The 57,362-nt window shown below is 71.3% G+C and carries 53 protein-coding genes and 1 pseudogene (1 of these 54 running past the window's edge); 30 read left to right on the top strand and 24 right to left on the bottom strand.

Annotated elements, in window-relative coordinates; translation table 11 throughout:
• From ACWC0C_RS41615 to ACWC0C_RS41585, 7 genes are all read right to left on the bottom strand, one after another.
• On the bottom strand, positions 1-225 hold the 5' portion of the coding sequence (locus ACWC0C_RS41615; protein WP_450869883.1) for a hypothetical protein. Its footprint begins 201 nt before the window's first position; only the first 225 of its 426 coding nucleotides appear in the window; it begins with the start codon at positions 223-225; its stop codon lies off the left edge, out of view.
• Entirely contained in the window at positions 222-1,112 is an 891-nt protein-coding gene (locus ACWC0C_RS41610; protein ID WP_450869881.1) for a hypothetical protein, read from the bottom strand. Before ACWC0C_RS41610 ends, ACWC0C_RS41615 begins: the two co-directional genes overlap by 4 nt.
• Before the next feature lie 863 nt (positions 1,113-1,975).
• Positions 1,976-3,172 (bottom strand): hypothetical protein, encoded by a 1,197-nt coding sequence (locus tag ACWC0C_RS41605; RefSeq protein WP_450869879.1) that lies wholly within the window; start codon positions 3,170-3,172, stop codon positions 1,976-1,978.
• The gene (locus ACWC0C_RS41600) at positions 3,169-4,164 is read right to left on the bottom strand and encodes a methyltransferase (RefSeq protein ID WP_450869877.1); all 996 of its coding nucleotides are present in this window, start codon (positions 4,162-4,164) and stop codon (positions 3,169-3,171) included. Before ACWC0C_RS41600 ends, ACWC0C_RS41605 begins: the two co-directional genes overlap by 4 nt.
• Before the next feature lie 187 nt (positions 4,165-4,351).
• Positions 4,352-4,645, bottom strand: coding sequence for a hypothetical protein (locus ACWC0C_RS41595; RefSeq protein ID WP_450869875.1), 294 nt, complete (start codon positions 4,643-4,645; stop codon positions 4,352-4,354).
• 127 nt (positions 4,646-4,772) lie between these two features.
• Entirely contained in the window at positions 4,773-5,816 is a 1,044-nt protein-coding gene (locus tag ACWC0C_RS41590) for a ketoacyl-ACP synthase III family protein (protein ID WP_450869873.1), read from the bottom strand.
• Positions 5,817-6,715: 899 nt separating this feature from the next.
• A complete protein-coding gene (locus tag ACWC0C_RS41585) occupies positions 6,716-6,985 on the bottom strand; it encodes a tryptophan 7-halogenase (protein WP_450869871.1) in 270 nt (89 codons plus the stop codon).
• Positions 6,986-7,261: 276 nt separating this feature from the next.
• Between ACWC0C_RS41585 and ACWC0C_RS41580 the strand changes: the two genes are divergently transcribed.
• Both ACWC0C_RS41580 and rfbB read left to right on the top strand, forming a co-directional pair.
• Positions 7,262-8,329, top strand: coding sequence for a glucose-1-phosphate thymidylyltransferase (locus ACWC0C_RS41580; RefSeq protein ID WP_450869869.1), 1,068 nt, complete (start codon positions 7,262-7,264; stop codon positions 8,327-8,329).
• The gene (gene rfbB, locus ACWC0C_RS41575; RefSeq protein WP_450869867.1) at positions 8,326-9,303 is read left to right on the top strand and encodes a dTDP-glucose 4,6-dehydratase; all 978 of its coding nucleotides are present in this window, start codon (positions 8,326-8,328) and stop codon (positions 9,301-9,303) included. Before ACWC0C_RS41580 ends, rfbB begins: the two co-directional genes overlap by 4 nt.
• Positions 9,304-9,308: 5 nt before the next feature.
• On the opposite strand, the gene ACWC0C_RS41570 is transcribed toward rfbB, so the two are convergent.
• From ACWC0C_RS41570 to ACWC0C_RS41550, 5 genes are all read right to left on the bottom strand, one after another.
• A complete protein-coding gene (locus ACWC0C_RS41570; protein ID WP_450869865.1) occupies positions 9,309-10,676 on the bottom strand; it encodes an NDP-hexose 2,3-dehydratase family protein in 1,368 nt (455 codons plus the stop codon).
• Positions 10,677-10,763: 87 nt separating this feature from the next.
• On the bottom strand, positions 10,764-11,408 hold the full coding sequence (locus ACWC0C_RS41565; RefSeq protein ID WP_450869863.1) for a response regulator: 645 nt from the start codon (positions 11,406-11,408) through the stop codon (positions 10,764-10,766).
• 50 nt (positions 11,409-11,458) lie between these two features.
• Entirely contained in the window at positions 11,459-12,700 is a 1,242-nt protein-coding gene (locus tag ACWC0C_RS41560) for a sensor histidine kinase (protein ID WP_450869861.1), read from the bottom strand.
• Positions 12,658-13,494, bottom strand: coding sequence for an ABC transporter permease (locus tag ACWC0C_RS41555; RefSeq protein WP_450869859.1), 837 nt, complete (start codon positions 13,492-13,494; stop codon positions 12,658-12,660). Before ACWC0C_RS41555 ends, ACWC0C_RS41560 begins: the two co-directional genes overlap by 43 nt.
• Positions 13,491-14,306: an ABC transporter ATP-binding protein gene (locus ACWC0C_RS41550; protein WP_450869857.1), complete on the bottom strand. Its 816-nt coding sequence runs from the start codon at positions 14,304-14,306 to the stop codon at positions 13,491-13,493. The genes ACWC0C_RS41555 and ACWC0C_RS41550 overlap by 4 nt, the downstream gene beginning before the upstream one ends.
• A gap of 222 nt (positions 14,307-14,528) precedes the next feature.
• Here ACWC0C_RS41550 and ACWC0C_RS41545 point away from each other — a divergent pair, with 222 nt between their 5' ends.
• Positions 14,529-15,299 (top strand): NAD-dependent epimerase/dehydratase family protein, encoded by a 771-nt coding sequence (locus ACWC0C_RS41545; protein ID WP_450869855.1) that lies wholly within the window; start codon positions 14,529-14,531, stop codon positions 15,297-15,299.
• 10 nt (positions 15,300-15,309) lie between these two features.
• Here the strand turns inward: ACWC0C_RS41545 and ACWC0C_RS41540 are convergent, their stop codons facing one another.
• The gene (locus tag ACWC0C_RS41540; RefSeq protein WP_450869853.1) at positions 15,310-16,518 is read right to left on the bottom strand and encodes a hypothetical protein; all 1,209 of its coding nucleotides are present in this window, start codon (positions 16,516-16,518) and stop codon (positions 15,310-15,312) included.
• Between the two features lie 28 nt (positions 16,519-16,546).
• Positions 16,547-19,714 (bottom strand): AMP-binding protein, encoded by a 3,168-nt coding sequence (locus tag ACWC0C_RS41535; RefSeq protein ID WP_450869851.1) that lies wholly within the window; start codon positions 19,712-19,714, stop codon positions 16,547-16,549.
• Positions 19,715-19,992: 278 nt separating this feature from the next.
• On the opposite strand from ACWC0C_RS41535, the gene ACWC0C_RS41530 reads away from it, so the two are divergent.
• On the top strand, positions 19,993-20,430 hold the full coding sequence (locus tag ACWC0C_RS41530) for an enediyne antibiotic chromoprotein (RefSeq protein ID WP_450869849.1): 438 nt from the start codon (positions 19,993-19,995) through the stop codon (positions 20,428-20,430).
• Between the two features lie 253 nt (positions 20,431-20,683).
• Complete coding sequence (locus tag ACWC0C_RS41525) at positions 20,684-21,421, top strand: class I SAM-dependent methyltransferase (RefSeq protein WP_450869847.1); 738 nt, start codon at positions 20,684-20,686, stop codon at positions 21,419-21,421.
• Between the two features lie 56 nt (positions 21,422-21,477).
• Here ACWC0C_RS41525 and ACWC0C_RS41520 read toward each other — a convergent pair whose 3' ends face one another.
• The 4 genes from ACWC0C_RS41520 to ACWC0C_RS41505 form a co-directional block, all read right to left on the bottom strand.
• A complete protein-coding gene (locus ACWC0C_RS41520; protein WP_450869845.1) occupies positions 21,478-22,461 on the bottom strand; it encodes a Gfo/Idh/MocA family protein in 984 nt (327 codons plus the stop codon).
• Complete coding sequence (locus ACWC0C_RS41515; RefSeq protein ID WP_450869843.1) at positions 22,458-23,675, bottom strand: cytochrome P450; 1,218 nt, start codon at positions 23,673-23,675, stop codon at positions 22,458-22,460. Before ACWC0C_RS41515 ends, ACWC0C_RS41520 begins: the two co-directional genes overlap by 4 nt.
• Positions 23,676-23,766: 91 nt before the next feature.
• Positions 23,767-24,447 (bottom strand): SDR family NAD(P)-dependent oxidoreductase, encoded by a 681-nt coding sequence (locus ACWC0C_RS41510; protein WP_450869841.1) that lies wholly within the window; start codon positions 24,445-24,447, stop codon positions 23,767-23,769.
• On the bottom strand, positions 24,444-25,322 hold the full coding sequence (locus tag ACWC0C_RS41505) for an LLM class flavin-dependent oxidoreductase (protein ID WP_450869839.1): 879 nt from the start codon (positions 25,320-25,322) through the stop codon (positions 24,444-24,446). The genes ACWC0C_RS41510 and ACWC0C_RS41505 overlap by 4 nt, the downstream gene beginning before the upstream one ends.
• 213 nt (positions 25,323-25,535) lie before the next feature.
• On the opposite strand from ACWC0C_RS41505, the gene ACWC0C_RS41500 reads away from it, so the two are divergent.
• Both ACWC0C_RS41500 and ACWC0C_RS41495 read left to right on the top strand, forming a co-directional pair.
• Positions 25,536-26,573, top strand: coding sequence for a tyrosine-protein phosphatase (locus tag ACWC0C_RS41500; RefSeq protein ID WP_450869837.1), 1,038 nt, complete (start codon positions 25,536-25,538; stop codon positions 26,571-26,573).
• Between the two features lie 11 nt (positions 26,574-26,584).
• Positions 26,585-28,237, top strand: coding sequence for an FAD-dependent oxidoreductase (locus ACWC0C_RS41495; protein WP_450869835.1), 1,653 nt, complete (start codon positions 26,585-26,587; stop codon positions 28,235-28,237).
• A 74-nt stretch (positions 28,238-28,311) separates the two neighbouring features.
• Here the strand turns inward: ACWC0C_RS41495 and ACWC0C_RS41490 are convergent, their stop codons facing one another.
• Positions 28,312-29,964 (bottom strand): FAD-dependent monooxygenase, encoded by a 1,653-nt coding sequence (locus tag ACWC0C_RS41490; protein ID WP_450869833.1) that lies wholly within the window; start codon positions 29,962-29,964, stop codon positions 28,312-28,314.
• Positions 29,965-29,977: 13 nt separating this feature from the next.
• Positions 29,978-31,030 (bottom strand): methyltransferase, encoded by a 1,053-nt coding sequence (locus ACWC0C_RS41485; protein WP_450869831.1) that lies wholly within the window; start codon positions 31,028-31,030, stop codon positions 29,978-29,980.
• A 195-nt stretch (positions 31,031-31,225) separates the two neighbouring features.
• Here ACWC0C_RS41485 and ACWC0C_RS41480 point away from each other — a divergent pair, with 195 nt between their 5' ends.
• The 16 genes from ACWC0C_RS41480 (at position 31,226) to ACWC0C_RS41405 (ending at position 45,336) form a co-directional block, all read left to right on the top strand.
• Positions 31,226-32,743 (top strand): peptide MFS transporter, encoded by a 1,518-nt coding sequence (locus ACWC0C_RS41480; protein WP_450869829.1) that lies wholly within the window; start codon positions 31,226-31,228, stop codon positions 32,741-32,743.
• Between the two features lie 206 nt (positions 32,744-32,949).
• A complete protein-coding gene (locus ACWC0C_RS41475; protein ID WP_450869827.1) occupies positions 32,950-33,273 on the top strand; it encodes a TcmI family type II polyketide cyclase in 324 nt (107 codons plus the stop codon).
• Positions 33,270-33,737 carry a cupin domain-containing protein gene (locus tag ACWC0C_RS41470; protein ID WP_450869825.1) on the top strand — a complete coding sequence of 156 codons (468 nt, stop codon included), beginning with the start codon at positions 33,270-33,272 and terminating at the stop codon, positions 33,735-33,737. Before ACWC0C_RS41475 ends, ACWC0C_RS41470 begins: the two co-directional genes overlap by 4 nt.
• Positions 33,734-35,002: a beta-ketoacyl-[acyl-carrier-protein] synthase family protein gene (locus tag ACWC0C_RS41465; protein ID WP_450869823.1), complete on the top strand. Its 1,269-nt coding sequence runs from the start codon at positions 33,734-33,736 to the stop codon at positions 35,000-35,002. Before ACWC0C_RS41470 ends, ACWC0C_RS41465 begins: the two co-directional genes overlap by 4 nt.
• Positions 34,999-36,294 carry a beta-ketoacyl synthase N-terminal-like domain-containing protein gene (locus tag ACWC0C_RS41460; protein ID WP_450869821.1) on the top strand — a complete coding sequence of 432 codons (1,296 nt, stop codon included), beginning with the start codon at positions 34,999-35,001 and terminating at the stop codon, positions 36,292-36,294. Before ACWC0C_RS41465 ends, ACWC0C_RS41460 begins: the two co-directional genes overlap by 4 nt.
• Positions 36,295-36,311: 17 nt before the next feature.
• A complete protein-coding gene (locus ACWC0C_RS41455; protein ID WP_450869819.1) occupies positions 36,312-36,554 on the top strand; it encodes an acyl carrier protein in 243 nt (80 codons plus the stop codon).
• Between the two features lie 2 nt (positions 36,555-36,556).
• Entirely contained in the window at positions 36,557-37,036 is a 480-nt protein-coding gene (locus tag ACWC0C_RS41450; RefSeq protein WP_450869817.1) for an SRPBCC family protein, read from the top strand.
• Positions 37,037-37,058: 22 nt separating this feature from the next.
• A complete protein-coding gene (locus ACWC0C_RS41445; RefSeq protein ID WP_450869815.1) occupies positions 37,059-37,520 on the top strand; it encodes an anthrone oxygenase family protein in 462 nt (153 codons plus the stop codon).
• 37 nt (positions 37,521-37,557) lie between these two features.
• A complete protein-coding gene (locus ACWC0C_RS41440) occupies positions 37,558-38,286 on the top strand; it encodes an SDR family NAD(P)-dependent oxidoreductase (RefSeq protein ID WP_450869813.1) in 729 nt (242 codons plus the stop codon).
• A 46-nt stretch (positions 38,287-38,332) separates the two neighbouring features.
• Entirely contained in the window at positions 38,333-38,977 is a 645-nt protein-coding gene (locus tag ACWC0C_RS41435; RefSeq protein ID WP_450869811.1) for an antibiotic biosynthesis monooxygenase family protein, read from the top strand.
• A gap of 12 nt (positions 38,978-38,989) precedes the next feature.
• Positions 38,990-39,469, top strand: a complete 480-nt coding sequence (locus ACWC0C_RS41430; RefSeq protein ID WP_450869809.1) for an anthrone oxygenase family protein — start codon at positions 38,990-38,992, stop codon at positions 39,467-39,469.
• A gap of 35 nt (positions 39,470-39,504) precedes the next feature.
• Positions 39,505-40,239, top strand: coding sequence for an SDR family NAD(P)-dependent oxidoreductase (locus ACWC0C_RS41425; protein ID WP_450869807.1), 735 nt, complete (start codon positions 39,505-39,507; stop codon positions 40,237-40,239).
• A 54-nt stretch (positions 40,240-40,293) separates the two neighbouring features.
• Positions 40,294-40,674 (top strand): SchA/CurD-like domain-containing protein, encoded by a 381-nt coding sequence (locus tag ACWC0C_RS41420; RefSeq protein ID WP_450869805.1) that lies wholly within the window; start codon positions 40,294-40,296, stop codon positions 40,672-40,674.
• 41 nt (positions 40,675-40,715) lie between these two features.
• The gene (locus ACWC0C_RS41415; RefSeq protein ID WP_450869803.1) at positions 40,716-41,594 is read left to right on the top strand and encodes an NAD(P)-dependent oxidoreductase; all 879 of its coding nucleotides are present in this window, start codon (positions 40,716-40,718) and stop codon (positions 41,592-41,594) included.
• Positions 41,595-41,695: 101 nt separating this feature from the next.
• Complete coding sequence (locus tag ACWC0C_RS41410; RefSeq protein WP_450869801.1) at positions 41,696-44,194, top strand: PEP/pyruvate-binding domain-containing protein; 2,499 nt, start codon at positions 41,696-41,698, stop codon at positions 44,192-44,194.
• Positions 44,191-45,336: a nucleotide disphospho-sugar-binding domain-containing protein gene (locus tag ACWC0C_RS41405; protein ID WP_450869799.1), complete on the top strand. Its 1,146-nt coding sequence runs from the start codon at positions 44,191-44,193 to the stop codon at positions 45,334-45,336. Before ACWC0C_RS41410 ends, ACWC0C_RS41405 begins: the two co-directional genes overlap by 4 nt.
• 31 nt (positions 45,337-45,367) lie before the next feature.
• Here the strand turns inward: ACWC0C_RS41405 and ACWC0C_RS41400 are convergent, their stop codons facing one another.
• A complete protein-coding gene (locus ACWC0C_RS41400; protein ID WP_450869797.1) occupies positions 45,368-47,284 on the bottom strand; it encodes a BTAD domain-containing putative transcriptional regulator in 1,917 nt (638 codons plus the stop codon).
• Positions 47,285-47,531: 247 nt separating this feature from the next.
• Positions 47,532-48,584, bottom strand: coding sequence for an NAD-dependent epimerase/dehydratase family protein (locus ACWC0C_RS41395; protein ID WP_450869795.1), 1,053 nt, complete (start codon positions 48,582-48,584; stop codon positions 47,532-47,534).
• Positions 48,585-48,806: 222 nt separating this feature from the next.
• Here ACWC0C_RS41395 and ACWC0C_RS41390 point away from each other — a divergent pair, with 222 nt between their 5' ends.
• From ACWC0C_RS41390 to ACWC0C_RS41370, 5 genes are all read left to right on the top strand, one after another.
• Complete coding sequence (locus ACWC0C_RS41390) at positions 48,807-49,982, top strand: nucleotide disphospho-sugar-binding domain-containing protein (RefSeq protein WP_450869793.1); 1,176 nt, start codon at positions 48,807-48,809, stop codon at positions 49,980-49,982.
• A gap of 160 nt (positions 49,983-50,142) precedes the next feature.
• Positions 50,143-51,339, top strand: coding sequence for a nucleotide disphospho-sugar-binding domain-containing protein (locus ACWC0C_RS41385; RefSeq protein WP_450869791.1), 1,197 nt, complete (start codon positions 50,143-50,145; stop codon positions 51,337-51,339).
• A 64-nt stretch (positions 51,340-51,403) separates the two neighbouring features.
• The gene (locus tag ACWC0C_RS41380) at positions 51,404-52,237 is read left to right on the top strand and encodes a class I SAM-dependent methyltransferase (protein WP_450869789.1); all 834 of its coding nucleotides are present in this window, start codon (positions 51,404-51,406) and stop codon (positions 52,235-52,237) included.
• Positions 52,238-52,251: 14 nt separating this feature from the next.
• Positions 52,252-53,193, top strand: a complete 942-nt coding sequence (locus ACWC0C_RS41375) for an ABC transporter ATP-binding protein (protein WP_450869787.1) — start codon at positions 52,252-52,254, stop codon at positions 53,191-53,193.
• Positions 53,190-54,032: an ABC transporter permease gene (locus tag ACWC0C_RS41370; protein ID WP_450869785.1), complete on the top strand. Its 843-nt coding sequence runs from the start codon at positions 53,190-53,192 to the stop codon at positions 54,030-54,032. The genes ACWC0C_RS41375 and ACWC0C_RS41370 overlap by 4 nt, the downstream gene beginning before the upstream one ends.
• Before the next feature lie 65 nt (positions 54,033-54,097).
• Here the strand turns inward: ACWC0C_RS41370 and ACWC0C_RS41365 are convergent, their stop codons facing one another.
• Complete coding sequence (locus ACWC0C_RS41365) at positions 54,098-55,255, bottom strand: nucleotide disphospho-sugar-binding domain-containing protein (RefSeq protein WP_450869783.1); 1,158 nt, start codon at positions 55,253-55,255, stop codon at positions 54,098-54,100.
• Positions 55,256-55,386: 131 nt separating this feature from the next.
• Positions 55,387-55,596, bottom strand: a complete 210-nt coding sequence (locus ACWC0C_RS41360; protein WP_450869781.1) for a hypothetical protein — start codon at positions 55,594-55,596, stop codon at positions 55,387-55,389.
• Positions 55,597-55,807: 211 nt separating this feature from the next.
• On the opposite strand from ACWC0C_RS41360, the gene ACWC0C_RS41355 reads away from it, so the two are divergent.
• Complete coding sequence (locus ACWC0C_RS41355; RefSeq protein WP_450869779.1) at positions 55,808-57,025, top strand: nucleotide disphospho-sugar-binding domain-containing protein; 1,218 nt, start codon at positions 55,808-55,810, stop codon at positions 57,023-57,025.
• A pseudogene (locus ACWC0C_RS41350) lies at positions 57,022-57,362 on the top strand (nucleotide disphospho-sugar-binding domain-containing protein); the annotation flags it as partial. The gene ACWC0C_RS41355 and the pseudogene ACWC0C_RS41350, both read left to right, overlap by 4 nt.

Raw genomic sequence — 57,362 nt, 5'->3', positions numbered from 1 at the left:
GTCGTGGAGACTTGCCGGGCTCTGGCCGATGTGGTCGTCCCAGTCAGCGAGCACGTCGGTGGCGCGGTTCATGGTGGCTCGGCTGACGCCGGCCTCCCGCCAGAGGTTGTTCTTTGTCAGCTTGCCGTCGGTATGGGCCGGTCGGCCGGTGAAAAGTCGCTCCATAGCTTCCCGCAGTGCCTTCTCGGCCCGCGGGGAGACCTTGAGCTGAGGGGCCTCGCTCATGCGCCGTCTGCCTTCCTGAGCGCGAGTTCGACGTCACGGATCTGTTCGTCGATGGCAGCTCGGCGGTTCGGGGGCAGCCGTGGCTGGTCACGGAGCCGGCTCAGCGAATCGTGCTCGGCCTTCCAGATCGGTAGGTGTTCGGGGGCGATGATGCTGTTGCTGCAGCGTGCGGGCTGGCAGCGGTCGATGAGTGGCCCTCGGTGTCCCGGGGGCACGATGGCATCTTCCAGGCATTTCGCGCCGACGGGGTTGTTCTCGTCCATGGTGCAGTGGTTGAGCTTTCCGAACCGGATCGACAGGTGCGTGCGCTTGAGCAGGCCGTGTTCGACGCGAACGTCCCCTCGCTGGGCCTTTCCGTTCGCTCGGAGGGCTTCGGCCTTTTCCCGGACGGCAGCGAAGGCCGAACGCATCTGGTCAGCGCCGAGCCCGGCGCCGATGGCCTCGCCGCGGCTGTCGGCGTCGAAGAGGTCCCTCAGCCGTTGGAACCGACGTTCGGCGATGGCGGTGGTGAGGAGACGGGCCCAGGAGGGGTCGTGATCCATGTAGCCCTGGGTCCAGCGGTTGGCCAGGGCTCGGGTGGCTGCGTGCTTGAGCTGCATGCCGACAGCGATTTCCGATCCGGGATAGTCGCGCGTCAGCATGGCCATGGTCCGGCGGAACATGTGCGGAGTGACCTTGCTGGAAGGGATCTCCGCGAGACCGGTGACGCTCCGGTGACGGTTGACGTGCTGGATGAAGCACCTGATGGCGGTCTGGCTGGTGAAGCCACTGCCGTGGAAGCGCGGGGTGACCGCCGCGAAGGCGAGGGTGTCGCTCATCGACAGGTGCACGGCCGTTTCGATGGCCTGAGCAACCGGTGCGATGATCCACCAGTGGGCGGTGGGCAAGTCGGGATCGAGCTTGCGTTTGACCGACTTCACCGCCGGGGTGCCGAAGTACTCGGTGAGAGCATCCTGGGTGATCTCGCGGATTACTGGCGGGAGGGGTTATTCCGACTGTGCGCTATTCCCTCGCCACGCGACGCCTGAGGCGTGAGCAGGAGGGCCCGTGCGCCTGACCTGCAGTCGACTTGACGGCCGGTCTGCCGACCACTCCCAGTCCCGCCCGGTCTGGACGCGGGACTGGAGCGGCCGATCGCAGCGCCGCCACGAACGAGTGACGCAACCTTCGGCGCCGACGCGGATCCGGCAGCAGCCGAAACCGCTCCGCCAGCGACTACCCCGCCATGTCCTCCAGGGCGGGCGGCTTGACCAGACAGACGGTGGCAGACTGACGACACATCGAAGCTCCGTCGGTACGAGGCGGCTTGGGAGGTCACCCCGTTCAACCGGAGCCTCGGTGCGCTCGTGACGGCCTGGCCCGGCCCCCTTAGCTAGACCGCCGCGACCTGCAGACTCACATGATCATTGGACTTTGGAACGCCCGCCCGCTGAACCCCTTGCCGGCGCCTATCGCCGATCCGACGCAGCTCGCGAACCTCGACATACGACGATCCGATCGCCTCGGCGGCATTCTCCACGAGTACGAACATGCCGCATGACCTGCGCAGACAGGGTTGTCGGCAAGGCAGGGACACCGGGCCGCGGTGGCGTACCTGCGGAGGGCGGGACACCTGGCCGTGGCCATCGAAACCAGCCGCGGCCTGCTCGTGGCCGCCCTGCGCACCGGCAGCCGCAAGGTCTTCGCGATCAACCCGCTCGCCGCCTTCCGCTACCGCGACCGGCACGGCGTCAGCCGCAAGAGGGGACTCTCAGCGGTAGAGGAAGCCGGGCAGCAGGGCCAGACCGATGTGCCGATCGGTTCCCGCGATGCAGGCGTCCTTCTTGACGAACTTCTTGACGTAGCTCGCCCCCTCGGTGCCGCCGGAGGCAGGTTTGCCGTCTTCCAAGTAGTTCCGGGCGAACCGGTAGTGGGCGCCCCGCCACTTGGACAACGACCGGTCCAGGGCGTGCCAGCCTCTCGCCAGCCGTTCGTCGGGTGCGGCAGCAAGGACTGCAGCCAGCGGGCGGTAGCGCTTGATGCTGTCCCGGGTGAACACCCTGAGATGGCCGATCGAGTCAAAAATGTCCGCCTTGCGTGGATCGTAGCCGTAGACCGAGATCTCCATGGCGTGGTAATTCAGCGACTGGACGGCGCTGGCCGCGCCGGTGGCTTCCCTGAAAGACATGAACGCTTCGGGTGTGAGTGTCCTCAGGATGTGCAGCACACGGTTGAGATGCAGTGCGCACTCCCCGCCCAGCGTCAGTCGCGCGGCGGCCCACACGGGAAAACGCTCCGCCGCGACGACGACCTCCAGGGCGAGGTGCCGAACAAGGAAGAACAACAACTCGCAGGACTGGACCACGCGCAGGAAGACATGCTCCTCGTGCTCAACGGAGCGCGGGAAGCGGGTGCACTCGGCAAGCAGAGCCGAGCGGCGGGCCAGGTCCGCTTCGGTCGACGCTCGGTCGATGACATGCCCGACGGACGTGCCGAGGACCGGATCGACCAGCGTTCCCCTCACCGCGGTGATGGCCTGTTCCAGCCTGGCGATGCGCTCGTCGGCGGAGTCGGGCCCCTTGCCCTGCGCCGAGGCGTCACGCTCCACGGCGAGCAGGTCCCCCAGAGTGACGTACAGCGCGCACAGCGCACCAATGGCTGGATCGTTGGGAAAGTGGTCGAGGAACCAGCCGTAGGCGTGCAGGCAGGTGTAGCGGAAGTACTCCGGTATCTCCAGCTCCGTGCTGAGCGGGCGGGTCAGCAGTCGCACAACCTCTGCGTCCTCGTCGGTGCGCAGCGGTGAGAGGGTGTCGTGCGCGGCGGCGAGCATCTCGGCCTCGTCGGGCCGCAGATGAGCTCGGCCGCGCAGCCGCTGGAGCTGTGCCAATTCGTGGTGGTGAGGGAGCAGGACGGCGTCGGTGTGCCCTGGGTGACGCTCGGGCGGGGTGACCTGAGGGGCCTCGGTCATATCTTCCGCCCCATCACAAGGTGCTTGTCCCAGCTGGAGCGGCGTACGACGCACTCGATGAAGCCCGCCTCCCGCAGCAGAGCGGAATACTCCGCCGACGTGCGATGGCGGCCCTCCACCTCCACGTGCATGGCGAGGTTCATGGCGGCGGTGGCCAGCGGTCCTCCGTCGTCCTCGAAGAGCCGCTCCATCACCAGGACGCGTCCGCCCTCAGCGGATGCCTCGTATGCCTTGCGCAGCAGATCGAGGCATGTCTCGTCCTTCCAATCGGAGAAGATATACCCGAAGGAGAAGCAATCCGCCGGCGGCAGCGGGTCCACGAAGAAGTCCCCGGGAGCGAAGGTGAGCCGGTCACCCAACCCGTGCTCTTGGCGGGTGCGTTCGAGATGTGAGCCCACCTGGGGCAGGTCGAACACCGTGGCACGCAGGTCCGGGTATCGGTCGAGCGCGGCCACCGCGAACGCACCACTGGCACCGCCGACGTCGACCAGATGGCGGACGTCCGTCAGTTCCGCCAGCCGGGTCAGCTCCAGCGACGGATGGAAGCTCAACTGCCACATCGCTTCGAGGAAGGTTCGGGTCGACTCCTCGTCGTGGTAGATCGTCTCGAACGGAGACGGCGCCTCTGCGTCGACGGCCTCCTTCCCCTTCTGCAGATAGTCGTCCAGCTTGCGCAACTGGGTGGTCGTGTTGGTGACCAGATGACGCAGGAAACCGCCGATGTAGCGAGGGCTCCTGAGGTCGAACGCGGGCGCCAGTGCATCGGCGACTCCATAGGTTCCGTCGGCGCCGCGCTCGACGACGGACAGGGAGGAGAGGAACAGCAGCAGCCGTTCCACTGTCTCCTCGTCGAGTTTGCGCGCCGTGGCGACGGCTGCCGGTGTCGCTGGCCCGCCCTGGATCAGGTGTGTGAAGACACCGTGCCTGTCGGCCAGATGGAGGGCATGGGTCGAGAACAGTCCGAACATGGCTTGGTCAAGGATGTCTCTCATTGATTTCCTTGGTCGATGTCCCGTTACGCCGGTCAGCCCTGTTGGGTTCAGGAATCCGCAGCGGTTGCCTCTGCCAGTACGCTGCCGATCTCCGCGACAGCCGGCGCACGCAGGAGGGTGTAGTGATCGGCGGGGAGCCGATTGGTTTCGATGAGCCCGGCAACGTAGGCGTCCCAGGCCTGCGCCGTCAGTCCCCGGGGTTTCCTTCAGCCTCGAAGAACACGACACGACCGGTGTGCTTCGGCGGTGTGCAGGGATCGGTGAGACGGAAGTTGCGGATGGCCGTGTCGGCGACGGCGCAGGCATCGTCCGCCTTCAGGTCCCACGCTGCGCGCAGTTCCTCGACCACGGTCGCCCGGTCGACGCCGGCCTCCTGGTGCCGCCCGGCGGCCCGGCCGACGCTGGTCATCAGGGCGGAGAGCACGCCCTGCTCCTGGAACGCATCATCCTGCCCGTCGACGTGCAGCCGTTGCTCGACCACGGATACGCGTCGAGCGGGGCATGGCCGTGAGCGTGGTGAGCTCCCTGCCACCGGTGTTCAACACGCTCACGCATCCGCCGCACTGATGTGGTGTCAGGCTTCGGCTGCGGGCCTCCGTCTGTCGGCCTCACGCGTACGACCACTGCGGCTCGGACACCATCTCCAGAACCGCGGCGCCGAAGTTGAGCCCGTGGCCGACGCTGGACAGCACAACCTTGTCCCCGGGTTTGACGGCGTTACTCTCCAGCAGGTCGGCTAGCCCGGCGAACTGATCACCCGCGCCCAGGTGGCCGAGGCGGCGGCCCAGTTCCCAGTTAGTCTGTTCCACGTCGACTCCGGCGCCCTCCTTGAGCGCGTCCCAGTCGAAAAACGTGGCCCCGGAGTGGGGGTACACGAACCGGGCGACGTCCTTGATGTCGACGCCCGCCTCACTCATCGCCTTCAGCATCGAGGCCTGCTTGCCGGCGCCGAGGGCCCTGGCCACGTCCGCCACGTCGCCGCCGCCGATCAGGTACTCCTTGAGACGCTGTCGCAGGCTGACCGGCCATCCCTGTTCACCCGCGATGCCCTCCCACGGCCTCGTACCCCGGCACGTGCCCTCGAAAGCGGTGTCGGCGATCACCACGGTGGACAGTAGTCGGGCGATGCCCGAACGGCGGGTCAGGACCAGCGCGGTCGCGCCGTCGCCGCGTGGCGCTCCCTTGTCCGAGCGGTAACGGTCGAACATCGGCAGGTGGTACTTGTCACTGGTGGTGATGAGCGCGGCGGCGGGTGCGGGGCGTGCGGCCAGGTGTGCCGCGACGAGGTCGAGCGCGCCGAGGCCACCGTTGGACGCCTGCTGGAGCTGGATCGCCGGGGCTCGGCCACCGACGGTGCGGGCCTGGATGTACGAAGCGGGAGTCCAGTGGTCCAGCCCCTGGAAACCGCCGCTGGTGACGTGCGCAACGAGGGTGAAATCCTCGTCGGCGGCCCGGCTGCGGCTCACCGCGAGCCTGGCGGCGTCCACGGCCATGTCGGCGTGGCTCGCGTCGTCCACGACACTGACGCTCACGAGTTCGTCGGCCTCGCACTCGGCGGGGTCGTAGCGGCCCTCGGCCGCCGCCTGGCGGACGTCCTCACGTCGGCCCAGTCGGCACGCCGCCGCATCTACGTAAATGTCGTTCCAGAGCATGTTCACGTCTCCCTGGCCGGCTCGGCCGAAAGTGGTGTGGGTCGGGTGATGGAACGGTCCCGGGGCATGCCAGAAGTGGCGACGTCCGGGCGGCCTCAGCAGAGCGGTACACCCGCCGGAAAGCTGTTCGGTGCCTCGTGGCGAGCGTCTGAGGTGCTGTCGAGAGCGAAGAAGGCCGGCATCGGAGGACTGCACCGGTGCGGCGGATGACGATCAGTCATCCTGCACATGCGAGCGACACGCCCGTGATCGCTTGGGTAAGTCGACATGCCGCAAATGGAGTTCGATGCACGACCGATCGCGACCACCGCCTGGCCGTGGGGCCGGGCAGGGTGGTCCTGTCCGGCCCCGCTGTCGTCGGGGGCGGGGCACTGCTGCGGTGTGGCGGACACCGGTTCGCGAGGCTGCTCCGCACGCTGCTGGGCGCGTTCCGCGGTGACCAGGAGGACCACCGGGGGTGCCGTCGCACACAACGCGATGGCCGGCCACCCACCAGAACGCCGTGCCGAATGACGCAGCCTGTTCCGCACGGGTGGTCGCGGTGTTCAGCCGACGCTGCAGCACGACGGCGAGGACCGCGGTGTTGAGCGAACCTCCGATGCGCTGCAGCACGTCGGTCTGGTCCGTCCCGTCGCTGATGGCCGTGGGCGGGATGCCTCGGAAGGCCGCGGTCATGATCGGCACCATCGTGGTGCCGATACCGAAGCCCAGCACGACCATGAAGGAGCCGAACGCCCAGCACGGGGTGTGCGCCGACGTGAACCGAGCGGAACGAAGGCCAGCACGCTCACCAGGCCGCTCAGCAGCGCGGCCCGCCCACTGCCCAGGACCCAGACGAACCGTGACCCCGACACCGATCGCGACCGCGACATCGATGCTCTGCGAGAACACCAGAATCACTACCCCTCCCACGGCCCAGGGAAGCACCAGCGGGCAGCCGAAATCGCCGGTCGTGCCGAACTCCTGTAGTCCTTAGGTGATCCCGACCCAGTCGAGCGCGAGCACCACGAAGCCGGGCAGCTCGAGGCAGCCGGCTTCGGCGGGCTCGTCGGGAAGATCCAGCGCCAGCCCGCGTGGTCGGTCAGGTTCTCTCCGAAAGCCGCCCGCAGATACGCGGCGGTCATCCATCCCGATGTGCCACCGCCGACGACGACTACGCTGCCGAGCATGTGCAGGCCTCCCGCCGGATTCCGGTCCGTTCAGCATCGTCGCGGCCGCCTCTGGGGAACGGATCTAGGAACGCTCCATCACTGGGCGGGCCCACCGACCGCGACGACGTGCCCGGGCGCCCAGTGGGGCCGGGACGCGCCGGGGAGACCATGTTTTCTCAAGAAGGCCTCGAAGCACGGCGGAGAGCATCGTGCCCGGCAGAGCCGGCGCCCCACCCGGTCACCGATCGGCACCGGCTGGGGCCACGGCACCGATTCCTTCGTCGAGGAGCATCCGTGAAGGCACTCGTCCTGTCAGGGGGGACCGGTACCCGGTTACGCCCCCTGACGCACACGTCGGCCAAGCAACTGGTACCGGTGGCCAACAAACCCGTGCTGTTCTACGGGCTGGAATCCATCGCGGCGGCCGGCATCACCGATGTCGGCGTGATGACTGGCGACACCGAGGACGAGGTGCGGGCGACCGTCAAGGACGGCTCGGAGTTCGGGATCTCCGTGACCTATCTGCGGCAGGAACAGCCACTCGGGCTCGCGCACGCTGTGCTGACCGCCCGGGAGTGGCTGGAGGACGAGGACTTCGTCATGTTCCTCGGCGACAACTTCCTGATCGACGGCATCACCTCGGTGGTCGAGGAGTTCTCCGCGTCCCGGCCGGATGCACGCATCCTGCTGGCCAAGGTCGCCAATCCGTCGGCGTTCGGCGTGGCCGAGGTCGCCGCTGACGGCACGGTCGTACGACTGGAGGAGAAGCCCAAGTCCCCCCGCAGCGACCTCGCCGTGGTCGGGATCTACTTCTTCACCTCCGCGATCCACGAGGCCATAGCCCACATCACCCCGTCCGCGCGGGGCGAGTTGGAGATCACCGATGCGATCCAGTGGCTGATCGACCGAGAGTTCACGGTGCGCTCCACCCTCATGGAGGGTTACTGGAAGGACACCGGGACGGTGGAGGACCTGCTGGAAGTCAACCGGATCGTGCTGGAACGGCTGCGCTCGCGCACGGACGGACGGGTGGACGACGCCAGCGAGCTGGTCGGACGGGTCAGCGTGGGCCAGAACGCGGATATCCGCAACTCGCGGATCATCGGCCCGGTAGTCATCGGCGACGGCGCGCGCATCCACGGCTCGACGATCGGACCGTTCACCTCGGTCGGCGACGACTGCGCCGTCATCGACAGCGGCATCGAGCACTCGATCGTGCTGGAGGGCTCCTGGATCGAGGGCGTGCCCTGCGTGGAGGCATCGCTCATCGGCCGGAGCGTACGGGTCACCGGCGCGCCCCGGATCCCGCAATCCCACCGGCTGGTCCTGGGTGACCACAGCACGGCCCGGATCAGCGCGTGAAGGCCCTGGTCACGGGTGCGGCCGGGTTCATCGGTTCGTATTTCGTCCGGATGCTTCTCGATCCGGCGCAGGGCGGCGAGCGGCACACCGTCACGGCGGTCGACAGCCTGACCTACGCGGGCAATCCGGAGAACCTCGCCCCGGTCCGTGACCACCCGGGGTTGCGCTTCGAGCAGGCCGACGTCAGGGATGCCGCGCTGCTGGACCGGCTCGTCGCGGGCCATGACACGGTGGTGCACTTTGCTGCGGAGTCCCATGTGGACCGCTCCATCGACGGAGCCCGGGACTTCGTGCTGACCAACGTGCTGGGCACGCAGTCGGTCCTGGACGCCGCGCTGCGGCACGGTGCACGGGTGGTGTACGTCTCGACCGACGAGGTCTACGGCTCGATTGCCACCGGGTCGTGGCCGGAGGAGCACCCCCTGCGGCCCAACTCGCCGTACGCCGCGTCCAAGGCATCCGGTGATCTGCTGGCCCAGGCCTACCACCGCACGCACGGCCTGGACGTCCGGATCACCCGCTGTTCAAACAACTACGGTCCGTACCAGTACCCCGAGAAGATTATCCCGTTGTTCGTCACCAATCTGCTGCGTGGACTGACGGTCCCGCTCTACGGCGACGGGATGAACGCGCGCGACTGGCTGCACGTCGACGACCACTGCTGGGGCATCCTGCTGGCCCTGCGGCACGGCCGGGCCGGTGAGGTCTACAACATCGGCGGCGGCACAGAGCTGACGAACCGGGAGCTGACCGATCTGCTGATGAAGGCCTGCGGGGCGGGCCCGGAGCGCATCGAGTACGTCGCCGACCGCAAGGGGCACGACCGGCGTTACTCGGTCGACTGGAGCAAGGCCCGGCGCGAACTGGGCTATGAGCCGCGCCGTGACTTCGCCGCCGGGCTCGCCGAGACAGTGCGGTGGTACCGGGAAAACAGCACCTGGTGGGAGCCCCTGCTGCAGCGTCCGACCAGGTGACCTGCTCACCCCAGGTGCCGTAGGCAGGCGAGCAGGCTGCGGGCCTCCACGTTGAGATAACCGCTGTGCTGTACCAGGGCGTACAGCCGGTCCAGCGCCACCCAGCGGAAGCCCGGCGCGGTACCGGCCGCGCGGACCGCCTCGTCGACCTCGACGGCGAGGTAGCGGTTCTCGGCATGGTAGAAGCGGCCGCCCTCCTCGGACAGCAGCGTGTCGTAGAGGATCTGCGACGGCTGCGCTTCCTGGACCAGGTCGAGGTAGCGCGGCCGGGGCGGCCCGTAGTTGCCGGGGATGCACTGGACCGTGGGCCCGAGCTCGACCACGTCGGGGGTGCCGGCCTCCACCCGCGCCTGCACCAGCACCTCTGTCGTACCGCGGGCCCGGCATATGAGGAAGGCGACCACGCCGGGCTCCCGCGGAGCGATGAGCGGCTGACTCCAGGCGCCCACTTCCCTGTTGCTCGCGCGCACGGACACCCCGATGATCCGGAAGTGTCGGTTCGCCTCGTGCTCGATGGTGTCCTCGGAGCGTTTCCACCGGCGCACCGCGTCCAGCGGAATCAGCCGGGAGGTCAGCGAGCAACGGCTCTTGGCGTCGTTGAGCCAGTTCTGGATGTCGACGGTCTCCTGCTGGGATGCGGCGTCCGGCAGGGCCGCGGGCAGGCAGGACAGCACGGAGCGGGCGTCCATGTTGACCATGTTGTCCTCGCGCAACAAGGCGTGGACCTGCCCGATCGTCAGCCAGCGGTAGTCGGCGTGCACGGCGACGTCCTCGTCTGTCTCCACGACGATGTTGCGGTTGCGCTTGCGGAAGAAGCTTCCGCCCTGCTCGGAGTGGAGGACGTCGGCGAGGACGCGGCCCCGGCCCGGCTCGGTGAAGTACTCCAGGTAGCGGGTGGCGGCGCCGCCGTGCAGGCGCCGGAAGTTGCTGCGGGTCGCCTGCACGGTGGGCGACAGCTGCAGCGTGTTGATGTTGCCTGGTTCCATCTTCGCCTGGACGAGCACACACAGCACACCGTCGATCTCCTTGGCGAGTATGCCCAGAACACCGACCTCCGGCTGGTCGATGACCGGCTGGGACCACTCGGGCACCGATCCGTCCGCCCCCGAGACGGCCAGGCCCTTGATGCGGAAGAATCCGCCGCTGCGGTGCGCCAGGTCTCCCGTGTCCTCGGTGAAGTGCCAGCCGTCCAGCTGCGCGAACGGCACCCGCGTGGTGACGAACTCGTTGGCGAGCGTCCGTTCGCGCAGCCACGCGTGGACGGCGGCCAGGTCTTCGGTGACCGAGGTGGCCAGGACCTGAGACGCTGCCCGGCAGCGTGCCGCTGTTTCCAGAACGGTGGGCGGTTCGGCCGCCGTAGAAGAGTGAACCACTGTGGCTGTACCTCTCATCATCGTGATGGGAGATCCAGCTTGTGTGGTCGACTTCAAGACCAGACCGCGAATGGATCCACGTCCCGGCTAGCCGGGGCTGTCGAAGACGTCCGTGAGCAGCCTGCGCTGTACCGCCACCGTCACCGCGGCCGTGCGGTCGTCGACGTCCAGCTTGGTGAAGATGCGGACCAGGTGGGTCTTGACCGTGGTCTCGCCGATGTTCAGACGCCGGCCGATCGCGGCGTTGGTCAGGCCGCGGGCCACCAGGCGCAGCACCTCCCGCTCACGCCCGGTGAGCATCTCCTGGGGAGGGGTCCGCACGTGGTTGACGAGTTTCGCCGCGATCGGCGGGGGCAGCACCGTCTCGCCGTCCGCGGCTGCCCGGATGGCGGCCACGAGCACATCGGGCGTGGCATCCTTGAGTAGGTAGCCGGCGGCCCCGGCCTCCACGGCGCGCACGATGTTGGAGTCGGTGTCGTACGTGGTCAGGATCAGCACGCGCGCCGCCGGGCACTCGGCGGTGATCCGCGCGGTGGCGACCACGCCGTCGAGTTCGGGCATCCGCAGGTCCATGAGCACGACGTCCGGGGCCAGTTCGTGGCTGAGGCGCACGGCCGACAGGCCGCTGTCGGCTTCTCCGACGACCTCCAGGCCGCTCTCGTCGGCCAGCAGCCCGCTCAGCCCCGCCCGAACTACCGGATGGTCGTCGGCGATCAGCACTCGGATGCTCACAGCTCCATGCCCCCCTTGTCCGTGGCCGCCGCGACCGCGCGGGCGGCCGGTCAGCCCGCCCATTGCACCTCCACGGTGACGCAGGTGCCCTGTTCCGGGCCGCTGTTCACCCGCACCACCCCGTTGACCTGCTCGGCGCGGCTCCGCATGCCCCGCAGACCGAAGCCCTGGGCCTGTTCCGCGCCGAATCCCCTGCCGTCGTCGGTGATCTCCAGCAGGACCGATGTCGGATGGTAGCTCAGTCGCACCTCCACCCGGCTGGCCTGGGCGTGTTTGCGCACGTTGGCGAGGGCCTCCTGGGCGCAGCGCAGCAGCACCACCTGGACGGCTGCGTCCAGCGGCAGCGGTGTCCCGCTGATGCGGGCCTCGGCGGTGATTCCCAGCTCGGCTCCGAGACGGGCCGTGATGTTCTCGATGGCGGTGGCCAGGGGAGCGCTGCGTAACTGGAGCGGGCCACTCGCACTCACCAGGGCGCGGGCCTCGGCGAGGTTCTCGCTCACGGTCCGCTGCGCCAGGTCGAGGCGTTCGAGGACCCGGTCGGGATCGGTGCGCGCGGCGGTGTCGGCGGCCCGCAGCAGCATCAGGGTGCTGGTGAGCCCCTGGCAGATGGTGTCGTGGATCTCCTGCGCCATACGGTGCCGTTCGGCCATGACACCTGCCTCGTGGTAGGCGGAGGTGAGCAGGATCCGGCTCTCCTCCAGCTGCCGTATGAGATCGCCGCGCCGCCTGTTCTCCGTCAGCAGTTGGGTGACGAAGAACCCGACGAGCAGCGCGAACAGCCAGGTGGTCGCGTTCTGCAGGGCGGTTTCGCCGACCGCCCGCGCGGTGAAGCCGTGCCGGTCCAGGTACAGCGCGTCGCTGAGGAGGGTGACGACCACGCAGCAGGCAACGGCCAGGCGCACCGGGGTCAGCAGCGCAAAGGCGGTGGGCAGGACCAGGTACAGTGCGACGGAGGCACGGTCGTCGACCGCGATCAGCACCAGCGTGCCGACGCAGGCGCAGGCCAGGAAGATACGCCCGGTCCTCGGTGGCCGGTCGCCCGACAGCGCGGGCGCGCCGAAGGTGACGTAGCCGGCAGCGAGGCCGTAGAGCACCAGATGCGCGGCCGGGGAGGCGCCGTCGGCCCACAGCAGCACCTCCAGCACGAGTCCCATGAGGGTGAACGAGGCGTGCCACCCGAGGAGGATGCGCATCAGCCAGCCCTGGCTGCTGTCCTCCTCGGTCACGTGCAAGGCGGGCTCGGTCCCGGTCAGCCGTCGTCGCGGCCCTTCCAGCGAAACGTCTTCAGACATACGGCCAATCCCACTAGGGCGAAGGCGGTCAGCGCCAGCGCTGTCGGTGCGTGTCCCCAGGAGTGGCCTGGCTCGTACGGGCGGAAGGCGTCCGGCAGGAACACCGAACGCATGCCCTGGCAGATCCACTTCATGGGGAAGAAGGAGGCGACGATGCGCAGCGGATGCGGCAGCTCGTTGAACGGTACGAACACGCCGGAGATGAACTGCAGCACGATGACCGGCAAGAACACCAGGGCTCCCGCACTCTGCGGGGCCACGAAGCTGCTGTAGGCGAGGCCGAGCAGGGTGCAGCTGACGATGCCCAGGACGAAGACCCAGAGGAAGGTGCCCCAGCGGCCGGGGTCGGTGGGCAGGTGCAGACCGAAGAACGCGGTGCCCAGGCCCAGCAGGACGGCGCTCTGGCCGGCGCTGGAGACCAGCACCACGGCGATCTTCCCGGCGAAGTAGGCACTCTTCGGCATGGGCGTGGTGCGCAGCCGTTTGAGGGTGCCGTTGGCCCGCTCGCCGACGACCTGCAGGATCATGCTCTGGAAACTGGTCGACATGATGCCGACGCCGAGCATGCCCGTGACGTAGATCTGCTGCGCGTCCACCCCCGTGTCGCCTACGCGGTGTTTGAACACCGAGGCGAGCAGCACAAGCATGAGCAGGGGCATCAGGAAGGTGAAGACCACCTGGCTCTTCTCGCGAAAGAACTGCTTGATCTCCAGGGCGCTGCGGGCCGCCGCGATCTTCCAAAGAGGCAGCCCGGGCCGGGGCGGGGCGGTCGTGGTGAGGGGCGGCGCGCTCACGAGGCCTCTCCGATCATGTTCAGGTAGATGTCTTCCAACGTGGGCCGGGTCACGGTGAGTTCGCGGACTGTGCCGCCGTAGCGGCCAGCGAGGTCGAGGACGACCGCGGTGGGGTCCATGGTCTCCAGGCGGTGGGCCCCGTCGTCGTCGCTCCAGCCGACCACCGATTTGGCCAGGTGCCGGCCGCCCAGACGCCGCGGGGTGTCCGTGTCCACGATCCGCCCGGCCGCCAGGACGGCGACGCGGTCGGCGAGGTGCTCGGCCTCGTCGAGGTAGTGGGTGGTGAGCAGGATGGTGGTGCCCTCGCGCTGCAGATCGCCGATGAGGTCCCAGAACTGGCGGCGCACCTCGGGATCGAACCCGGTGGTCGGCTCGTCGAGGAACAGCAGCTCCGGGCGGCCCACGATGCCGATCGCCACATCGAGGCGGCGGCGCTGGCCGCCGGAGAGCCGCCGGGCCTGCCGGCCGCGGTGCTCGCTGAGCCCGACGGCCGCCATCAGTTCGTCCGGGTCGTGCGCGCGGTCGTAGAAGGAGGCGAAGTGCCGCAGGATCTCCTGGACGGTCAGCTGCGCGTAGTCCTGCGCGTCCTGCAGGACCACACCGATGCGCGTACGCCAGGCCGGTGCCGCGGAACCGGGGTCCGCGCCGAGCACGCGGGCCTCGCCGCCGTCGCGGTCACGCAGCCCTTCCAGGATCTCGGTGAGCGTCGTCTTGCCCGCACCGTTCGGGCCCAGTAGGGCGAAGACCTCGCCCTGGCGCACGCTGAGCTCCGCCACGTCGAGGACCAGGCGCTCACCGTAGGCCTTGCGCACGTTACGTGCGTGAATCACTTGGTCGGTTGCCACGTTGAGGACCCTAGGGATCGTCGTCGCCGGCCACAGGATGCTGTCGTATGAGGCCCGGGGTCCATCGATCGATGGACAGCGCACTGGCGGGCGGTCGGCGCCGGGCGTCCCAAACAGTTTGGACAAGGCTTCGAACACGGTCGGCCAGCATGCAGCTCAGCACGTCGGCCTGACATGAGGAGCGGATGGATGGAGATCATCGGCCGGGGCTTCGTCGCCCAGAACTTTCGTCCCATCGCGCACCGCCACCCGGACGCGGTGCTGTGCGCCACCGGGGTCGCGTCCACCACCGCGACCGGGCACGAGGCCTTCGCCCGGGACGCGGCCCAGCTGTACGACGTCATTGCGAGGTGCGGTGCGAAGGGGCTGCGGCTGGTGTACCTGTCCACCGCCTCGCCCGCCATGTACGGCCCATCCGAGGCCGGTTGGGGCACCCAGGAGGACGGTCCGGTGTACCCGACCCTGCCGTACGGTCGGCACAAGCTGGCGATGGAGACGGTCGTGGCCCGCTCCGGGATCGACTTCCTGATCGTACGCATGACCAATCTGGTGGGTCTTCGGCAGCGGCCGCACCAGTTGCTGCCGTCCCTGACGACCCAGATCCGCTCGGGACGGGTGCGGGTGTTCGAAGGCGCCCATCGCGATCTGCTGGACGTCGCCCACGCGCGAGCGGCCGTGGACGGCCTGCTGGAGGCGCGGGTCACCGGGGAGGTGATCAATCTGGCGTCCGGCGTCTCGGTGCCCGTCGAACAGATCGTCACGCGGATCGAACGGCGGCTGGGGGTACGAGCCGATTGGGAGCGGGTGGCGTCGGACAGCTGGGGAGCGGGTACCGCGGTGTCCATCGCCAAGCTCTCCCGGCTGCTGCCCGGCGTCGAGGAACGCTTCGGGCTGGGACCGCGGTACTTCGAGGGCGTCATCGACCGCTATCTCGTACCCGAAGCGACAGTGGTCGCCTGACCCCACCGCCTCACCAGTGGGGCGCGCGCGGCATCCACCTCGGGATGCCGCCTTCGGCGTTGACGCCCTTCTCCATGAACGCGATGTTGTGATAAACATGCAAGCCCGTCAGATATGCCTCGGTCTGCGTCGGGGTGCTGCCCGGCGCGCGGTCGCGTTCCTCGTAGTGCAGATCGTCGATGAGGGACTTCACCAGCCCGATCATGGTGTGATATGCGTCCAGATCCTTGTCGTCGCCGCCATAGCCCGGCAGGTACGAGGTCCACAGATCCTCGATGACGTAGAAGCCGCCCGGACGCACATGCGGGAAGAGCGCGGTGAACGATGTGCGGACGTGCTCGTTGATGTGGCTGCCGTCGTCGATGACGATGTCGAAGGGGCCGTGCTCACGGGCCAGCGCGTCCAGGGCGTCCGGGTCGTTCTGGTCTCCGCGCAGGATCTCAAGGCGCGGGCCCTCGAGGGCGGACTTGTCGAACAGGTCGAGACCAAAGACGGTGCCCCGGTGGAAGTAGCGGCGCCACATCTTCAGCGAACCGCCGCCGGACGCGGAGTCGCCGTAGCCGCCAACACCGATCTCCAGCAGTCGCACCGGGCTGTTGCGCAGCGGAGCGAAGTGCCGTTCGTAGTGCGGGGTGAACCAGTGGGTCTGCCCCCACTTGTCCGAGCCGTGGCGCAGCGCCAGCGCGCCGAGATCGGGGGTACGCGGGGACAGCGCGGCGAGCACCGTGGACGTTGCCGCGGCGATCGAGGGCTGCGCCTCGCGCGGCGGGAAACGCGTCTCGTGCGCGGTGGCCAGCTCGATGCGCCGGGTGCCCGCGGTGCGTGCGAGGTCGACGCCCCACAGCTCGCGCACCAGGTCCTTGAGACGGTAGACGATGCGCACGTCGCACTTCGGATTCAGGCCCTCCGCGAGGTGCACGGGCCGGCCGACGGTGAGCGTCAGCGTGCGGTCGGTGGCCGAGTCGTAGCCGTCGTGCTCGATGCGCAGGCCGACGCTGACCTCGCGCGGGTTGACCGGCGGTTCCAGGCGGGTCAGCAGCTCAGCCACCGCCAACTGCGCGGCGCGCGCCGGTCCCACGATGTCGACGGCGTCCCGCAGCGCCCGGGGCGTGTCCCCGGCCGCGCTGACGAGCTGTTGGATCTCCGCCGTCCCGGTGGCCTGCGAGGCTTCGTCGGCCTCGATGTCCGGGGGCGTGCCAGTGGGGGGTGAAACCGTCACCTTTCCTCCTCAGAGATGGATGGTGCTTTCAGACCCGGCCGATGTCTTCCCGGGTCTGTTCGAGTTCTGCGCAGATGTCCCGCACCGCGGCCGGCAGGCGGTCGGCGAGATCGGCGGCGTGTGCCGCGGGTACGGCGTCCTCGCGGTACCGCAGCACCCCGCCGTGCCGGGGAGGCAGCCACAGCTCGACGGTCAGCTCCGGGAGCGTGCGGCGCGGCGCCAGGTGCACGTACTCGGCCTGTCCGCCGCCCAGGGACAGCACCGCGGGCGGCAACTCCACCTGCAGCAGTTGCGCTTGCAGCAGGGGGTGGCGATGACAGCCCTCGGGCAGCTCGGGCAGGATCGCCTCCATCGGGACCAGGGGCGGGCGCATCGCCTCACGCAGCTGTCCGGCCGCGGCACGGACCAGGTCGCCGGCCTCGACCGCGTGGTGCGGGGCGCGCACCGGCAGCAGACCGGCGAAGCAACCGATCGCGGTGGCGGCCTGCTCCGTGAAGCGGCCGGTGGCCGGCACCGCCACCACCGGCTCCGCCGCGCCGGTGTAGGAACGCAGCAGACGGACACATACGGCGTGGAACACGGCGAGGCCGGTGCCGCCGACCGCGGCGGCGGCCCGGTCGGCGCGCTCGCGCAGCTCCCCCGGGATGTCCAGGGGCAGTTCCGCCGCCGGACCGCTCCACGGCCGCCGGCCGCCGAGCGGGAAGCGCAGCTCCGTCACGTCGCCCAGGCGGCTCGCCCAGCGCCACGCCGCCTGCGGGAACCGCGCGTGATAGCGCTCGCGCTGGTCGTCGGCGGCCCGGTAGTAGGAGGGCGCGGTGTCCGTGAAGGGCGGCCGACCGGCGGCGAGCGCGTCGTGGGCTGTCTCCAGGTCCCGCAGGAAGAGCCCGGCGGACCAGCCGTCGAAGACGATGTGGTGGACCCCGACGGCCAGCAGGGGACGCCGGCCGGCGACGGGGATCAGGGCCGCTCTGAGGGGCGGGCCGGCGGTGAGGTCGAACGGCCGGTGCGCCCAGGCACGGGCCTGCTCGACGGCCTCCTGAGGACTCGCGGCGGTCGGCTGCGTCTCCAGCAGCGGACCCACCCGGTCGCTGTCCAGCACATGCACGTCCGGCACACGCGGGCCGTCGGTGAACCGGGAGCGCAAAGCCTCGTGCCGTCGTACGACCGCCACAAGGGCGGCGTCGAGCAGAGCTGGGTCCGCCTGGTGCGGCAGCCGGTAGACCATGGGCACGACGTCCTCGTCGAGGTGCCGTCCGTCGCGCGCCGCGGCCCAGAACACGCCCTGCGCCACAGGGGCACGGACGGTGCCTTTCCGGTCCGCCGTCTGGTCCGGTGCGGGCGGCAGGGCCGGCGCGGCGGCGAGCAGCGCGGCGATGGCACGGGGCGTACGCGCCGTAAGGGCGGCGGACGCGTCGACGTCCCGGCCCAGGCGGGCGCCGACCCTGGTGGCCAGCCGGAGCGCCGTCAGCGAGGTCGCGCCGCGGTGGAAGATGTCCTCGTCCGGCGCGACCGGGCGGTCGAGCAGTGCGACGAGGGAGTCGAGGACGAGGCGCAGGACGTCCGGTCCCCGCGCGCCGGGCTCCTCGTCCTGCCCGGGGGAGGGTTCCCCGGGCCCGGCCAGCCGGGCGGCGAGCTCGGCCAAGGCCCGCTGGTCGACCTTCGCGTTCGTCGTGAGGGGCAGTTCGTCCAGCGGGAAGAGCAGGTCGGGCAGGAAGGACGCGGGCAACTGCTCGGCCAACGCACAGCGCACCACGTCGGCGGGCACGGCCGCCGACTCGCCCGTATAGAAGGCGGCGAGGTGGGTGTTGACCGGGGAGGTCAGCGGCAGGGCGAGCGCGTGCGCCTGTCCCACGCCGGGCACGGCCTCGATCAGGCGCTCGATCTCCTCGGCCTCGATCCGCATCCCCCGCACCTTTATCTGCCGGTCGCGGCGGCCGAGGAAGATCAGGCGCCCGTCGTCGTCCATGCGGGCGATGTCACCGGTGAGGTAGACCCGCCGGGGTCCGCCGGGCAGCGGGAGGACCGGGAAGCGCCGCTCGGTCTCGGCGGGGTCACCGAGGTAGCCCATGCTGAGTCCGTCGCCGGCGACCGCAATCTGTCCCGGCACACCCTGTGGCACGACGCGGTGGTCGTCGTCGAGCAGGTACACGGAGGTGTTCACCGAGGGCGTCCCGATCGGCACCTCGTCGGGCACCGCGCCGTCGGCGATCCAGGAGGTGCTGCTGATGGTGTTCTCCACCGGCCCGTAGCAGTTGACCACCCGCAGCGCGGGATGAGCCGTCCGGCAGCGCTCCAGGTGCCGGGCGGAGGCCCGGGAACCACCGGTGTACAGCAGCCGCAGCCCCGTCAGGGCGCCCAGATCGTCCTCGACGAGCGCGTTGAGCGGCGCGGCGGAAATGACCAGGGCGTTGACCCCGTCGCGCAGGTGGGCACGCAGGGTGGCGGCCGTCAGCGGGCCGCCGTCGTGCAGTACGCAGGTGCCGCCCCGTAGCAGGGGCACCCACAGCTCCAGCGCGAAGACGTCCCAGGCGGGGGAGGCCGACTGCAGGCAGACCATGCGGCCCGGCAGGACGTGCGTCGGGTCCAGCGCCGTGCGCAGGACGCCGAGATGCGGGGCGAGCACCGCCTTGGGTTCTCCGGTGGTACCGGAGGTCAGGAAGACGCACGCCCCTGCGAACGTACCGGAACCGGCCTGTGGTCCGTCGGCGCCTGCCGCACCGGGAGCGGGCCGGGACGGGACGAGAAGGTCCGCGATTCGCGCCGTGGGAACCGGGTGCGCCGCCTCTTCGGCCTCCGGCTCACCGTCGCTGCCGGAGTCCGCGTGAAGCAGCAGAACAGCGCCGGTACGGCGCAGCAGTGCCGCTCGCCGGAGTTCCGGCCAGTCCTCGGGGACGCAGACGTACGCGGCGTCGGCCAGCAGGATGCCGAGGAGTCCCGCGACCGTCTCGGGTGTGCGCGGCGCACACACCGCCACCACGTCACCGGAGCGGACACCCCGTGCGCGCAGACCGGCGGCGACAGCGCGGGCCGCAGCGAGGAGTTCGCCGTAGCCGACCACCCGGTCCCGGGTGCGCAGCGCGGGGGCGTCGGGCCGTTCGGCCGCGCGGCGCGCCACGACCACATCGATGCGTTCGCCGTCCGGATGGGCGGCGCTGGGGCCATGCAGCACGGCGAGGGAGCGGTTCCCTGTCGGCATCGGGTTCCTTTCGGCGAGGCGCGCTCAAAGCGGTGGGAGCCGCCGGGGCGACGGGGCGCCCGGTGCGGGTAGAAACCGATCGTGGTCGGCGGGCTTCGAGATCCGTTCGAAACGCCGTCTCGCAGACACCCCGGGCATCCCCGCACGATCCGGTCGACTGACGGCCGGGTCCTCCGGTCGATGGACCCCAGAATTCGATCTTTGGGACCTCATGGCGTGGGTCGCCCCCGGGACAGACTCGTCCCCGAACCGACCCCCCAACGGGACAGGAGTCCTCCATGAAGTACCAGCGCTCGGCACGCAAGGGGCTTGTCCTGGCCGGCGTGGGCATAGCCGCGGTACTCGGTCTGGGCGGCCAAGCCTCCGCGGCTCCGCTGCTTGCGGTCAGCCCGGCCTCTGCACTGTCCGACGGCCAGTCCGTTTCGGTCACGGGCAGCGGCTACACGCCCGGCTCGACGATCGTGCTCCTGCAGTGCGACGCGGACAAGCCGCAGGGCACCGCCTGCGACAAGCAGAGCCTGGTGGCCGTCACCGCCGACGCCCAGGGCTCCATCAGCACCAAGTTCACCGTGCACAAGGCCTTCACGGGCACCGACCTGACCGGTGGCACCGGCACCACGTCCGTGGACTGCGGTACCGGGCACTGCTACATCGGCTCCACCGACGCCACGCACCCCGGCTCGCAGGGTACCGGTGTGGTGATCAGCTTCGGCTGAGCCAGGTCCTCCCCAGAACGGCGCGGACCGGCCCCCTCATGACCGGCAGGCCCGCCCCGATCACCTCGCCGCCCCGGCCCCCGCGGGGCGGCGAGGTCCGCGTCCTGTTCGCCCCACGGCCCTTTCAACGGATCCCAAAGGATTTTCGATCAGCGCTGCCCAGGATGAGCGCGATGACAGTTGGCGGTGCGGCCGCATCCCCCGGACCCCCGCGTGTCACCGGCCCATCCCTATTCACAGAATGAGGACGCATATGCTCGCCGAGTTGCTCGCCAGGTCCGGCAAGTCCCTGCTCAAGGACGTACCTCCGGACGGCCGCCGCTACTGGGCCGCGAGGTTCTGGGACCGGGAGGCCGCCGAGCAGCATCCGCTGCTGCGCGATGACTTCCTGCGCCAGAAGGACACCATCGCCGGCTACCTCAAGCAGTACGGCACCGAGACCCAGAAAGTCCTCGAATTCGCCTGTGGCACAGGCGAATTCACCGCCCTGGCGGCCGAGCACACCTCGGCCCGCGCCATCACGGCGCTCGACATCTCGGCCCAGGGTCTGGAGATCGTCCGGGGGCGGGTCACACACGAGGGCCTGCGCCTGGTCTACGGCGACTTCTGGGCAGACAACAAAGTCGGGACGGCGGACCTGGTGATGTGCGTGGACGCCATCCACCACCTCGGAGACGTGCGCAAGGTGCTGGAACGCATGAAGACCTTCACCGAACCGGGCGGAGTGCTGGTGGGCAACCTCTGGACGGGCGACCACTTCCACGACTTCGAGCGCCGCCGCTACGGCACGGTCAACCACCTGGTGCGCACCGCCGGCTTCTTCGGCACCGCGGCGGCGATCCGCGTCTCCCGCGGCCGGCTGCGCACCGGCGCCTACCGCACGCAGCTGATCAACAGCTGGGAGGGAGCCTCGATCCTGCGGGACCTCTTCTCGGAGGTCCTGGAGCTCGACGTGCACCGTCACTTCATGTCGTTCGTCGTCAAGCTCTGACGCCCCGTCCGCCCGCCGGAGCAGACCTGCCCGGGATCCGGCGGGAGGACGCACGCTCAGGGCGAGACCGTGCGGTGGGCCCGGCCGGCGACGGCCTCCAGCACGTCCGCCTGCCGTACGAGACGTTCGTGTTCCACGTGGTGCTCCGCCGGGCGCCCGGTCAGCTCGGCGAAGCGCCGCAGCGCGTTCGCCCACTGGTCGTCCGCCCGCAACACCCGCTCCTCGACATGGTCCTGCCGTTCGATGCGCAGCACCGGCCCGGTGGTGGCCGGCGGGGTGAAGGCCCAGGCGAGGGAGATACGGCCGGCTTCGCCCCACAGCGCGTACGTGTTGCGGTAGCCGTGGACGAAGCCGAACGCGCACTGGGCCGCGAGGCCGTCGGCGCCGCTCAGCAGCACCGTGCCGGCGACGTCCACCCCCGCCTCCGCGTCGATGCCGAGGGTCGCGCCCAGCACGGCCGGCGCGTCGCCGAGGAAAAGCTGGGCCGCTCGCAGCGGGTAGCAGCCGACGTCCAGCAGGCAGCCGCCGCCGAGTTCGGGATGGTGGCGGATGGTGGAGCGGTCGGCGAGCGGAAAACCGAACTCGCCGGTGAACAGCCGGGGACGGCCGATCGCGCCGTCCTCGACGAGCCTGCGCACCTCCGCGTGCTGGCCGTGATGGAGAAAGGTGAAGTTTTCCATGACCAGCAGGTCACGGCTGGCCGCGAGCGCCGTCAGCCGGCGCGCACCCCGGCCCGTCGTCGTGGCCGCCTTCTCCAGCAGGACGTGCTTGCCGGCCTCCAGCGCCGCCGTCGCCCACTCCTCGTGCAGGGCGACGGGCAGCGGAATGTAGACGGCGTCGATGTCCTCGCGCGCCAGCAGCGCCTCGTAGCCGTGCAAGAGGGTGCCGCCGAACCGGTCGGTGAAGGCACGGGCCTTGCCGGCGTCACGGCTGGCCGCGGCGGCCAGCGTCAGCCCGGCGGCTCGCACCGCCGGCGCGGCACGGCGCACCGCGATGTCCGCGCAGCCGAGGACGCCGATGCGCAGCCGACCGTCGGTCACCACCGCACCTCCAGCCGGTCGGGACGCGGAAAGGCTGTGGCCAGCTGCCAGGTGAGGTCCCCGACCGGCTGCCCGAGGCGCAGGGCCACCCGGCGGTCGGCCAACACCTCGAGCAGGAGCCGCAGTTCCAGGCGGGCGAGCGGGGCGCCGAGGCAGAAGTGGATGCCCGCGCCGAACGCGAGGTGCGGGTTGGGGGAACGATCCAGCCGCATCCGGTCGGGGTCGGCGAAGACGGCGGCGTCCCGGTTGGCCGAGTTCATCAGCGGGACGACGGCCTCGCCGGCGCGTATGGTCCGGCCGCCCAGTTCGACGTCCTCGACGGCGATGCGCAGCGACCCGAAGCCGGAGGCGACCTGGCTGTAGCGCAGGGCCTCCTCGACCGCGCCGGGGATCGTCGCCGGGACGTCGAGCAGGGCGGTGTAGCGGCTCGTGTCGCCCAGGAGGTGCAGCAGCAGGTGAGAGATCGCGGCGGTGGTGGTGTGATAGCCGGCCACCAGGAGCGTCATCGCGAACGTGACCAGTTCCTCGCCACTGAGGGAGTCCTCGTCCTCGGCGCGGACCAGGCGGCTGAGCAGGTCGTCGCCGGGAGCGGCGCGTTTGGCGGCGAGGAGCTTGCCCAGGTAGCCCATGAGGCTGCGGGCGGCGGACTGGGCTGCCGCGGCGGCCTCGGCTGCGCCGGGCCCTGCCGGGGACAGGGTCAGGATGTGGTCGCTCCACCGCCGGAACTCGTCCTGTTCCTCCGCCGGGATGCCGAGCAGCTCGCAGATCACCCGGATAGGCAGGGGCAGCGCCAGCGCGTCCAGCGCGTCGGCACGCCGGTCCTCAGCCAGGAGCATGCTGTCCACGAGTTCCTCGGCGATCCGCTCGACGCTCGGCCGCAGGGCCTCGATGCGTCGCCCGGTGAACTCGCCCGACACCAGGCGGCGCAGCCGGGTGTGGTCGGGCGGGTCCATGGTGACCAGGGAGTTCGAGCCACGGTGGATGGGCAGGATCCGGGGCGCGTCCGGGGCGGTCGCGGCCTGCTTGCTGAACCGGCCGTCGGTCAGGGCCGTACGCACGTCCTCGTACCGGGTGAGCAGCCAGCCGGTGTGGCCGCCGGGCAGTCGTACCCGGGCCACCGGCTCGTCGGCGCGCAGGCGCGCGTAGGCCCCCAGCGTGGCTCCGGGTGTGGTGAACGGGAAGGGGAATTCGGGGACGGTGTCCATCGTGGACATGGTTGCTCCCAAGGGGTGTCGTCCGGCTCGGAGGCCGGGTGGGTGGCGTGTGGGCGTGCGACGGCCGAAGGCCAGGGACCGGTGGCGTGTGTCACCAGGCGACAGGACGGCAAGCCCGCAGGAAGGTGCCGGTAGGGCCCGAGTCCGGGAGAGTGGCGGCCCACACGATGTCGGCCGCGGCCTCCTCGGGCTCGATGGTCGCGGAGGGCATCATGCGGGTACGGACGCGTCCGGGATTGACCGCGTTGACGAGGACGCCACTGTCCCGGGACGCGGTGGCCAGCAGCACGGTCACCGCGTTCAGCGCGGCCTTGGAGACCGCGTAGGCCGGCGTGCCCGGGTGCAGCCCGTGACTAAAGGCGCCGGTACCGCTGGACACCATGACGACCCGGCCCCACCCGTGTTCGAGCATGCCGGGCAGGAAGTGCTGCGACACGCGCAGCGCGCCGAGCGTGTTGACGGCGAAGGTGTCGGCGACCAGGGCGGGCGGCACCTGGTGGGGCGGGCGGCCGTCGTCGAGCAGGACACCCGCGTTGTTGATTAGGATGTCGACCGGGCCGACCAGCTCGTGCGCGGCGCGCACAGAGTCGTCGTCGGTCACGTCGAGGACGACCGGGCGGGCTCCGGGACCGAGCCGGCGAGCGGTCTCCCGGGCGGCGTCGGCGCGGCGCGCCGCGACAACCACGTCATGGCCTTCCGCGAGCAGACGGGCACTGACCGCCAGCCCGAGCCCGCGGTTGGCGCCGGTGACCAGCGCGGTGCGGCGGGTCATGAGGCCACCAGCCGGTCCCGCACCGCCTCGGCCAGCGCGGTGAGCTGCGCCGGGTCCGCGGCACAGGGCATGAGGACCAGTTCGTCGCAGCCGTCCTGGTCGTAGGCGGCGGCGGCCTTCGACACGGCCTCGGGCGTGGTGAGCGCCTCGGACACCACCCGGTGCAGGTACGGGCCGGTGTTCCGGTAGCAGTCGCCGAGATAACGCCGTGCGGAGTCGGCGGCGCCGTCACCGAGCGCGAAGTAGCCGAGCGCGACGACGCGCGGGCGGACCGTGCGGCCGGCCTCCCGCCACGCCTGGTGCAGGCGATCGAGGCGGGAGGCGAACGGTTCGGCGGAGCCGCTTCCCGAGATCCAGCCCTGGGCGTACCGGGCCGCACGGCGCATCGCCGCGTCCGAGTGCCCCCCGATGAGTAGCGGCGGCGCGCCGTCGGGCAGCGGCGGTCCCACACGTCCCGCGCTGTCCTCCGTGCCGCCCTGCCACAGGGTGCGCAGGGAGCCGATGAGCGCGTCGAGGTCCCGTCCCCGGTTGCGGAAGGCGGCCCCGGTGGCCGTGTAGTCGTCCTCGCGGCCCCCGACGGCCAGCCCGAGCGTCAGCCGCCCGGCGGCGACGCGGTGCAGGGAGGCCACCTGCTTGGCCAGCACCACGGGCGCGCCGCGCGCGGCGCCGAGCAGGACGGTGGTCGTCAGCCGGATCCGGCCGGTGACCGCGGCCGCTGCGGCCAGGGTGACCAGGGGGTCGTAGTTCCCGTACGTGATGCGGTCGAGAACACCCAGTGAGGCGAAGCCGCCTTCCTCTGCCCGCACGGCCCACTCAAGGAGTTGCCGCGGGCTTGTACCGGAGACCATCGACGGCAAGCCGACACCGATCTGCATACGAAAAGCTCCCGGTCTTCGACGACAACGTGTCCGCCACTGTCGCTGCCGGCTCTCAAGAGCGTGTCTGATGCCGTTCGGGCCCCCGCACGCCGGAGCGGCCGGGCGACCCCAACGAGGGTGGAACGGTCCTCCATGACGGCGCACGATGCTGGGGCGGGCGCTGTGCGCCCCGTGATCCGGTGACGTCTTCACAGAGGAAGCAGTCTCGCGATGAGAAACCGTACTGCGCCGTTGTTCCGGCGCGCCGTCGCCACCGGGGCGGTGGGCGCCGCACTGCTCAGTGGCATGGCCCTGGGGACCGTCCCGGCCCAGGCCCAGCCCCGGCCCGCGGCCGCCGTGAACGTCAAGGTGCGCGTCGCCGACGTCCTGGCCGTCCGCGTCACCAACGGCGACTACCGGCTGACCTGGACGGCGTCGGTACCGGACGTGAGCACGCGGATCTACGTGTCCACCGACCCGGCGCTGCGGCCGGGCCACCGCAACCTGGTCACGGTCACCTCCGGCACCGACACGACCGTGCAGGGACTCGACCCGCTGCGCCGCTGGTACTTCGCCGTGGTGCCCGACGGCGGCGCCGCCACGGTCACCGCCGCGCGCACGGTGACGCTCGACGGGGTCGCCAACTCCCGCGATCTGGGCGGCTACCCGGCCGCGCACGGCCTGCGGATCCACTGGGGCACGGTGTTCCGCTCCGGCCGGCTCACCCCGTCTTCCGACCTGGGACGGCAGCAGCTGGCCGCACTGGGCCTGACGGAGGTCGTCGACTTCCGCAGCACGGCGGAAGCGGCCCGCGAGGGACTCGACCCACTGCCGGACGGGACCGTACACATCGCGGACCCAGTGGGCGACCCCGACCAGGCGGTGCCGCCGACCACCCCGCCGTCCGACGACCCGATCGCCGACAACTACCGTCTGTTCGTCTCCAATCCGAACCTGCGCCGCCAGTTCACCGACGGGCTGCTGCGCGCCGCCGACCCGGACCAGCGCCCCCTGATGTTCCACTGCACCGGCGGCAACCACCGCACGGGCTGGATGACGGTCGTCCTGCTCAAGGCGCTGGGCGTGCCCGACGCCGTGGTACGTCAGGACTACCTGCTCTCCACCGGCACCAGCGAGGCCTACCTGAACGCCGCGTACGACGAGATCCAGCGGGACTACGGCTCCTTCTCCGCCTACCTGTCCTCGGGACTGGGCATCTCGCCCGGCACGGTGGCACGGCTGCGGGCGACGCTGCTCGTCCGGTCGTGAGGGGGCGGGCTGTGGTGCCGCGCACGGCGCGCCCGGACCACGCCGACCGGGACGCCGACGTACTCGTCGTGGGCGCGGGCCTGACCGGTCTGTCCGCCGCCGTGTTCCTGGCCTGGCAGGGCCACGCGGTGACGGTCGTCGAACGCCACGCGAGCGCCCTGGCGCACCCCCGGGCGCGCAGCATCAACCCGCGCACGGCCGAACTGCTGCGCCAAGTGGGCATCGAGGAGGCGGTCACCCGGCAACAGGGCTATGAGAGCCAGTTCCCGTCGGCGTATATGCTGCGCGCCGAGACCCTGGCCGGACCCGAGACGGGCCGCACGGAGCAGCGACCGCCCGCGGGCGCCCGGGAAGGGCTCCGCGTCAGCCCCGCCTCCTGGAGCCTGATCGACCAGGACCGGCTGGAGGGGCTGCTGCGGGCCCGCGCCGAGGAACTGGGCGCCGACATCCGCTTCGGTCACGAGATGCTCTCCTTCACGCAGGACCCGGACGGCGTGACCGTCCGGCTGCGCACCGGCCGCGGCGCGGAGTGCGTGCTGCGGACCGCCTACGTGATCGGGGCGGACGGTCACGCCAGCCGGGTGCGCAACCTGCTGGGCACCGAACTGCGCGGCCCGGGAACCCTCGGCCATGTCGTCAGCATGGTCTTCGACGCCGACCTGAGCGGTCCGCTGCGCGGCCGACACGACCCCGCCCGGGGCCGCTTCATGGCCTCCTGTCATCTGGGCAGCCCGGCACCCGGCACTGTGCTCTTCCCGCACGGGACGCCGGACCGCTGGGTGTTCAACACCCCGATGTTCCCCGGTCGCGGCGAGCGCATCGAGGACTTCGACGACGAGCGGTGTGTCGCGGCGGTCCGAGCCGCCGTCGGTGTGGCCGGCCTCTCGGTGCGGCTCATCCCGCAACTCGCCGACGGGACGAAGGTCCTGAGCTACCGCATCGGCGCGGGCGTCGCCGAGTCGTTCGGCTCGGGCCGGGTCCTGCTGGCCGGCGACGCCGCGCACGCGATGCCGCCCACCGGGGCCTTCGGCGCCGGTACCGGCATCCAGGACGCGCACAACCTCGCCTGGAAACTGGCGGCGGTCCTGGCCGGCCGGGCCGGCGACGACCTCATCTCGACGTACGAGGCCGAACGGCGGCCCGTGGCCGACTTCACTCTGGGACAGGCGCTGCTGCTGATGCGCCAGCGCGGTGCGCTGCCCGAACCGCCGTCCGGTCACCGGCCCGTCCCCTACGACGCGGTCGTCTTCGGTTACCGCTACCGCTCCTGCGCGGTCCTCGACGAGACCGGCGAGGCAGGCTGGGACGAGGAGGCGGTGCCACCGCAACTGCTCACCGGCCGCCCTGGGACACGCGCCCCGCACGTGGCCGTGCCCGGCACAGCGGAGGGATCCTCGCTCGACTGGTACGGCCGGGAGTTCGTGCTGGTGGTCGCGGACGGGAACGGCTCATGGGCCACGGCATCACGCGCGCTGCACGGCCGGAACCTGGTGGTGCGGGTGCTCGACGAGGAGTCGGCCGCCGTGCACGGCATATCCCCCGAGGGCGCGGTGCTCGTACGGCCGGACGGCTTCGTGGCCTGGCGCTGCACGGGCGCACGGCCGTGTCCCGACCGCGAACTGGCGGACACGCTGGACCGGGTGGGCTGCGGCGTCGCACCCTGACCGGCACACACCCCAAGGGGGCGGGGCATCGCGCCCCCGCCCCCTGTTCTCCACGTCCGGTCAGGCCATGCCCGTCAGGCGACCAGGCCTGTCAGCACGTCGTACAGCGTCCGCTCACGGTCCGGCTCGTCTCCCGCCGGCGAGCGCCAGGCCACGAACCCGTCCGGCCGTACGAGCACCGCGCCCGTGGCGGACACGCCGTAACGGGCGCCCCAGTCGGCGCCGTCCGCGACCAGGCCGCCGGCACCGATCCGGTGGGCGCGCAGCGGAACCGGTCTCCGCGCCGCCGCCCCGGCCGCGGCCTCCAGCCAGCGCTCGTCCTCGGTCAGCAGCGTGAAGGCGTCGCCGAACAGGTCGAGCGTGGACAGCCGCTGGTCCTCGTCGCGCAGCCACATGTGCGGTGCCCGGGTGCCGGGTGCGCCCGTGAGGTCCAGCCCGGGCAGCAGGGGAGCGGCGTGCCCCGGCCCGGCCACCGCCGAGGAGGTGTAGCGGTAGCCGAGGGTCACCACGATGTCGTCGACCATGCGCTCCTGGTCGCCGTCCTCGGCCAATTCGTGCCGGATGCGGTTGCGCAGCAGCGCCTGCTCGGCCATGGCGGCGCCCAGCGGGCGGCGTTCGGCGTCGTAGCTGTCCAGCAGCCCGTCGCCCGCCCAGCCGTGCAGCACGGCGGCCAGCTTCCACGCCAGGTTGTGCCCGTCGTGGATACCGGTGTTGGCTCCGAAGCCGCCGGCCGGCGGGTGGACGTGCGCGGCGTCCCCGGCCAGGAAGACACGCCCCGCGCGGAAGGCCGACGCCACCCGTTGCGCGCCCTCCCAGGGCACGGTGGCGACGATCTCGACCTCCAGGTCGGGGACTCCGCTGGCGTCCCGCACGACCTGGACGCATCGTTCCTCGGTGAAGTCCGCCGAGGATTCCCTCTCCGGGTCGTAGAGGGCGGCCCCCGCCCAGGGGTCGCAGCCGTGCAACCGGGACAGGGTCATCGTGGTCGGCCCCTGGGTGGCGTAGCACAGGATGAACTTCCGCCCGCCCATGATCTCTTCGAGCCGCGGAGCCCGGAAGTAGATGCTCAGCGCGTGGAATACGGTGCCCCGGCCGTGCTGGGTGATGCCGAGGCTGCGGCGCACGGAACTGCTCGCGCCGTCCGCCGCGACCAGGTAGTCGGCGCGCACCAGCCGTTCGCTGCCGTCGTCGTCATGGGATCGCAGCACGGCGAAGACACCGGTGTCGTCCTGCCACAGGTCCACCAGCTCGGTACGGAACAGAACCTCGGCGCCCGCCTTCTGCGCGTGCTCCAGAAGCACCGGCTCGTAGCGGTCCTGCCCGCAGCCCATGACGGTGACGGGAGAGATCCCGGCCCCGTCCAGCCGGGGGGCCTCCACCACCTCGGCGTCGCCGATCTCCGCGAGGGTGGTGGTGCGCAAGATGCCGCCCTCGAAGTAGGGCAGGGTGTCGCCCATCTCCAGAGCGCGGATGTCCTCCTCCAGCCCCACGGAGCGGAACAGCTCCAGGGTGCGGGCCTGGATGCCCGGCGCCCGGGGCAGCCGGGAGGTCGCGTCGCGGCGCTCGATCAGCAGCGGCCTGATGCCATGCCGGGTCAGGAACAGGGCGGTGGACAGGCCGACCGGGCCGCCCCCGACCACCAGCACCGGGACATGCAGGGTCTCGTCAGGTGTCTCGTCGTCCTCGGCCGAGGAGCGGGGCGCCGCTGCGGAGTCGTTGTGCGTCATTTCGCTCTCTTCCTCACGCGCCGGTGCCGGCGTCACCGGGCTTGCGCGCGACGACCAGGGTGTCGTGCGCCCCGATCGACGCCGTCTCGACCGACTCAAGGCCCGCGTCGGCGAGCCATCGAGTGCACTCGGCGAGTGTGTACTCCGACCCGCCGTTGGAGATCAGCTGCATGTTGAGGCTGATGAGCGTGTTCCACGGGTCGCTCGGCTCGTCCTCCAGCAGCTGGTCGTAGATCAGCAGCGCACCGCCGGGCCGTACCGCGTCCGCCATCTTCTTCACCAGGTGGGCGCGTTCCTCGGGAGTCCAGTCGTGCAGGACATGGCCCGTGATGACGACGTCGGCGGGGGGCAGCTCGTCGGCGAAGAAGTCGCCGCCGCTGAACACCGCCCGGTCCGTCAGCCCGAAGCCTGTGATGTGTTCGTCGAACATCGGGCCGATCGGCGGCAGGTCGAACACCCCGCCGGTCAGGTGCGGATGGGCGGTGAGGATGCCGGCGAGCAGGTTGCCCCGCGCGCCGCCCACGTCGAGGACGGTGCGGTGGGCGCCCCAGTCGAATGCCGTGCAGATGTCTGCGGCGAGCGGGCCGCTGATCGCGTCCATCATGCGCAGGAAGTTCCTGAGACGGCTGGGTTCGGCCATCATGCGCTCGAACGCGGCCGCCTGGTCCTCGCGCCCCGCCAGCTGCGGCTCGCCCGTGCGCAGCAGGCCCGTCAGCCCGGACCAGGCCGGGTACATCATGTGGTTGGCGCGCTCCAGGAAGGCACCGCCGTACTCGGGCTTGGCCTTGTCGAGATAGCGGTCGGCAGCCGGCGTGCTGGCATACCGGTCGCCGTCGCGGCGCAGCAGGCCGCAGCAGACCAGGGCGGTCAGGAAGTCCCGCGCTGCCCGCGGATGCAGCCCCAGACGCTCGCGCAGCTGTCCCACCGTGGCCGGACCTGCGGCCAGCACCGTGAACAGGTCCAGCTCGATGGCGCTGAGGACGACCTTCGCCTGAGCGAAGGCGATGCCGAGCCGGTTGATGTCCTCAAGGCTCGTGGGTTCAAGGGTCGGTGAGGTGTGCGTCACGTGGTCGTGGCCCCTTTCCGGCGGTCGCGTCGACAACACGGGACACACTGACACCCGGCGTTCGAGCTCGGATCCAGGAACCGTCGGCGTGCCCGCAGAGCGGCCCCAGCGGACCCCCAACTCTCTTGGAAAAGCCTGGCGGACGCTGGTCCGGCCCGCCCGCCAGGGCGGACACGGAGCGCGGAGGGAGGTCCCATGGCCGGGGAGCACCAGGCCGCCCGTGCGCGGCGCGCACTGGGCCGGCCGAGGTGGTTCGTCACCCTGTTCCTCACGGACATGTGGGAGCGGTTCAGCTTCTTCGGAATGCAGGCCATCCTGGTCCTGTTCGCCACGGCACCGGCACACGACGGGGGCCTCGGGCTGCGCAGGACACAGGCGCTGGCGCTGTACGGGGCCTACGTGGGCGTGATGTTCGTCGCGGCGATGCCGGGCGGCTGGGTGGGAGACCGGATCCTGGGCGAGCGGCGGGCCGTGCTCGCCGGCGGCGTCGTCATCGCCCTGGGACACGCCACGATGACCCTACCGACGACGGCCTGCGCCTACGCGGGCCTGGCACTGATCGCCTGCGGCACGGGGCTGCTGAAACCCAACATGCTGGCCCTGCTGGGCCGGTTCTACCCCCCAGACCGAAGCGCCGAACGCGAGGCCGCGGTGTCGGTCTTCTACGTCAGCATCCAGATCAGCGCGCTGGCCGCCCCGCTGGTGACCGGTTTCCTGGGCGAGACGTTCTCCTGGCACTGGGGCTTCGCCGCGGCGGGCGTCGGCATGGCCTTCGGGGTGCTCCAGTTCGCGTGGGGCATCCGGTCCTTCGGCACGGTGGGCGCGGCCCCCGGGCATCCGGCCGCGCCGGATCACCTGCGGCGCGTACTGCGGATCTTGGCGACCGCGGTCGTCTGTGTCGGCGCGGCGGCCGGCGCGGACGCGGTGAGCGGGGCATTCCGGCTGATGCACGCGGTGGCGGCGATGGGCCTGGTCACCATGGTCGCGCCCGTCCTGTGTTTCCTGGCGCTGCGCCGCAACGCGGCGCTCGACGTCGGCGAGCGGGGTCGCGTCACCGCGTTCGGATGGGTGCTCGGGGCCACTGCCTTGTTCTGGATGTTCGTGATCCAGGCTGGTTCCGTCCTCAGCCTGTTCGCCAAATGGTCCACCGACCGGCACCTGGCCGGCACCCAGGTGCCCGCCGGCTGGTTCCAGTCGGCGACACCGCTGTTCATGCTGGTGATCGCCCCGCTGGCGGCCCGGCTGTGGACGACCTCGGGACGGCGTACCTCGCTGCCGGTGAAGCTGGCGGCCGGGCTTGGGCTGGCCGCCGCGGCCATGGCCACGATGAGCGGCGCGGCCGCGCGTGCGGCTGGCGGCCACCTGGTATCACCCCTGTGGCTGCTGGCCGCCTTCTTCCTGCTGGCCTGCGGGGAGGTGGTCCTCGCCCCGGTCGGACTCAGCGCCTCCGCGGACATCGCGCCGGCCGCCTTCGCGGGCCGTGCCATGGGCCTGTACTGGATGTGCTCCGCGTTCGGCGCGGCCATCGGGAGCCAGCTCGTGCACCTGACGGACGTGGTGCCGCAGCCCGTCTACTTCCTGCTGCTCGCCGCCACCGGTGCCGCCGCCGCGGGCGTGCTGCTGGTGGGCCGCCGGGCCCTGACGCACCGGCTCGCCATGCCCGTGCCGACGACACCGCAGGCCACGGGACCGGTCACCACATCCGCATTCTGACGGCTTTCCCCGTACCCCTTCGATTTCCCGAAGGGCTGGCAATGCCCTCGGAAGAAAACGAAGAAAAAATCAGCGAAGGCCTTTTCCAACACCGTCCCAGCCCGAGCAAACTCCCAGACCAGAGGGCTGGAAGGCTTCTAGATCGGTTCTCTAAGAAGTGCCGGAAAGATCTGGGTCAGAAAATCGAGCAGCGGAGGAAAAGCACGGTGGAACGCAGGCTCATCGTGGCACGAATGGACGAACAACACGCACATGCCGTCGCCGACGCGTTCGCCGCGTCGGATGCGGGGCCGCTGCCGGGCCTCGTCGGCGTCACCGGCCGCTCACTCTTCCACTACCGCGGTCTGTACTTCCACCTCATCGAGGCGGAGGAGCCGGTGGCGGAGCGCATCACCGAGGCCGCGGCGAACCCGCACTTCGAGGACATCAGCCGCCGGCTGGAGCCGTACGTGAAGCCGTACGACCCGGACACCTGGCGCGGCCCGGCCGATGCCATGGCCACCCGCTTCTACACCTGGCGGGCGCGGTGACGGCCGGCGCCGCACCGCGGCCCGAAGGGCCGTCGGCCCTGCCGCCCGCCCCGCGTGCGGTGGCCTTCACCGACGCCGAACCCAACCGCCGTCGCGGCGGCGAACTACGGATCGTGCTCGGCCCGAACACGGCCGGCGCCACAACGGGGTTCATGGGCCTGCTCACCCTGCGCCCGGGCGAGTTCGTCAGCGAGCACTACCACCCCTACTCGGAGGAGTTCCTGTATGTCACCCGGGGCGAGGTGACCGCGCGCCTGGACGGCCGGCCTGTTCCGGTCCGGGCCGGCGAGGGTGTCCTCGTGCCGCGTGCGATGCGCCACCGCATCGAGAACCACGGTGCCGAGCCGGCGGAAGCGGTCTTCCACCTGTGTCCGCTGGCGCCTCGCCCGGAACTCGGCCACGTCGACACCGAGGCGCTGCCCACCCCGGACGAGCCGCAGCCCGAGGTAGGAGTCACCCGGTGAACCGGCGTCGGGCGGTCATCACGGGGCTAGGCGTCGTCGCACCCGGCGGAGCCGGAACCAAGGAGTTCTGGTCCCTGCTCTCCGAGGGGCGCACGGCCACCCGTCCCATCTCGCTGTTCGACGCGAGCGGATTCCGCTCCCGGATCGCCGCGGAGTGCGACTTCGACGCCGAGGCCGAGGGCCTGACCGCAGACGAGATCCGCACCCTGGACCGGGCGGCCCAGTTCGCGGTGGTGTGCGCCGAACGCGCCCGCGCGGACAGCGGCCTCGACGGCGCCGTCACCGACCCACACCGCTTCGGTGTCAGCCTGGGCACCGCGGTGGGCGCGTCGACCGGGCTGGAGGCCGGCTATGTCGCCCTGTCGAGGCGGGGCCGCGACTGGGTGACCGGTGTCGCCTCCGAACTGCCCCAGCTGCGCGACCATCTGGTGCCCAGCAGCTTCGCCGCCGAGGTCGCCCGGCGCAGCGGTGCGCAGGGTCCGGTGACCACGGTCTCGACCGGCTGCACATCTGGCCTCGACGCCGTCGGCCACGCCGTCGCGCTGATCGAGGAAGGATCCGCCGACGTGATGCTGGCCGGCGCGACCGACGCACCGATCACCCCCATCACCGTTGCCTGCTTCGACAGCATCAAGGCGACGACTCCCGACAACGACGACCCCGCGCACGCCTCCCGGCCCTTCGACCGGCACCGCAGGGGATTCGTCCTGGGCGAGGGGGCGGCCGTGTTCGTCGTGGAGGAGCACGGCCGCGCGCTGCGCCGCCACGCCCGCGTCTACGCCGAGGTGTCCGGCTTTGCCACCCGGTGCAACGCCTACCACATGACCGGTCTGCGGCCCGACGGCCGGGAGCTGGCCGAGGCGGCCCGCACGGCGCTGGACCGGGCCCGGACCGACGCCACCGCCGTCGACTACGTCAACGCCCACGGCTCGGGCACCCGGCAGAACGACCGCCACGAGACCGCGGCGCTGAAGAGGGCGCTGGGAAGCCATGCGTACGACGTTCCGGTCAGCTCCGTCAAGTCGATGATCGGGCACTCGCTGGGCGCCATCGGCTCCTTGGAGATCGCTGCCTGCGTGCTGGCGCTGGCGCACCAGGTGGTGCCGCCCACCGCCAACCTGCGCACCGCCGACCCGGAGTGCGACCTGGACTACGTACCGGTGACGGCCCGGGAGGCCCGGCTGGACACCGTGCTCACGGTCGGCAGCGGGTTCGGCGGCTTCCAGAGCGCCATGGTGCTCGCCAGGCCGGGGAGGGCCGCATGAGCACGACTGCGCCCGACACCGCCGCCCGCACCAGGGTCACTCCGGCCGGCCGCTCCGGCGAGGCGGTGGTGACCGGCATCGGGATCCTCGCCCCTGGCGGCACGGACACCGAGGAGGTGTGGGCGAGCGTCCTCGCCGGGCGCAGCGCCATCGGCCCCCTCACCCGCTTCACCCCCACCGGGCCCGCCCGGCTGGTCGGCACGGTCCCCGACGAGACGTTCACCGCCGCCGTGCCGAGCCGGATCCGGGCGCAGACCGACCGCTGGACGCAGATGGCGCTCGTCGCCGCCGAGGCCGCTCTGCACGACGCGGGCCTGGACGATCCCGGGCAGGGGCCGTACGACCCGTACGACATGGCCGTGATCACGGCCAGCGGATCCGGCGGCACCGAGTTCGGGCAGCGCGAACTGGCCCGACTGTGGACCGAGGGACCGGGGCGGGTGTCCGTCTACCAGTCCATCGCCTGGTTCTACGCGGCCACCACCGGCCAGCTGTCCATCCGGCACGCCCTGCAGGGACCGTGCTCCGTCCTGGTCGCCGACCAGGCGGGCGGACTCGACGCCCTGGCGGCGGCCCGCCGCGCGCTGCGCACCGGCACCGCTCTGGTCGTCACCGGCGGAACCGAGGCCCCGCTGTCGCCGTACGCGCTCACCTGCCTGGACGCCGACGGGTCCGTCAGCCACCGTACGGATCCCGCACGCGCCTACCTCCCGTTCCACGAGGACGCGTGCGGATACGTGCCAGGGGAGGGTGGCGCGTTCCTCGTCACCGAGGACGCGGCGGCCGCCCGCGCACGCCGTGCCCCGCGGGTGTACGGCCGGCTGGCCGGACACGCCGCGACCTTCGACGGCCCCGGAGAGCCGAAGGGCAGCGGGCTCGCGGCCGCCGCCCTGGGCGCGTTGCGGGACGCCCGAGTCGAACCCGCCGGGGTCGACGTGGTGTTCGCCGACGCGGCCGGCGACCGGGTGCGGGACACGGCCGAATCGCGGGTCCTCGCCGAGCTGTTCGGGCCGCACGCAGTACCGGTGACGGCGCCGAAGACGCTGCTCGGGCGGCTCAACGCGGGCGCCGGTGCGCTGGACGCGGCCCTGGCCCTGCTGGCCCTACGCGACGGCGTCGTCCCGCCGACCGCCCTGCCCACCGCGCCGAGCCCCGAGCATCCGATCGACCTGGTCGTGGGCCGTCCGCGCGCCGCCGAGCTGCGTACCGCGCTGGTGCTCGCGCGTGGGGCGGGCGGCTTCAACTCGGCGCTCGTACTCACCCGCGACAGGCTCCCACCGCACCGCACATGAGAGAGGACGGACAAGTCATGCTGCTTGACGAACTGAAGGGGATCATGCGCCAGAGCGGCGTCGAGGACAGCGTCGACCTGGACGGCGACATCCTCGACCGCAGCTGGACCGAGCTGGGCTACGACTCCCTCGCCGTGCTGGAGATCACCACGGAGGTCCAGCACCGCACGGGCGTGGACCTCCCGGAGGAGGAGAACTCCGAACTGACCACACCGCGCCTGTTGCTGGAGCACGTGTCCGGTCGGAACCGGGGGGCCTGACCATGGCCATGCACACGGACAACAGTGTCTACATCGAGGCGCCCATGGACCTGGTCTGGGAGCGCACGAACGACATCGCCTCCTGGCCCGAGCTGTTCGACGAGTACGCGGAGGCCACCGTGGAGCGGCAGGACGGGGACACGGTCGTCTTCCGGCTCACGCTGCATCCGGACGCCGACGGGCGGCAGTGGAGCTGGGTCTCCCGGCGCACGCTGGACGCGGCGACCCGGACCACCCGCTCCCACCGGGTGGAGACCGGCCCCTTCAAGTACATGAGCATCTTCTGGGAATACCTGCCCGACGGTGACGGCGTACGAATGCGCTGGGTGCAGGACTTCGAGATGAAGCCGTCCGCTCCGGTCGGGGACGCCGCGATGGCCGACCTCATCAACCACAACACCCGTCGGCAGCAGGCACGAATCAAACACCTGCTGGAGGAGGCCGCTCAGCACGCCCGTGGCCTCGTCGGTGACCCCGGGTGAGCGCCGATACGAAAGGGCTGAGGTGTTCCCGATCCTGATCACTGTGCTCCTCGTGTGCACCGGGGTGGCCGCGGGCGACATGTTCTGCACGGCCGTGGGCATCGCGCCGCTGATGCGGGTCCAGACCTATCGCGAGTACGTGACGACCGTTCAGTTCCTGCAACCGCGCTACGACCCCGCCATGCCGGTGATCAACACGGTGGCGATGCTGTCCGGTGCCGCGGCCGCGGTGTGGGCCCCCTCGGTCGCCGCGCGGACCCTGCTGGTGTGTGCCGCCGTCCTGGTGGCCTCGGTGGTCGCGCTGTCAATCGCGAAGGCGGTCCCGATCAACCGGTTCGTCCTGGCCCTCGACCCCTGGCGCGAACCCGGCGACTGGGCCCGCAGCGACCCCCGCGCCAGATGGCGGCGCTGGCATCTGGCCCGTACCGCCGCGATGACCGGCGCACTGCTGCTCGACGCCCTGGCCGTGGCGAGCCTTCTGTGACCCCGTTCCGACCAACCCCGAGAGAGAGTGAAGTGGCATGTGGCTCGACGGAAAGCGTGTCCTGATCACGGGAGGCACCCGTGGCATCGGGCGCGACCTGGCTCTGGAGTTCGCCGACGCGGGAGCGCGTCTGGTCGTGTGCGGCCGCTCGGACGACCGGGCGGCCCAGGACCTGGCCAAGGAGCTGGCCGAACGGGGCGGCGAACACCACGTCACCCTGGCGGACGTGACCGTGCCCGAGCAGGTCGACACCCTTCTCGACGAGTGCCGCACCCGGCTCGGCGGACTCGACGCGCTGGTGAGTAACGCCGGAGCCATCAGCCATGTGCCCTTCGCGGAACTGGCGCACGAGGAGTGGCACCGGGTCATCGACACCAACCTCACCGCCGCCTACCTGCTGACATCCCGCGCGCTGCCGCTGCTTCAGCCGGGCGCGTCCGTCGTGTTCGTCGGTTCCCGTTCCGCGCAGGCCGGCATCCCGCTGCGCGCCCACTACACCGCGGCCAAGGCCGGGCTCGTGGGCCTGGCACGCTCGCTGGCGAAGGAACTCGGCACACGCGGTGTCCGGGTCAACGTGGTGGCGCCCGGGGTAATCGAGACGGCCGACAAGCCGCTGACCGACGAGATCCGGGGTCGCTACCAGCAGCTCACTGCCCTTGGCCGAATCGGCCGCGGCGCGGAGGTCGCCGGCCCAGTGCTGTTCCTCGCCAGCGGCCTGTCCACCTATGTGACAGGCGAGACCCTCAACGTCGACGGCGGCATCTGACCGGCGGATCCCGGCAGGCCAGGCCGTACAGGGAGAGACGACGACCATGTCCGAGCAGAACACGTCCCCCGAGCACTTCTTCCGCGTGACGCTGCGCATGGAGGTCCACCCCGGCCGGGGCCCGGACTTCGAGCGCGTCTGGCGGGAAAGCGCCGGCACCATAACCGGCCAGGCAGCGAACCTGGGCCAGTGGCTCTCCGCGAGCCTGGAGGAGAAGGACGTCTACTACATCGTCAGCGACTGGACCGACGAGCAGCGCTTCCGGGAGTACGAGCGCAGCGCCGAGCACCTGGAGCACCGCAGCCGGCTGCACCCGTACCGCCGCGCGGGCAGCATGACCACCATGCGCGTGGTGGGCCACCTCACCGGCCAGGCGGTGACGGCACGGACACGCGTCCTCGTCCACGCCCGGGTGCCCGAGGACGCCACCGGCGCCGACGCCGTGACCACGGCCTACCACCACATCAGTAAGGCCCTGCGCGGTACGCCCGGACTGCTCGGCAACGAACTGCTGCGCTCGCGCCTGGACCCGCGCTGCTTCGTGGTGATGAGCGAATGGGAGTCCCTGGAGGCCTTCCAGCGCTGGGAGCAGGGGCCGGGACACCGGGAGACGACGGCTCCGCTGCGTCCCTACCAGGACGCCTCCCGCGGCCGTCCCTTCGACGTCCTGACCGTCAGCGAACGGTACTGACCGGCGGCGCCATTGAACTCCGACGAAGAGCACGCCATCACCGCCGTGCTGAAGGTCCTCGCACTTCTGGGCAGTGGCATCACCGCCGGTGTGCTGTTCTGCGTCGCCCTCAGCGTCGTACCCATGTTCCTGCGCCTGTCGTGGCCCCGTTACGTGGAGGTCCACCGGCTCCTCGGCCGCAACTTCGACCCCGCGATGCCCCTCACTGTGCTCTCCAGCGCGGTGCTGGACGCAGCCTTGGCCGCCGTTGGTCCGCAGGGCGTGCAGCGTGCACTGTTCGGCGCCGCCGGGGCGCTGCTGATCGGCGTCTCGGCGGTATCGCACCTGGCGAACGTGCCCATCAACCGGGCGGTCAAGGCGCCTGGGTCCGACGAGCGGCTGCCCGGCCGCTCCGACCCGCGGCCCCGCTGGCGCGCCTGGAATCTGCTGCGCACCTGCTGCGCCGTGGGCGCGCTCGCCGCGAACGCCACAGCCGCGGTCATCTCCCGCTGATCGGCCGCTGACACACGAAGAGGAAGAGGAACGAGATGACATTCGGTCTGACGGGCAAACGCGTCCTGGTGACCGGGGGCAGTCGCGGTATCGGCCGGGCGATCGCCGTCGCACTCGCAGCGGCCGACGCTCGGGTCGTCGCCGCCTACCGCGACGACAGCGCCGCAGCCGCCACGCTGGAGGCCGACCTGCGCCGGGCCAGCGGGGAACACCATGTGGTGCGTGCGGACGTGACGGATCCACAGGCGGTCGGGGCCCTCGCCACCACCTGCCGGGAGGCGTTCGGCGGGCTGGACGCCGTCATCAACAACGCGGGCATCCACGACCACACACCGTTCGACACCCTAGAACCCACGCGCTGGGCACACCTCCTGGACACCGACCTGACCTCGATGTTCCTGGTCACCCAGGCCTGTCTGCCGCTCCTCGGCGAGCAGGCGTCCGTCGTGAACATCGGCGCATCCGTCGCGCTACGCGGCCGCGCCGGGGCGGCGCACTACACGGCGGCGAAGGCCGCGGTCGTCGGGCTGACCCGGTCCCTGTGCAAGGAACTCGGCCCGCAGGGCATACGCGTCAACACCGTCGCCCCCGGCGTGATCGGCACGGGCCTGGACGACGTGCCCCCGCACGTGGCACGGCAGATCAACGCGATGACCGCGCTCGGCCGGCTCGGCACCCCCGAGGAAGTCGCCGGCGCGGTCCTGTACTTGGTCGGCGACGCCTCCCGTTACGTCACCGGCGCCACGCTCAACGTCGACGGCGGCATGTGACCGCCGCGTGCCCGGCCCCGCCCACCCCACCCGAACCGAAGGGAACAGCACGCCATGCCGTACGCGGCCATCACCTATGACATCAAGCCCGGCCACGACGAGGAGATCGCGGAGATCTTCGCCGGCTTCCAGCGTGCCGACTCCACCGTGCTGCGCGACGACTCCGGCGCGGAGGTCGGCCGGCTGCTCGGCACCGCCGTCTTCATGAAAGACGGACTGCTCGTGCGGGTCATCCACTACGAGGGCGACATCAAGGACGTGGGCCGGCACATGGCCCGCCAGCGCGGCGTGCACATCGTCGAGGAGCGGCTGAAGCCGTATCTGGCCGCGCCCCGCGACACCGCGACCGCCGAAGGGTTCCAGCGGCACTTCGCAGGCAGCCTGATGCGCTGCATCAGCCAGTTGTCCGTGCCGGCTCCGGCGGCCGAGCGCTGACCGGCCCGGCGAAGACGAGGAGAGAAGCTGAGGAGAACGGCATGACCACCAAGGCGATCAGCGTCATCGGACTCGGCGCGATGGGCGCGGGCATGGCCGCTCGCCTGCTCGCGGCCGGCTTCCGGGTCACCGTCCACAACCGCACCGCCGACCGTACCGAGCCGCTGGTGCGGGCCGGTGCCGTGGCCGCCGGTTCCGTCGCCGAGGCGGTGCGCGGTGCCGGCCTGGTGCTGCTCAGCCTGAGCGACGAGCGGGCGGTCGACGCCGTCCTCGACGCCGCGGGGGACGCCTGGCGGCCAGGCGTCTGCCTGCTGGACGCCTCCACGGTCTCCCCCGACTGCTCCCGCCGCGTCACCCAGGAGCTGGACGCCCGCGGTGTGCGCCGTGTGGAGGCCTGTCTGCTGGGCAATCCGCCGCAGGCGGCGGCCGGGGAGCTGCGGGTCCTCGCGGCCGGTGCCCGGGACGCTGTCGGCGAGGCCCAAGAGGTCCTCGACACGCTGGGCCGGGAGGTGTCGTACCTCGGCCCGACGGGCAACGCAGCGACCGCGAAGCTGGTCTTTAACCTGCTGCTTGGCGGCCAGCTGGCCGCGCTGGCCGAAGCCGTGGACTACGGGGTGGCCGCCGGGCTGGATCGCGACCGGCTGCTGGCCGCCATCGGGGCCAGCGGATTCAGCTCAAAGGTGCTCTCCTTCCGTATCGACCGCAGCCGCAAGGGCGAGTACGAGCCGGCGGCCTTCAAGGCGGCTCTAATGGCGAAGGATCTGACCCTGGGCACCCGCGCGGCACGCGCCGCGGGCGTGTCCGTGCCCGTGCTGTCCGCCGCGGCGGACGCCTTCGACGCCGTCACCGGCTCCGGAGCCGGTGACGCCGACGCGGCGGTCGTCCTGGCCGCCGACCGCCCCGGCACCCGGCGTACCTGACCGCTTCCCGGACCGGCCGGTCCCGGGCACCGCCCCGGCTGGCCGGTCTCCCTCTCCCCTCGTGCCCGGCATGACCCGACAGGAACGACAGAAGGGACAGCATGACCGTGGGAATCCCCGATTCGCCCGGGACGGCGCCCCCGGTACCAGAGCGGACACAGCTGCTGCGCTCGCTGGACGACGTCGGGCCCGGCGATGCACCGCTCGTCGGGCGCAAGGCTGCCCAGCTGGGGGCCCTGCGCCAGGACGGCTTTCCGGTGCCCCGCGGCCTGGTGCTCACCGTGCGTGCCTTCGAGGCAGTACTGAGCGAACCGAGCGGCGCCGCGGCCGGCTCCCGGCCTGCCGAACGGCCGCTGCCGGCGGACGTCCTGGACGCCGTGCGGCAGATCGCCGAGGCGTTCGACGGCACGGACGTGGCGGTGCGCTCGTCCGGGATCGCCGAGGACACCCCGGAACGCTCGTACGCCGGGCAGTATGTGACGACGCTCGGCGTCCGCGGCCCGGCCGCGCTCACCGAGGCCCTACGCGCGTGCTACGCCTCGGCGCTCGCGCCGCACGGCGCGGCCCGGCCCGGCACACCGGTGCCCGGTATGGCCGTACTGGTGCAGCCCATGGTGGACGCCGAAGCGGCCGGTGTCGCCTTCAGCGTGAACCCCGTCGACGGCTCCCCGGACGACACGGTCGTCAACGCCGTACGCGGCCTCGGCGACCGGCTGGTCTCCGGCCAGGCCGACCCCGACGAATGGGTGCTGCGCGGGGACGCGGAGCCCCGGCGGGTCGCCGGCACCCAGGACGCCCTGCCCGCGGACGGCATCTCCCATGTCGCCCGGCTCACCCGCCGAGTGGCCGACTGGGCCGGCTGCCCGCAGGACATCGAGTGGGCCTGGGCCGACGATGCGCCCGTCCTGCTCCAGGCCCGGCCCGTCACCGCGTTGCCACAGCCCGCCGAGCGCACACCGGTCGCCGTCGAGGTGCCGCCCGGCCGCTGGCTGCGCGGCGGCTACACCCTCAAGCCGCTCACGCCCATGAACGTCAGCACGCTCATCGCGGCCGTGAACGCGGGCAGCGAGGGCCTCTTCCGGTATGCCTTCGGCGAGCGCATCGACGTACGGAGCCTGGGCGGCTGGTCGTACCTGCGCATCATGCCCCTGCCGGACGCCGCGGCCGTGCTGCGCCGGGCCGAACGTGTGACGGCCGCGGTGCGCGCCGACGAGCCGTACGTGCTGGTCGAGCGGTGGCACACCCGATGGCAGCCGTGGCTGGCCCGGCGCACCGCGTCCGCCCTGCCCGGCACGCTGCCCGGACTGACGGACCGTCAACTGCTGGACGAGCTGGACTCCCGGTTGCGGCTCGCCCACCGCGCCCAGGCCGTGCACTTCGTGATCGGCGGCGCCGCGGGCTTGGTCTGGGCGCAGTTCGGCGTGCTGTGCCGGGACCTGCTCGGCTGGGGCGTCGCCGAGGTGCTGCCGCTGCTGACCGGGCTCCCCGGCAAGTCCTCCGAGCCGGCGCTGGCGCTGGCCCGCCTGGCCCAGCTGGCCTGCGCACGCCCCGCGCTCCGCGCGCTGCTTCAGGCACCGGACGACGACACGGTAGGGCGGCTACCCGGCGCGGACCCCGAGTTCGCCGCCGCGTTCGACCACTATCTGCGGGACTACGGCCAACGCTGCATGGGCGCGGACCTGGCCGAGCCCTCGCTGTCCGAACAGCCCGCAACCGTCCTGCGGCTGATAGCCGGTCAGCTGGCCGTCGGCAGCGACCCGCAGCAGGCCATGGCACGCGCGCGGCGGGGTCGGCGATCCGCGGCGGCGGCCGCGCGGGCGGCCCTGAGCCCCGGCGACCGGACCCGCTTCGACCGTGCCCTGGAGCGCGCCGAGCGCTCCTTCCCGCTGCGCGACGACACCGGCTTCTACGCACACACCTGCTGGGGGCAGGTGCGCTACGCCCTGCTGGAACTGGCCGCCCGGCTGGTCCGGCGCGGTCGCCTGGCCGAGGCGGACGACGTGTTTCTGCTGTCGGCCGAGGAAGCGTGCGAAGCGCTCCGTTCGGACGACGACATGCGCCCGCTGGCGGACCGGCGGCGCGGCGAGCGGAACTGGTCGGCCGCGCACCTCGGCCCGCCGGCCTACGGGGAGCCGGAGACGGCCGCCTCGCTGGACGACGTGCTGCCCGCGCTCGCCGACGCGGACCGGGCGCTGCTGGAACCGGTGCGCTGGACCGACTCCGTCTCCCACCTGGGCGCGCGCGAGTCGGCGGCGAAGGGCGACCGGCTGCTGCGCGGTACGGCGGCCTCGGCCGGGCGCTGCACCGGCACGGTCCGGGTGATCGTCAGCGAGAGCGAGTTCGGCCGGCTGCGGTCGGGCGACGTGCTGGTGTGCCCCGAGACCACACCCCAGTGGTCGGTGCTGTTCGGGTCGATCGGCGCGCTGGTCACCGACACCGGGGGCCTGCTGTCCCACCCATCGATCCTGGCGCGCGAACACGGGATCCCCGCGGTCGTCGCCACTGGCAACGCGACCGAGGTGCTACGCGACGGGCAGGTCGTGGAGGTCGACGGCCAGGCCGGCACGGTCCGGCTGGTGGATGTGGCGGCGGGCTCGTGAATGGCCCCGCACGCGTCGTGGTGACCGCGTTCCCGATCGTGTCCCACCTGTATCCGCTGGTGCCCGCGGCGTGGGCGCTGCGGGCCGCCGGGCACGAGGTCCGGCTGGCGCTGCCCCCAGCGTTCGCGCCCGTGGCCGCCCGTACCGGGCTGCCCGTGCTGCGGGTGGGCCGGGACGTCGATCCGGGCGCCGCCTGGGAGGGGTTTTCCCTGGCCGCCGATCCCCGCACGGCCACCGAGCAGCGCGCGGCCCGCACGATGGCCATGTTCACCCTGACGGCCGAGGCTGTGCTGGAGGACCTGACCAAACTGGCCGAGCGGTGGGCGGACGTCGTGCTTTTCGAGCCGCGGGCCTACGCCGGTCCGCTGGCCGCGGCGCTGGCCGGCCGGCCGGCGGTCCGCCTGCTCTACGGCGTCGACCACACCTACGCACAGCGTGACCGGGAGTGGCCCTTGCTGGAGCCGCTGTGGCGCCGGTGGGGGCTGGGCACGCCGGCTCCCCTCGGCTCCTTCACCCTGGACCCCTGCCCGGCCGCGCTGCAGACTCCAACTCCGGCGGGCAGTCGGCCGATGCGCTACGTCCCATTCAACGGCACGTCGGTAGTCGGGCCGCCGGCGCGCGGCGGCCGGCCCCGGGTGTGTGTCACCTGGGGCACCACGTTCGGTGCGGTGCACGGGAATCTCGAGCCGCTGCGCCGGATCCTCGTCCAACTGGCCGCGCTGGACTGCGAGACGGTCGCGCTGGTCGCGGGTGACCAGCGCGGCCTGCTCGGTGAGATTCCCGCAGGCGTGCGGGTGCTGGATTCCGTCCCGCTGCACACGGTGCTGCCCGGCAGCGCGCTGCTGGTGCATCAGGGCGGGGCGGGCACCACGCTGACCGCGGCCGCCTGCGCCGTCCCCCAGCTGGTCGTGGCCGGCCAGGGCGATCAGAAGGTCCATGCCGAACGCGTGGTCGCGGCCGGCGTGGGCCGTCTGCTCGCCCCTGACGCGCTGTCCGAGGCCGGTGCCGTGGTCGCAGAGATGCTGTGGGACGACCGGCCGACGGCGGCCGCGGCCGAGGTGGCCCGGGAGAACAGGCTCCGGCCGGCTCCGGGCACCGCGATGCGTGCGGTGGCCGGCCTCGCGTCCCGTGTGGGGCCGTAGGCGCACGCAAGGCCGCCGCCGGGCGTCTCTTTCAGGCGACGTGCACCGTCCGGGGCACGACCGCGGCGGGAACCGGGCGGTGCACCGGAAGGATGTGCGGCGGGCGCAGCATGGGACTGCGGCGGGCGGGGGTGAGCACGGCCCGCAGCAGCGGGTGCAGGACGTAGCGCAGCTCCTTCCCCGAGGCGCCCGGCACCGGGTGCATTAGATGGGCGGCGGACAGCCTGTCCAGGGTGTCCTCGGCTGTGCGCGTATCGGTGCCGGTCAGGGCCGCCGCGGTGTCGATGTCGAACCCGCCCGCCTCACTGGCGCGCCCGAGCGCGTACAGCGCTTCGCGGTCGGGGTCTGCCAGGTCGCGGAAGGCGCGGTGCAGGTAACCGCGCAGGTCGAGGCCCGCCTCGCGCAGCTCGGTGAGCAGGCCGGCAGTATCGGTCACCCGTTGTGCGAGCTTGCCGACGCTCCAGTGCCGGTTGACGCTCAGGCGCCGGCCCAGAGCCCACAGCGCCAGCGGCAGTCCACCGCAGCGACGGGTCAGCCTGGTGGCGTCGGCCAGCTCGCCGCGCACATCGCGGTCGCCGAGCATATCGTCCAGCAGGTCGATGCTCTCGGCCGTGGACAGCGGTCCGACGACGACGTCGTGCGAGCCGGGCAGCAGCCCCGTCAGATGCCGGGCGGTCACGATGACCGACCAATGGGGGCCACCGGGCAGCAGCGGACGGATTTGCTCGGCGGACCGGGCGTCGTCGATGACGAGCAGCCCCTTCAGGTGGGCCACGCGCGAGCGGAAGGTACAGGCAAGTGATGCCTCGTCGGCGGGCAGCCGGCCCAGCCCCTCACCCAGGTCACGCAGGAAGCCCCGCAGCGCCTCGGCCGTCGAGACCGGCTGGTCCGTGCTGCTGGCCAGACACGTGTACAGCTGGGCGTCGGGAAAGCGGCCGCACGCCGCGTGGGCCGCGTGCAAGGCCAGGGCGGTCTTGCCCACTCCTGGCATGCCGGTGATGGTGACGACCTGAGGGGCGTTGCGCTCCGGGGTGAGCAGCCGGTCGAGCTCGGCCAGTTGGTCTTCCCTCGCGTGGAAGTCCGGAAGGTCACCGGGCAGTTGGGCGGGACGCAGCGCCGGGGCGGCGGCTCCGGTGACGACCGCCTGGGGGGACTCGGGCTCGTAGCGCAGCCACGGGGCGTCGGTGAGGACGGCCTGATAAAGCTTCTGCAGATTGGGTGAGGGGTCGATACCGAGTTCTTCCGCTAGGCTGCGGCTGACTTCGTTATAAATTTCCAGGGCATGGGACCGCCGCTCACACCGATACAGAGCGACCATGAGTTTCGCGCAAAGTCCCTCATGCCAGGGATAACTGGTGAGCAAACCGCGTAATTCGCCGACGAGTTCCTCGTGGCGGCCGATACGAAGATCCGCCTCGGCTTGAATGAGGAGCGCCTGGAGCCCCGCTTCCTCTAAACGTGTCGCGTGCGCTTCGAGCAGCGGGCCGCGGTGGACGTCCCAGAGGACTTTCCCGCTCCACAGATTCGTCGCCGCGTGCAGCAGCTCCGATGCTTTGTGCGGATTTTGTTGTTCCAGCTCTCTTCTTCCGGACTCGACGAGCTGGTCGAATCGGTGGACGTCAATGTCCTCCGCCGGGATGTTCGCGACATATCCCAGCGGTTTGGTGAGCAGGATGTCCTTGCGGTTGCCCGTTGCCTCGGAGAAAGTCCTGCGCAGCTGGTAGACGTACGTCTGCAGTGTGGTGACCGCGGTAGCCGGCGGGTCGGTCGGCCAGATCTCCTCGATCAGGGTGCTGATCGGCACCAGTCCACCGCGATGCATCGCCAGGAGGGCGAGCACGCTCCGCTGTTTTGGCGCTGTGGGCGTAAGAATGCGTCCTTCATGAGAAACCTCAAAAGTTCCCAATGCGCGAAAGTACATTTGATACCCCGTGTTAGTCGCGCGCAAGGGTGTCAAACACCTACCGACGATGCATGCCACACTTGTTCACGCGTTCCCCCAGTACGTTGGCCCTCCGCGGACTGCTGGTCATCTGTGTCCACGCGGCGCCCATCAATGTCGGGAACTTTAGGGGCAGCGCCTCGACCAAGTCAACAATAAATGCTCAGAAAAGGCTCAAAACCGATCAAGCCCGAATACCGCCGCACAGCGGGAGCGTACATTTGACCGAACGATGACGTGCATTGCACTTTGTTTACTGTTGCCGAATGGGTGACAGCGCCTCGCCGACAAAGGCACGGACCCCTTCCTCGAAGGGTACCTCGGGCCGCCAGCCCAGATCGTCGCGCAGCCGGGCAGGGGAGGCCACGATGTGCCGCACGTCGTCGAAACGGTACCGCCCGCTCACCCGCGGCTCGGGCAGCCCGCCCACGCGCGACATCACACGCGCCAGCTCGCCCACGCTGCGCGGAGTGCCGCTCGCCACGTTGTAGGCCCGGAACCCGGGCTCGGCGCGGTCCAGCGCCACTACGTTGGCGGCAGCCACATCGCGTACGTGGACGAAATCGCGCATCATCTCCCCGTCCTCGTACAGGTCGATCCGTGTGTGGCTGCGCACGTGCGACTGGAAGGTGCAGGTCACTCCCGAGTAGCCGGAGTCCTGACGCATCCCTGGCCCGTACACGTGGTGGTAGCGCAACGCGGTGGCCGTGGCGCCGGTCTCGGCGGCCCAGGCCGCGGCGAGGTGCTCCTGGGCCAGCTTGGTCGCGCCGTACACGTTGCGCGGGTCGAGGCGCCCGTCCTCGTCGACCGTTTCCGGAACAAGCCGGGCCGCGCACCGTGGGCAACGCGGTTCGTAGGAGCCGGCGTCGAGATCCGCGCGGGCCCGAGGGCCCGGCGTCACCGCGCCGTGCTCGGCACAGCGCCACTGCCCCTCGCCATAGACGATCACGGAACTCGCCAGGGTCAGCCACCTGACACCAAGGACCTGCATCTGACGCAACAGCACGGCCGTGCCGAGGTCGTTGCAGGCCGCGTACAGTGGGGCGTCCGCGAAATTGTCACCCCGCCCCACCGCGGCCGCCTGGTGGCACACCGCGTCCACACCGCTGAGCGCCGCCGCCACATCGGCGGGTTCGCGCACGTCGCCCTGCACGTTCTCGGCGCCGTCGGGCCAGGGCACCGGCCGACCCGCGTACACATGAGGCAGTGCGGCGTCCAGCACCCGCACGCGGTGCCCCTGTGCGAGCAGCGCGGAGACCACGTGGCGGCCGATGAAGCCGGCTCCTCCGGTGACGAGCACGTGCACAACGGACCTCCGTAACCTCTGCTTCCACCTGGTCACAGTCTCCGGTTCCTGGTTCAAGCCTTCTTCGAACATGCTTCGACAGGCTGTCGAGCGATCTGTGCTGCGCGGTCGTGACCTGCTCCTTCGGCCGTTCAGGGCTCGAACCCGAATAGAGCCGGAACCGACACATTGAGATCCGTATTCCGGTCGTCCGTACGGCCCGACAACGTCACGAGGAGAACCATGCCCCGCTCGCCGCGCGTCGGCGCCTACGAGCCGCACCGCATCCTGTTCGTCACCTGGAGCTGGCGCACCCACCTGTACGCCATGGCGCCGTGGGCCTGGGCGCTGCGCGCTGCGGGGCACGAGGTGCGCGTGGCCTGCCAGCCGTCCCTCGTGCCCACGGCGGCGGAACTGGGCCTGCCCGCCGTCCCCGTGGGGCCGGACGTCGACGTCCGGCCCGACTTTCGTCGGCTCGTCATAGGGGAATCGTCCTCCGCCGCCAGGCACAACAAAGTGCCCCGCGCCCTCGCGCTGTTCACCCGGCTCGCCGATGTGATGGCCGACGACCTCGTCCAGCTCGCCAGGAGCGCACGACCGGACCTGGTGGTCTTCGACCCGACGGCGTTCGCGGGCCCGCTGGCTGCGGCGGCCGTCGGCGCCCCCGCCGTGCGCTGCCTCTACGGCCCGGACCTGCTCAGGCCGTTCCACCGTCTGCTGCCGGAACTGCTGCAGCTCACCTGCCAGCGGCTCGGCCTGCCGGAGGTGCCGGGGACGGGCGACCTGACCCTGGACCCCAACCCCGCCTGCCTGGCGCTGCCTTCGGACCAAAGGCGGCTCGTGACCCGGTACGTCCCCTGCAACGGTCCCGAGGCGGCACGGGCCACGCTCGGCCCGACGCCCCGGCGCCGCGTGTGCGTGACCTGGGGGCACACCATGGCAGCGCTCGACGAGCGGCACTTCCTCGCCGGTGACGTGGCACGCACGGTCGCGGAACTGGACGTGGAGGTCGTGGCCCTGGTCTCCAGGCAGCAGTTCGCCCTGCTGCGCCGGACCCCGCCGAGCGTCCAGGTCCTCGTCGACGTCCCCCTGCACTCCGTCCTGCCACACTGCGATGCGCTGGTCTCCCAGGGCGGCGCCGGCTCGGTGCTGACCGGGCTCGCGGCGGGGCTGCCCCAGGTGGCCGTCGGCCAGCTGCCCGACCACTTGGCGATCGCCCGCCAGATGGAGGCCGGCGGGGCGGGCCGGGCACTGTCGGGCCCCGACGCCACGCCGGACGCGGTGCTGTCCGCGGTCTTCGATGTGCTGGAGCGGCCGTCGTTCACGACCCAGGCCCGCAAGGCGCGGCAGGAGAACGCCGACCGGTCCGCGCCGACCGCCCTCATCGGGGATCTGCTGGAGATCGTCCGCTCCGCCTGACAGCACCGCCGCCCGGCCGATCGATACTCCAACGGCTCCCCAAAACACGGTGCGACGGTGGCACCGCCCGGACGGCGCCCACGGCAGGGCCGTTTTCCGCCGGACGAACGCCCCCATCCCACCGCGCCCGCGCCAGGCGGGCGAACAGGACGGAGAACACATGCGTGTGCTGTTCACCGCGTGGGCCTGGCCCCCGCACTACTTCCCCTTGGTGCCGCTGGCGTGGGCGACACGCAACGCGGGCCACGAGATCCGGGTGGCCGGGCCGCCTGCCCTCGCCGACGCCATCACCCATTCCGGACAGCCGGCCGTCGAAGTGGGCGCGGACGTCGACTTCACCGAGCTGACCCGCAGCACGATGGACATCGGCCGCGAGGCCGAGGCCACCCCGGAACTCTGGCGCGAGCTACGCAAGCCCAAGGGCGAGAAGGCACTGCACATGTTCGCGACCATCGCCGAGACGATGGTCGACGACCTCGTGGACTTCGCCCGCGCCTGGCAGCCGGACCTCGTCGTGCACAGTCCCACCAGCTATGCGGGAGCCATCGCCGCGTCCGCCGTCGGCGTGCCCAACGTCCGGGTCCTGATGGCCCCGGACATCGCCTACCGCGGTCGGCACGCCGAACCCGCCCTGCTCGCCGACATGTGCGCACGCCACAGCGTGACGGACATGGCCCCGCTGGGCACACTCACCCTCGACCCGTGCCCCCCGCGCATCCAGATCCCCGTGGACTACCCCCGCCGGCTGATGCGCTACATCCCGTACAACGGCCCCGCCGAGATGCCGCACTGGCTGCTGGACCCGTCGGCCCGCCCCCGGGTGTGCATCACCTGGGGCACCACGCTGGCCGCCGTCAACACCAACCTGGTGCTGGCCGGACGCATGATCGAAGCGGTCGCCGACCTGGACGTCGAGGTCGTCGTCACCGTGGCGCCCAGCCACCGCGAACTGCTCGGCACCCTGCCGGACAACGTGCGCGTCGTCGAGGGGCTGCCGCTGCACCTGTTGCTCCCCAGCTGCTCCCTGATGGTCCATCAGGGCGGCAACGGCACCACCATGACGGGCATGGTCAGCGGCGTGCCGCAGCTGATCGTCCCCCAGTTCCCCGACCAGGCCTTCGTCGCCGAGCGCATGTCCTCGGCAGGCGCGGCGAACGTGCTGCTGCCGGAGGACGCCACCGCCTCCGAGGTGCGCGCCCGCGTCGGCGACCTGCTGCAGAACCCGCGGTGGGCCCGCGACGCCGCCCGGCTGCGGGACGAAGCCGCCGCCCAGCCCGCGCCCACGGACCTCGTCCCGGCCCTTGAGGAACTCGCCCACGGCGGCCGCCGCGCGCGAAGCGCAGCCCTGACCGGATGACCGACCGGGGCGTGCGGGCCCGCCCCGCACGCCCCGGCCAGACGACACAGCGAAAGGCACCAGCATGCTCGCGCGCAAGAACCTTCCGCCGGAGTTCACCGCCTGGAACAAAAAGTGGGGTGCCCCCTACGGGCACCGGTCGGTGCGCCTGGTCGAGGAGGGCAAGCGGCCCGAACAGCGTCCCAACCAGGCGCTGGCGGACCCGACGAACCCCGACTACGGCCCGTTCGCGTTCCAGTACGCGAGCGGCACCCGGGACCACGAGTACCCGTGGATGTTCCTCAACGCACGCCTGGAACCGGGTATGCGCGTGCTCGACGTGGGCAGCGGGCTGAGCGGCCTGCAGTTCGTCGCCGCCCTGAACGGCTGCGAGGTCGTCAACGTCGACCCCTCCGCCCGGGACGACTACAACGAGTGGACCGACCCGGGATACCTGCCGCTCAACCCCGAACTGCACCAGATGCTCAACACCGCTTTCGGCACGGACGTCCGCCTGGTCGCCGAGCGGTTGCAGGACGCCGACCTCGAACCGGAGAGCTTCGATCGCGTCATGTGCCTGTCCGTCCTGGAGCACCTCGACCGGGCCGAGGCCCAGCAGGTGATCACCGCGGCGGCGCGCCTGCTGCGGCCCGGCGGGCTCATGCTCCTGACCGTCGACCTGTTCTTGGACCTGCAGCCGTTCGGCATCATGGAACGCAACGTGTGGGGCATCAACCAGGACGTCGGCGGCCTGGTGGCCGACAGCGGACTGACCCTGGACAGCGGCGACCCGCGCGAGTTGCTCGGCTTCCCCGAGTTCGACCTCGACCACGTGGTCGCCACCCTGCCCGACCTGCTCATCGCCCCCCTCTACCCCGTCATGACCCAGTCCCTGTCGCTGCGTAAGCCGCAGGCCTGAGAGGAGCGGGCCCAGTGATCGACGTCTCAGGGCTGAGCAAGACCTACCGGGTCCGCGGCCGGGAACGCGAGGCGGTCTCATCGGTCACCTTCACGGTCGGGGCCGGGGAGTTCTTCGGCCTGCTCGGACCGAACGGGGCCGGCAAGTCCACGACGATCGGCATGCTCACCACCCTCGTGGCGCCGACCGCGGGCAGCGCCCGCATCGCGGGCTTCGATGTCGTGAAACAGACCCGGGACGTACGACGGCGCATCAGTCTGGTCCACCAGACGAACGCCGTCGACCGGGAGCTGACCGTGCGGGAGAACCTGGAGTTCCGGGGCCGTTACTGGGGACTTCGGGCCCGGACCGCGCGGCGGCGGGCGGACGAGCTGCTGGAGTGGTTCGGTCTCGGCGACCGCCGTGACGCGGTCTTCTACCAGCTCTCCGGCGGCCAGCTGCGCCGCCTGCTCATCGCCCGCGCGCTGGTGCACCGGCCCGGGGTCCTATTCCTGGACGAGCCCACCTCCGGCATCGACGCCCACAGCCGGATCCAGCTGTGGGACGTGCTGACCGAACTGCACGAACAGGGCCAGACCATTTTGATGACCACGCACAACCTCGACGAAGCCGAGCGTTTCTGCTCACGCGCCGCCATCATCGACGGCGGCCGGATCCTCGCCTGCGACCACGTGGACGCGCTGGTGGCCCGTGCGGGCAGCGAGGTCTCGGTGACCGCGACGTTCGACGGACCCGTCACTCTGGAGGCCGTGCCGGCGGGAGGCGAGAGCGTCCTGGACCGGGCCCGGGTCGACGGGGCGGTGCTGCACGCCGTCACCGAGCGACCGGAGGGGCTGCTCCCCGAACTCGCCGAACTCGGCTCCTCCACGGGCCGGCGGCTGATGAACCTGACCACCTCGCGGCCCAGCCTGGAGAGCGCGTTCCTCACCCTGACCGGAAGGACGTACCGCGTATGACCGCCGCAGTGGTGATCCGTACGGAGCCGGAGCCCGCTCCGCCCGTGCGCCTCGGCCGGGTCCTCCTCGCCTTCCTTGCCCGTGACCTGCACGTGGTCTTCCGCCGGCAGCTGGTCGGCTTCCTCGCGCGGGTGATCGTGGAACCGCTGCTCATGGTGTTCGTCTTCTCCTACGTACTGCCCACGGTCTCCGGCGCGCCGCGCACGGCGGGAGCCCCGCTCACCCAGGTGCTCATGCCTGGAGTGCTGGCCACCACGATGCTCTTCAGCGGCGTCATGGGCGTCACCATGCCGCTCATCAGCGAGCTGTCGTACCCCAAGACGGTGCAGGACCGGCTGCTGACCCCGGCACCGCCCTGGGCCGTCGGGGCCGCCCGGATCGCCAGCGGCACGGTACAGTCGGTCGTGGCGGTCCTCCTGGTGCTGCCGATCGCCTTCTTCCTGCACGCGCCGGGGCACTCCCCGGGCGTCACCCTGCACCACTGGCCGCTGCTCGTGGTCGTCGTGCTCACCGGGTCACTGCTGGCCGCCGCGCTCGGGCTGTGGCTGGGTTCCGTGATCCCGCCCGCCCAGGTGAACCTGATGTTCAGCCTGGTGATGATGCCCGCCATGATGCTCGGCTGCGTGTACTACCCGTGGACGTCGCTGGAGGCGATCCCCTGGCTGCGGGCGGCGGTGCTGGCCAACCCGGTGGTGTACCTCAGCGAGGGCATGCGGGCGGCCCTCACCCCCGCGATGCCGCACCTGTCCCTGTGGGCCCTGCTGCCCGTCGTCATCGGCGGCGGCGCCGTCATGACCCTGCTCGGCCTGCGGGCGTTCCGCCGCGCCGCACTGGACTGACCCTGGGCCACCGGCCGTCGGGCGCCGAACACCGCCCGACGGCCGGTCACGCGACGCCGACCGCGCTACGCCCCCACCGTCACCGCGTCCGAGACCGCACCGACGAGGGTCTCCACGAGGTCGGCGGGCGACGGCAGCCGACGGCTCTCCTCCCGCAGTCGGCCCGCCGCCTCGCCGTACTCCGGCCGGGACAGGATGCGCTGTGCCGCGTCCCGGATCGCCTCGATGCTCGCATCAGCCAGTTCGAGCCGCTCACCGGCTCCCATGCCCGCAATCATGGCCGAGATCAGCTTCTGGTCGGGCATCTGAGGGATCATCAGCTGCGGCGTCCCGCAGGACACCGCCGTCAGCGCGGTGCTCGGTCCCGCCTGGGACACCAGCAGATCGCAGCTGGGCAGCAGCGTGTGCAACGGCATGCGTTCCACCAGGCGCACGTTGTCCCGCCGTGCGGTGAGCCGGTTCAGGTCACTGCCCGCCACCGTGGCGACCACCTCGACGCGCAGACCGGCGACCGCTGCCACGACCCGGTCCAGCACGAACGCATAGTGCGCCAGGCGCGAACTGGTGGTGCCGTAGGTGACGCACACACGCGGCCGGCGCGGTCGGCGGGCGGCCCAGTGCGGCAGCACACCGGCGCCGTTGAAGGGGACGTACCGCATCGGCAGACGGCGGAAGCCCGCGCCGGGCACCTGAAGACTGGGCGGACAGTGGTCGACGGTCGCCAGGCCCGTGGTGTCCGCCGCCGCCAGCCCCAGCCGCCCGGTCAGGGAGGCGAGCGCAGACGGTTCGAAGGTGCGCACCGACGTCAGGATGTCCACGCCCCACAGATGGCGCACCGCGGGCACCCCCAGGCGGCGCGCGACCAACGGCGCCGCGTACGTACTCTCCTCGAAGACGACCAGGTCCGGCCGCCAGCGCGTCATGAGGTCGTGCAGGGGGTCCGCCATCGTCTCGGCGATCGCGGCATACGTGGACACCGTCCGCGAACGGCGCCCGTCGCCCGCGACGGCCGGATCCACGGCGAGCAGCCGGTTGACCACCGGAGTGGAGTCCCGGTCGCTGCCGATCGCCACACCGCTGAGCCCGGACGCCCGGACCGTGGGCATCAGCGAAGGCTGACTCGCCACCCGCACCTCATGACCGGCGGCCCGGAACGCCCAAGCCAGAGTCACCATCGGCTGGTAATGCGTGGGCCACGCCCAGGTGGTGAACAGTATGCGCATACTCCCCTCGCCTCCCCGCCCCACAGGGGCCGGGGGCGTCGGCCACACCGTGGCAGACGGCGGTCGAGGAGACGGCGTGGACGGCTGTGGCAACGGCGACCACCGGGCACCGGCCGCCCATCCGCCCGCGCCTACCGGCCCCGCCGCATCCGCATCTTCGCCCCGGTGCCCACCCACAGGACGAGAACGACGATGGCGATCCCGATCGCCGTCAGCACACCGGTGGACACGGCGCCCGTGAGGTAGAGGACGACCCACACCATCGCCAGCGGCAGCGCGGAACCGATCCAGGCCGACAGCGGAAACCTCGGGGCGGTCGGGTGGGACTTGTTCCCGGACATGCTCTCTCCTTACGACGTGGGAGGGTGGCCAGCACCCGTGTACACAAGGCCGACGCGGTGCCTGTTGCACCTTGCATCCTGCGCCGATCCGGCCACCGACGACAACCACGTACACCGCGGACCTCACCGTTTCTGGACGGGTTTCCCATGCCGTTGACCGAATGTTGGCTCGGACGGAATCGACCATGAAGCGGCAGCAGCGGAGGGAACCGTGCGCGTCCTGTTCGTGTCCTGGGCCTGGCCCTCGCATCTGTACCCGCTGGTGCCGCTCGCCTGGGAGTTCCGCAACGCCGGGCAAGAGGTCCTGGTGGCGACCCAGCCCGCGCTGATCGACGCCGCCGTACGCACCGGACTGCCCACCGTGCCGGTGGGCTCGTCGGTGGACCACGGCAACCTACTCGGCGGGGCCATGCGTCCTGTGCACCAGGCGCCGGACCGGAGCCCCGCCCCACAGCCGGCGGCCGGCTCCGCACCGCCGGACGGGCCACGGCCACCGCGGCGCCTGGACCTTTCGGTCCGCATCGCCGAGGACATGGTTGACGACCTCGACGCGCTGTGCGCCTCCTGGAAACCCTCCCTGATCGTGTCCGAACCGACCACCTACGTGGCCCCGTTGGTCGCCGCGGCCCACGGCATCCCCCATGCCTCCGTGCTCTGGGGCGTCGACTTCCACGCCCAGGCCCACGACCACGAACGCGAGGCATTCGCCGAACTGTCGCACCGCCTCGGCATCGACGGCTTCGACTCCCGCGGTGTGGTGCAGATCGACCCGTGCCCCGCATCGCTGCAAGTGCCCTCGGCCCACCCGCGCCTGGCCCTGCGACACGTGCCCTACAACGGCAGCGGCGCTGCACCCCGCTGGGTGCTGGGCAAACCCGACCGCCCACGGATATGCCTCAGTTGGGGACTGTCCGCACAGTGGGCCAACACCACCGAGGGCGACCGCGCTGTCGAGGCACAGCACCGGCTGATCGAAGCCCTGGCCGAGACGGGCGCCGAGATCGTCGTCCCCGTCGCCGACCTGACCCCCTTCGACATGGTACGGCTGCCACCCGGCGTCCGGATCATGGAACAACTGCCCCTGCACCTGCTGCTGCCCACCTGCGACGTGCTGATCGCCCGCGGCGGCGCGGGCACGATGATGGCGGGCGTCACCGCCGGCGTCCCCCAGCTCTGCCTGCCGCAGTACATCTCCGACCTGACGCCGGCCGAGCGTCTCGCCGGGACGGGAGCCGGGCTGTGTCTCTCCGACGGCCCCCTGGACCCCGCCGCGGTACGCGACGCGGCGCAGCACATCGTGCACACGCCGTCGTACCGGTCGGCTGCTGTTCGCCTGCGGGAGGAGGCCGCGAGCCGGCCGCCGGCCGCGACCGTCGTACGCCGCCTGGAGTCCTTGGCCCGTGAGGCCGCACTGTCCGAGGCCGGGTGAGCGCTGTGCGGGTCCTCTTCACCGCGTGGGGCTGGAACACGTGCTACTACCCGTTGGTGCCGCTCGCGTCGGCGGCGCGTGCGGCGGGTCACGAGGTGGTGGTGGCCACCCAGCCGGGCCTGGTGCCCACTGTGCTGCGCTCCGGCTTGCCCGCCGCGGCCGTCGGCCACGACACCGACGCAGGCGCCCTGATGGGCGGCTTCCTGCGCCGCCTGACCGACCGCGACGGCCTCAACCCCTCCGAGTGGGGGGAGATGCGGCGGTTCGGGGTGCGGAACTGCTGGTTGAACGTGGCGGTGTGCGAGGCGATGGCGCAGGGCTTGTGGGAGTTCGCGTC

Source organism: Streptomyces sp. NPDC001709, assembly GCF_053596375.1.
Note: the sequence above shows the minus strand (reverse complement) of the source record. Positions and strands in the feature narration are given on the sequence as shown.

Coding starts and splice junctions, on each gene's coding strand:
- ACWC0C_RS41440 (WP_450869813.1), top strand. CDS start 37,558: ATGTGGCTCGACGGAAAGCGTGTCCTGATCACGGGAGGCACCCGTGGC.
- ACWC0C_RS41435 (WP_450869811.1), top strand. CDS start 38,333: ATGTCCGAGCAGAACACGTCCCCCGAGCACTTCTTCCGCGTGACGCTG.
- ACWC0C_RS41545 (WP_450869855.1), top strand. CDS start 14,529: ATGGAGATCATCGGCCGGGGCTTCGTCGCCCAGAACTTTCGTCCCATC.
- ACWC0C_RS41525 (WP_450869847.1), top strand. CDS start 20,684: ATGCTCGCCGAGTTGCTCGCCAGGTCCGGCAAGTCCCTGCTCAAGGAC.
- ACWC0C_RS41390 (WP_450869793.1), top strand. CDS start 48,807: ATGCCCCGCTCGCCGCGCGTCGGCGCCTACGAGCCGCACCGCATCCTG.
- ACWC0C_RS41530 (WP_450869849.1), top strand. CDS start 19,993: ATGAAGTACCAGCGCTCGGCACGCAAGGGGCTTGTCCTGGCCGGCGTG.
- ACWC0C_RS41600 (WP_450869877.1), bottom strand. CDS start 4,164: ATGAGAGACATCCTTGACCAAGCCATGTTCGGACTGTTCTCGACCCAT.
- ACWC0C_RS41410 (WP_450869801.1), top strand. CDS start 41,696: ATGACCGTGGGAATCCCCGATTCGCCCGGGACGGCGCCCCCGGTACCA.
- ACWC0C_RS41425 (WP_450869807.1), top strand. CDS start 39,505: ATGACATTCGGTCTGACGGGCAAACGCGTCCTGGTGACCGGGGGCAGT.
- ACWC0C_RS41360 (WP_450869781.1), bottom strand. CDS start 55,596: ATGTCCGGGAACAAGTCCCACCCGACCGCCCCGAGGTTTCCGCTGTCG.
- ACWC0C_RS41510 (WP_450869841.1), bottom strand. CDS start 24,447: ATGACCCGCCGCACCGCGCTGGTCACCGGCGCCAACCGCGGGCTCGGG.
- ACWC0C_RS41380 (WP_450869789.1), top strand. CDS start 51,404: ATGCTCGCGCGCAAGAACCTTCCGCCGGAGTTCACCGCCTGGAACAAA.
- ACWC0C_RS41385 (WP_450869791.1), top strand. CDS start 50,143: ATGCGTGTGCTGTTCACCGCGTGGGCCTGGCCCCCGCACTACTTCCCC.
- ACWC0C_RS41605 (WP_450869879.1), bottom strand. CDS start 3,172: ATGACCGAGGCCCCTCAGGTCACCCCGCCCGAGCGTCACCCAGGGCAC.
- ACWC0C_RS41365 (WP_450869783.1), bottom strand. CDS start 55,255: ATGCGCATACTGTTCACCACCTGGGCGTGGCCCACGCATTACCAGCCG.
- ACWC0C_RS41415 (WP_450869803.1), top strand. CDS start 40,716: ATGACCACCAAGGCGATCAGCGTCATCGGACTCGGCGCGATGGGCGCG.
- ACWC0C_RS41460 (WP_450869821.1), top strand. CDS start 34,999: ATGAGCACGACTGCGCCCGACACCGCCGCCCGCACCAGGGTCACTCCG.
- ACWC0C_RS41420 (WP_450869805.1), top strand. CDS start 40,294: ATGCCGTACGCGGCCATCACCTATGACATCAAGCCCGGCCACGACGAG.
- ACWC0C_RS41505 (WP_450869839.1), bottom strand. CDS start 25,322: ATGCAGATCGGTGTCGGCTTGCCGTCGATGGTCTCCGGTACAAGCCCG.
- ACWC0C_RS41515 (WP_450869843.1), bottom strand. CDS start 23,675: ATGTCCACGATGGACACCGTCCCCGAATTCCCCTTCCCGTTCACCACA.
- ACWC0C_RS41535 (WP_450869851.1), bottom strand. CDS start 19,714: ATGCCGACAGGGAACCGCTCCCTCGCCGTGCTGCATGGCCCCAGCGCC.
- ACWC0C_RS41370 (WP_450869785.1), top strand. CDS start 53,190: ATGACCGCCGCAGTGGTGATCCGTACGGAGCCGGAGCCCGCTCCGCCC.
- ACWC0C_RS41500 (WP_450869837.1), top strand. CDS start 25,536: ATGAGAAACCGTACTGCGCCGTTGTTCCGGCGCGCCGTCGCCACCGGG.
- ACWC0C_RS41560 (WP_450869861.1), bottom strand. CDS start 12,700: ATGTCTGAAGACGTTTCGCTGGAAGGGCCGCGACGACGGCTGACCGGG.
- ACWC0C_RS41585 (WP_450869871.1), bottom strand. CDS start 6,985: ATGCTCGGCAGCGTAGTCGTCGTCGGCGGTGGCACATCGGGATGGATG.
- ACWC0C_RS41450 (WP_450869817.1), top strand. CDS start 36,557: ATGGCCATGCACACGGACAACAGTGTCTACATCGAGGCGCCCATGGAC.
- ACWC0C_RS41490 (WP_450869833.1), bottom strand. CDS start 29,964: ATGACGCACAACGACTCCGCAGCGGCGCCCCGCTCCTCGGCCGAGGAC.
- ACWC0C_RS41480 (WP_450869829.1), top strand. CDS start 31,226: ATGGCCGGGGAGCACCAGGCCGCCCGTGCGCGGCGCGCACTGGGCCGG.
- ACWC0C_RS41590 (WP_450869873.1), bottom strand. CDS start 5,816: ATGCTCTGGAACGACATTTACGTAGATGCGGCGGCGTGCCGACTGGGC.
- ACWC0C_RS41455 (WP_450869819.1), top strand. CDS start 36,312: ATGCTGCTTGACGAACTGAAGGGGATCATGCGCCAGAGCGGCGTCGAG.